This window comes from Amycolatopsis sp. FU40 (assembly GCF_021903635.1).
Lineage (GTDB): Bacteria > Actinomycetota > Actinomycetes > Mycobacteriales > Pseudonocardiaceae > Amycolatopsis > Amycolatopsis dendrobii.
Genome location: NZ_CP091381.1, coordinates 1075034 through 1130205 on the forward strand (window position 1 = coordinate 1075034; position 55172 = coordinate 1130205).

The window sequence follows — 55172 nt, forward strand, 5'->3', positions numbered from 1 at the left end:
ACGCGACCGCACCGAGTTTCGCCAGTCGCTTGACGTTTTCCGGGGCCACGGTCTCCAGGTGTTCGAGGCGATGCCGCCGGTCGCGCGGGCCGTTGACCTCGATCGCGTGCTCCAGCGCCGACAGCGCGATGTCCGACGCTTCGTCGCCGATGGCGTGCATCGCGACCTGCAAGCCCGCCGCGTCCGCCGCCGCGACGACGGGGGCCAGCGCTTCCAGCGGCCACAACGGCCCGGGGTGACTCCCGTCCGCGAAGGGCTTTTTCATCGCCGCGGTGCAGGTATCGATGACTCCGTCGACCATCACCTTGATCCCGGCCACCCGCAGCCACGGCCCGGACAACCGCGCGCTCAGTTCCGCCGCGCGCTCGACCTGGCGGAGGTCGTCCTCGGTGTTGCCGGTGCGCTCGATCAGCCAGTGTCCGGCGACACGCAGGGGGAGCCGGCCGTTGTCGAGAGCCCGTTCCAGCGCGGCGAGTTCGGTCTCAGCGAGTGCCATGTCGACAGCGGTCGTGACGCCGTCCGCGAGGTAGTGCTTGAACGCCGATGCCAGTGCGCGGTCGCGGTCGGCGTCGCTGGTCTGGTCGTCGAGGAAGTGCCGCATCAGTTGCAGCGCAGCGGTTTCGTAAAGCATCCCGTCCGGTTCGCCGGAGGCGTCGCGGCCGATGCGGCCGTCGAGCGGATCGGGCGTGTGGCGGTCGATGCCCAGTTCGCGCAGCGCGGCGCTGTTGACCCACGCGGAGTGGAGGTCGTTCGCGGCGAGGTACACCGGACGGTCCGGGATCACCGCGTCGATCAGCCGCCGGTGCGGTGCTTGGCCGCCGAGTGCGTCGAAAAGCCAGCTGCGGCCCAGGATCCGGGACGCGGACGGATCGGTTGCGGCGGCGTGGGCGAGCCGGTGCTGGAGGTCTTCGGGGGAGGTGGCGGGGAACAGGTCGACCTGCTCCAGTGCTTCGCCCATCGAGACCAGGTGGGTGTGCGCGTCGACGAAACCGGGCAGCACGAAGGCTCCGTCGAGTTCGACCACCCGCGCTTCACTCTGGTCGGCCTCCGCGGTGCTGCCGACGTATTCGATGGTTTCGCCGCGGACGACCATGGATTCCGCCCAGCCGGACGGGCTCGCGGTGAAGATCCGGCCGCCGCGGTAGTGCACTGGCATCATCGGGCCACCACCGTCTCCGCCGCGACGAACGTGCGCCAGCCGGTCAACGTGTTCGGGCTGCCCGCGTGGATCCGCACGGTTCGGGCGGCTGGTTCGAGCAGGACCGTGGCCAGCGTGGCCCACCGGTCGCCGAACGAAGCGTCCGCGTCCGGGACGCAGCAGAGCTTCGGTTCGCCGGGTTCGGAACGGAGGAAGGCGACGAGGTCGACGGCGTGCGCGGGCGTCGGGTAGTCCCGCACCCGGGCGGTCATCATGGCGTGCCTCAACTGGGAATCCGGTTCGAAGAGGCCGCGTTTCTCGCGAGCGGCGGCGTCGGGGTCGAGAAAGTGGTTGGTGTGCAACAGGAAACCTGCTTCGGGTTCGAGGGTCGTTGCTCCGGTCGGGCTCAGCTCGGCGCAGACTGCCGTGCCGGGGTCGAGCAGCGTGAAGGCTCCGGACGTGCGGATCGGGGCGGTTCGCAGCAGGTCGAGCGCTTCGGCGGCGCTGCCTGCTTCGCCGAGGACGGCCGCGGCCAGCACGTGGACCGGGATGCCCGCGGCGGAGTCGTCTTGGTGGCCGAGGATGTTGAAGAACAGGCCGAGACCGGCGCTGTTGACGCCGATCTTGCCGAGGATGCCGTGTTCGGTGATCCCGGCGAAGGCGTACCGCGTGCCGCGTACTTCCTGGGTGTGCCAGCAGTCCGCGAGCTCGATGTGCCAGTCCCAGGTCTGAATGCCGTAAGGCGCGCCGGAATCGGGAACGCGCACGAGGGTCGAGCATTCCGGCTGGGTGCTCGGTGCGGCGGCGATGAGCTCGGTGCGTCCGTTGAGAGCTGCCGCCTGCCACAGTTCGATCCCGGCGCCCGCGGCGACGCCCGCGATCTCGTCGGCGTAGCGGCTCCGCCACGCGGCGACGTTGTCCAGCAGCCGGAGCGCGTCGGTCCGGACTTGCTGTTCGGTGCGGCCGAGAGTGTCGAACCAGCGCAGGTACAGCTCCAGTGCATCGGTCAGGCCCTCGCGCAGCTGGGCGCCGCGGGAAACTCCGCGGGCGCGCGGGTCCGGGTCGTTGACGAGCAGGTGCATCGTGGTCCTTGCGATCGAGGTCAGGCGCTGGCGCGGGGGCGGCCGGCGAGCAGGTAGACACCGGCAGCGATCAGCATTCCCGCCGGCAGCGAGAAGTCAATTCCGCCGGCCGCGCCGGCGATGAACCCGGTGTACATCCCGGGAACGGCCAGGCAGGACGCCGAGGCGGCCGCGCCGAGGACGAGCGCGGCGATTCCGGGCCAGTGCACGCCGCCGACGTACCAGAACGGGCCGCCGCGGCGTTCGTCGGCGAGCGCGTGGCCGTCGTAGCGATTGCGGCGCAGCAGAAGGTCGGTCACGTAGATCGCCATCATCGGGCCGAGTACGACGACCATCAGCTGCATCAGGTCGTTGACTGCCTTGAGGAAATCGGACACGAGCAAGGCGTACAGGGTCAGCAGCACGCCGGCGGTGCCGTCCAGCAGAACGCTGCGGGAGCGGCGCAGCCGGACGCCGATCGCCTGCAGCGCGAGGCCGGAGCTGTACACGGTCATCGCGTTGTTGGCGATCGCGCCGAGGATCACCGCGATCAGGAAGACCGGCGTGAACCACGGCGGCAGCACGGATTCCAGCGCGGCCTGCGGATCGCTCATGTCCAAAGTGGTCGCCGCGAACGCGCCGAGCGCGGTGAACACGATGCTCGGCAGGAAGGCTCCGGCGGCGGTCCAGGCGGCGACGGCGAACGGTTTGGTGTCGCGCGGCAGATACCGCGCGAAGTCCGCACTGTTGTTGTACGACAAGGAAGCCGACGCGACCAGCGCTACGCCGCCGGCCAGCGCCGCCCACAGCGCGACGCCGTGCAGCGGCGCCGGGGGCTGGTAGCTCCACGCGGTGTGCCGGATCAGGAATCCGCCCAGCACCAGGAAAACCGCGGTCGTCACGATGGCGAGCGGCAGGTAGAGGCGCACGATCACGGCGTGGCCGTAGACGCTGATCGCCAGCGTCGCGGCGGCGATCGCGACGATCACGAGGACTTTGCCCAAGGTGTTGAGTTCGACACCGAGCCGCGCGCACAGGCTGAACGCGGTCACCGATGCCGCGGACCAGCTCAAAGCCACATAGCAGACCGAAACGAGCCAGCCGTTCAGTCCGATCACGAAGCGGTTGCCGCGGGTGCCGAACATCGCGCGCATGATGACCTCGCTCGGCGCGCCCGCCGCCGGGCCGCTGACCGAGACGAGGCCGACCAGCACCCAGCACAGGTTGCCCACGACGATCACCGCGAGCGCCTGCAGCAGGCTCAATCCGCTGAGCACCAGCGCGCCGCCGACGACCAGGCTGAGATAGCTGACGTTGGGCGCGGCCCACACCCCGAACAGGTCCCGGGCCCGGCCGTGCCGTTCGTCGTCGCCGATGACGTCGATGCCGTGGGCTTCGACGCGGGGGCCGCGCCCGGATCGGGCCGGGGGCGGCGCGGACGTGCCGGGCGACACGGGCGGGGTGGCGGGAGCGGTCATGGCGAACCTCCGGACCGGGGAATCGACTCGGGCCACGGTAAGGACCCAAATCGATTTGGGCAATGCTCTTCCCGCAGCGGTTTCCAAAACGATTTGGGCGAGGTTAGGCTGCTGCGTCATGGCCGGGAAAAGGACGCGGGCGACCATCAAGGACGTCGCCCGCCGCGCCGGGGTTTCGCCGACGACGGTGTCGCATGCCTTCAGCGGGAACGGGACGGTCGCGGCGGAGACCGCGGAGCGGGTGCGGGAGGCGGCGCGCGAGCTGGGCTACCGGCCGGACACGGTCGCGCGCGGGCTGCGGTCCAGCAGGCTCGGGGTGCTCGGGCTCGTGGTGCGGCCGCTCGACCCGTCGGACACCGCGTTCCTGGAGGGCGTCGACTACTTCCTCCGGTTCGCCGGGTCGGCCGCGCTCGCCGCGGTGGAACGCGGGTACGGACTGATGCTGGTGCCGGATCCGACGCGCGCCGACGCGCCCGCGGTGGGACTCGCCTGCGACGGATTCCTGATCACCGAACCGGTCGAGAACGACCCGCTGATCACCATGCTGGAGCGCGAATGCGTGCCGTTCCTCGGCGTCGGACGGGATCCGGCGCGGCCCGCGTCGCCGGACTACCTCGACCTCGGCACCGGGCGGATCGTCGCCGAGGTGCTCGACCACCTGGCCGCGGCGGGCGGGACGCGGGTCGCGGCCGTGCTCGGCACCGATCGCAACGAGTGGAACCTGGACGCCGAAAAGGCTTACCTGGACTGGGTTCGCGCTCGCGGGCAGCAGCCGCTGGCGGTGCGCCGCGCGGAGGTCGCGGGGGAGGCGGGCGGCCGCGAGGCGGGAGAGGAATTGTTCGCGCTGGCTTCGCCGCCGGACGCGGTGTACTGCCAGACCGGGAGGCACGCGGCCGGGGTGCTGGCCGCCGCGCTCGCGCGGGGGTTGGCGGTGCCCGGCGACGTGCGCATCGCCTGCGGCGCGGATTCCGATTCCGAGCACACGCGGTCGGGCGTTCCGCCGATCACCGCGGTCGATCTGCGGCCGGTGCACCTGGCTCGCACCGCGGTCGCGGTGCTCGCGGATCGGGTCGAAGGGATTGAACCGCCTGTCCCCGGGCCGGCGGAGTACGAACTGATAGTGCGCGGGTCGACCCGGAGGCAGGCGGTGGGCTAGCTAGGCGTGCGGGACCGCTCCGACCCGCGAGTCACGCGGCCGCAGAGCCGAAAGCGCCCCGCTGAGCGCGAGCCGGCCGGGGCCGGTGAACGCGAGCAGCAGCAGCGCCCAGCAGAACATCGCGGCCGCTTCGCCGCCGTTCTCGATGGGGAAAAGCCCTTGTGACACATGGACGGAGAAGTAGGCGTACGCCATCGACCCCGATCCGATCAGCGCCGCGACGCGGGTCGCGACGCCGAGCAGGACGAGCCCGCCCGCGACGAGCTGGATGAGCGCGGCCCACCAGCCCGGCCAGGCGCCCACCTGCGCCGCGCCGTGTGCGCCGAGCACTCCGAACAGCGATTTCACGCCGTGGCAGGCGAAGAGGAACCCGACGACGATGCGGAACAAACCGAGCGCGTAATCCTGTGCCGCGTCCAGCCGGTGCATGATGCCTCCACATGGGACGACTCGGGCGGACGGGGACGACGTCCGGTCGGACACCAGTACCGGTCCGCAGGAGTGGTCCAGACCTTTCCTGGACCGGTGTCAAGGTATACCGGTGACGTGAGTCTCGGCGATACCTGCGAAAGTCAGGTTCCGCGCGAATCGCCGGATGTGGTAACGGCTGGTGAAGGGGGCGGCGTCCGGTTCGGGGAAGGGGCGGGTCCGTTGGGGGGAACGGGGTTTCCGGCGTCTGCTGGAGAGGATTGCGCCGGACGGTCAGGCCGCGACGGAGGATTCCGCGGCGCCCGTTCCGCGTTCCGCTGCGGGCGGCGGCCCGAAAGCCGGGTCCGGACTGGGTTTTCGGCGCTGCGTCAGCGGTTCACAGCGCGACCACGATCTTGCCGTGCACGTGGCGTCCGGCCTGCATGGCCACCGCCTCGCGGATCTGCTCGACCGGGTACGTCGCCGCGATCGGCACGGTGAGCTCGCCGGAACGGATCGCGTCGGTGATCCGTTCGAGGGCTCCTGGTTTCGCGTCGAACGCACCTGTCGCCCGCACGCCCGGGAGGGCGGGACCGTCGGCGACGGTGGAGATCCGCTCGGGAGCGACGCCGAGTTCGAGCGCGGTCCCGGCCGTCTCCCTGCCGAACAGGTCGGTCGCCGCGGTGATCCCTTCGGGTGCCAAGGCCCGCACGCGATCCGGAAGGCCGGGACCGTATGCCACGGGTTCGGCACCGAGTTCGCGCAGGAATTCGAAGGTGCGCTCGGAGGCGGTGCCGAGCACCCGGGCGCCCGTCAGCTTCGCCAGCTGTACGGCGAAAATGCCCACGCCGCCCGCCGCTCCGCCGATCAGGACTGTGTCTCCGGCTTGGACTCCGATCGCGGCGAGCGCGGCCGAGGCGGTCAGGCCGGCTACCGGGAGTGTGCTCGCCACCTCGCCGCTGATGCCGTCCGGGGTGTGCCACAGGGTCGTGGCGGGAGTCTTGACCAGGACGAAATCCGCGACGGACCGTCCGATCGCGCCGCCGTAAACCCGGTCGCCCACAGTGAATCCGGAAGCTTCGGCTCCCGCTTCGTCGACCACTCCGGCGAAATCGCTGCCGAACCCGGCGGGCAGGGTGATGCCGAATCGCGCCGCCATCTCGGGCTGGGCGGCGATCTGCCAGTCCATCGGATTCAGCCCGGCGGCCGTGACCCGGACGCGAACCTCGTCCTTTCCGGGGTGCGGCTCCGGCACCTCCTCCAGTTCGAGGACGTCGAGTCCGCCGAATCGCCGGTAACGGACAGCTTTGCTCATCTCTTCTCCTTCAGTGACGGGACTTGGTCTCATCAACCGTACCCGAGTGATGAGACCAAGTCCCGTAGACTGGTCCCATGGCTCGCTGGCAACCCAACGCACCAGGACGGCTCGCCGCCGCGGCCCTCGAGCTGTTCGAGGAACGCGGCTACGAGAACACGACCGTGATCGAGATCGCGGAGCGCGCGGGGCTCACGAAGAGCACGTTCTTCCGGCACTTCCCGGACAAGCGCGAGGTGCTGTTCGGGGAAAGCGCGATGACCGGCCTCCTCGCCGAGGCGATCGCCGCGGCGCCGTCCTCGGCTGGGCCGCTTGAGGTGGTGGCGAACGCGCTGGAGGTGCTTGGGCGGGAGGTTTTCACCGGCGAGCGGCGTGAGTTCAGCGCTCGGCGGCAGGCTGTGCTGGACGCTAATCCGGAGTTGCGGGAGCGCGAGGCGCGGAAACGGCTGGGGCTGGTCGATTCGATGATCGGGGCGCTGGAACGGCGGGGGGTTTCCGGCCGGACTGCGCGGGTGGCGGCGAAGGTGGGTGCGCTTGCGTGGGAGGTCGCGTACGACGAGTGGATCGGGACGGGCGGGGAGGATTTCGGTTCGTTGGTGCGGGGGGTGCTTGCGGAGGTTCGGGCGGTTAGCGCCGCCCGTTGATGCTTAGGGGTTGCCGTTCGCGCCGTTGTTCGCGTTCCCCCGTGTTTGGGAGGTCCTCGGCGGTGCCAGGCTGCGTTGGCGCCGATCCGGAATTCCGGGAGAGGTGAAGTACGGAAAGGGATCGGTCTTGTCGGTTCGATGATCGAGGCGCTTGAGGCCCCGGCGTCGCCGGTCGGGCCGCGCTTGCTCTGGGAGACCGCGCACGACGAGTGGATCGGGGTGATCGGCGAGGATTTCGGTCCCCTGGCAAGGGAAGCGCTCGCCGAACTGCGGGGCGGTCAGCGCCGCTCATTGACTCTCGCGGCTGCCCTTCGCGCCGTTGTCCACACTTCGCTCGAGTTGTGGAGCATTCAGCCGGTTCGCCTCTCGAAGGCCGGTTTCGTCGGGCGAGGCCGGTAGACTGGGCGTGGGCAGCCCCCCAGGAGAGGGCGGGGGTGGGGTCGCGGTCAGGACCGCGGCGGCCACCCGGATTCCAGCAGTGCGAACACTGATGCCAAAGCGGCAGCGGGATCCGGTGCGGTGCCGGTGAGATCCGGGATTTCCAGCACGAACCGCGCCAACGCCCGCACGGCTGGGTCGTCCGAGGGCAGGCCGCTTTCCTCGGCAAGGGCCGCGGTCAGGTCGGGTTCGCAGGAATGCCACAGGCGGCGCGCGTACTCGCGCAAGGCGGGCGTCTGCACGATCAGGTCCCGTTTCGGGGCGTGTTCCGGCGGGATGTCCGTCGAGTACGGGCCGCGGGCGGCGAAGAATTCGTGCAAGGCCGCGAGGATCGGTTCGGTGGAGGCTCGGTTCCGCACCGCGGCGACGATCCCGGCCCGGCGTTCCGAGCCGTCGTCGAAGATCAGGGCGTCTTTGCCGTCCGGGACATGGGCGAAGAGGGTCGCCACCGAGATGTCGGCCTCTTCGGCGATCTGCGCGACGGTCACCCCGTCGTAGCCGTGCTCCAGGAACAGCCGCAGGGCGACCTCGTCCAGCCTGCGGCGAGTTTCGAGTTTGCGGCGTTCGCGTCGTCCGGTGTTGACCACGACCCCACACTACCCCAAACCTGAAGTGGGTTTAAAGTTAGAATCACTTCAGGTTTAGGAGGGTGTCATGACAGTGCTGGTGACCGGGGGCAACGCGGGGATCGGCTACTTCGTCGCGGAGCAGTTGGCCGAAGCAGGGGCGGAGGTGGTGCTCGGCAGCCGGGACGCGGCGAAGGCGGAGGTCGCGTTGCAGGTCCTCCGCGAGCGGGTGCCGGGGGTGCGCGCGTCGTGGGCGCGGCTCGACCTTGCCGACCTGGCGTCGGTGAAGGGGATCGAGGTGGGGGAGCTCGACGCGGTCGTGCTGAACGCGGGGGTGTATCTCGAAGGGCCGGAGCGGCGGGAAACCAAGGACGGCCACGAGATGACGTTCGGGGTCAACCATCTCGGGCATTTCGCGCTGACCGCGGCGCTTCAGGACCGGTTGAAGCCGGGGGCGAGGATCGTCACGATGGGCAGCTTCGCGGCGAAATCAGCGAAGCTCGACTTCGACGACCTGCAGAGCGAGCGTGCCTATCAGCCGAAAACCGCGTACGAGCGGTCGAAGCTCGCGCAAACGCTTTTCGCACTGGAGCTGGATCGGCGGCTGCGGGCCGTCGGCAGCAGCAGACTGAGCGTCGTCGCTCATCCTGGCGGGGCGTTGGACAGCCTGACTCCGGACCGGCCGCCGCTGCACGTGCGGAGCACGAAGCTGAGCCTCGCGCGCATTGCCTTGCAGGGCAAGGACGACGGCGCGCGGCCGGCGGTGCGGGCGGCGGCCGGTCCGGATGTCCACAGTGGTCAGATCTGGGGTCCGCGCGTGTTCGGCCTCAAGGGAAAGCCCCGGCCGGAGCCGGTGCGCGGGCCGTACGCGGACGTCGAGGCTGCCGCCCGGGTGTGGGCGGCGAGCGTGGAGCTGACCGGGGTCGAGCCGGTGTTCAGCTGACGTCGATCAGCACCTTTCCGGTGACGCCCTTCTCCGACGCCTCGTGTGCGCGTGCGGTTTCCGCCAGCGGGAACCGGTGCACGGGGAGCCCGTGCTCGGGGCCGAGCCGGAGCCCGCCGTCGCGCAGGGCGGCGTTCAGGTCTTCCGCACCGGCGCGCAGGCGGTCCCATCCGACGGTGTAGAGCACCAGGAACTGGTAGCGGCTGTTGAGGAAGACGTTCTGTCCGAAGTCGACAGTCACGGTTCCGTTGCCGCGGTCGTCGCCGTAGACCGCGACCACCCCGCGCGGGCGGAGCACCGCGGCGTGCAGGGGAGCGTTCACGCCGGCGGCGACCTCCACGATCACGTCGACCCCGTCCGGCGCGATTTCCCGGATCGCCGCGGCGACGTCTCCTTCGGTGTACCGCACGACATGCTGCGCACCGGCGGCGCGCGCGAGTGCGGCCTTGTCCTCCGTGCTGACCGTGGCGATCACAGTCGCTCCGGCCCAGCGGGCCAGCTGGATCGCGGCGTTGCCGACCGCGCCCGCGCCGCCGCTGACCAGAATCGTCTTGCCCGCCAACGCGTTCGGGGCGAGCCGCTGCGGCCCGTCCTCCGCGACGGTGAGCGCGCGGTGGGCGGTGAGCGCCGGGATCGCGAACGCGGCGCCCTCGTCGAAGCCGGACTCATCGGGCAGCGGGACGAGCCGGTCGGCCGGAAGCACGGTGTACTCCTGAGCGGTCCCGGACGTCGGCGAATGCGCGGCGGCCAGCAGCAGCCACACCCGGTCGCCCACCGAGAACCCGTCCACTCCGGCGCCGACCGCGTCCACGACGCCCGCCCCGTCCTGGTTGGGCACGGACAACTCGGCCTCGGCGCCGAAGCGGGAGCCGGAGCGCGCCTTCCAGTCGGTCGGGTTCACCGCGGACACGACGATCCGCACGCGCACCTCGCCCGGCCCCGGTTCCGGCACGGCGAGTTCGGACAACGTCAGCACTTCCGGGCCGCCGAACTGGCGGTAGGTCACAGCTTTCACCCTCGATGCAATTCACCGGCGGGCGCGGCTATTCCCGCCGCCGCGGATCAGCGTCCGCCGGGCTGGCGCCGCTTGTGCCGGGGACTGCCCGAATGCGGCATTGGGTGCATCGGACGCACCCAATGCCGCATTGAGGTTTTCTCAGTAGCTGTGGTGTGCGGCCTCGCTGCGGCAACGCGCAACGCTCGGCTCCGTCTCGCGCCCGGCTCCGCCGAAGTACGTGAGGGGAACCCTCATTGACTCTGATTCCCTCAGGGCGGCCCTCACGTACGGTGCTCACCGGCCGGACCGGCGGGCATCGGCCGGGGACGGGTTCACCCGCGCCTCGCCAGGCACCCGCGAGGCGCTGCTGAGAAAACCTCATTGGGGCGCTCTCGAGCCCGTCGCTGCGTGACGGAGTCTCCTCGCCGACGAAAATGCTCATCGCCAGTTCGACGTCCCGGCCGGCAGGCGCGGCTGTTCCCTGCGAGTGGGTCAGCGTCCGGCGAGTCGCGCGATCACCGGTGCGAAGTCCTCGAGGAAGGCGCCGTTCACGCTGTAGTACGAGACCCCGAGTTCCTCGCGCCGCCGCTGCAGTTCCTCGGCCATCGCGGCCGGTCCGCCGCGCAGGAGGGTGAGGGAGTCGTGCTCGATGAGGGTTTCGATGTCGTGCCCGATGAAACCGCGGATCCAGGGCGGGATCTCTTCCCCGACGACGAAAATGTTCATCGCCAGTTCGACGTCCCGGCCGCCCGCCGCGGCGCGGATCTCGGCGGCGTACTCCGCGGTCTCGGCACGGGTCGCGAGGACGCTGCCGGCGAGCGTGACGATGTCCGCCCGTTCACCGGCCAGCCGGCGGGCTTTCGGGCCGCCCGCGGCGACCATCACCGGCGTGTGCGCGTCGCCGTCGAGACGGCGCAGGTGCGAGATCGTGTCCGACACCTGGGCCAGCCGCTCCGGACCGGTGCCGTACGGCAGCCCCAGTTCGGCGGCGGCCTCGCGCATCGGCGGGATCCCGGTGCCGATTCCCATCTCGAACCGGCGGTCGGTGAGCACGCTGAGGCTGTGCGCCTCCCACGCGGCCGCGCGCGGCGTGCGCAGCGGGCTGGCGAAGACGAAGGTCCCGACCCGCAGTTCGGTGGTCACCGCCGCCGCGACGGCCAGCGCCGCGGTCGGGGTCGGGAGATGGAGATTGTCCGGCGACAGCAGGGTCGAATAGCCGAGATCCTCCGCGCGGCGGGCGGTCTCGCGCCATTTCGCGCCGCCCTCCTGTGCTGCCGCGACGACCCCGAACCGGAATGTTTTTCCCGCCATGGCACCAGAAAACCACGGCTGCCGCACTCGCGCCAGCAAATGCGGCAGCCGGGTGAGTCAGCCGCGCTGGTACTGCTCCCAGGTCAGCTTCGGGTTGACCGCGGGGCCGTCGTCCTTGCCGTGGTTGGCGAGGCCGTTCTGCCCGAGGTAGTAGGCGCCGACCTGATGCTGCGCGCCCGAGGACAGATCGGGATCGTTCACCGCGATCGCGTGGATGTGGTAGCCCCAGTCGCCCTGGGACGGCGTGCGCACCCAGGCCGCGAACCCGACTTTCCGGAGGTCCTTGGCGAATTCGGTGCGGGTCGCCGAAGACATGTTCGCGACCGAAACGTCGAATGCGCCTCCGCCGTCGTGCGTTCCGGCCGACGCGCCGACACCGCCCGGGTTGTACGAGCCCTGGGTGAGGCCGACGTCCTTGCCGAACAGCTTTTCGGCTGCTTGAAGCATCGCCTTGGTGCGCGTGTTCAGCGTGACGCCGTGATAGGTCACGTGGCTGCCCGCGGACACGACGTTCGACACCGTGTACTGGCCGGAGCCGAGCTTCTCCAGCGACGTCCTCCCGGGCAGGCCGGACGCGTCGATTCCGGTGTAGCCGAGAGACTTCTGGTACTTCGAGTAGGCGTCGATCGTGGTGGTGCCGAAGTAGCCGTCGACGTACTTGGCGTCCAGCAGCCCCTTGGTCTGCAGCGCCTTCTCGACCAGCAGGACGCTGTCGTGCGCGCCCGGGGTCTGCGTGCTGTCGGCGCGCTGCGGGTCGATCTGGGCCGCGAGCAGCACGGCCTCCATGTTCGCCGCCGGCAGCGCCGCGGCTACGCCCGGAACGGCGACGGCGACCGTGGCCGCCGCCGCGGCCCCGGCGGTGAGCACTGCGAGTTTCCTGAGCATCCGTGTCCTCCCGGTCCTGGTCGGTCCGGGCCGAGCATCGCCGAGCGGGATACACGGGACGTACAAATGCGGCTCGACCTCACTCCAGCCACTCGGTGACGAACCGGTCGTTCTCGTGGATGTGCACCGCCTCGTACGGTTCGGGACCGAGGGAGACGAACTTGTGCGGCGTGTTCGCAGGCGCGACGAGCACCTCCCCGGCGGTGCCTTCGCGCTGTTCGTCGCCGATGGTGAACAACGCGCGCCCGCGCTGGACGACGAAGGTTTCGCGGTATGGATGCCGGTGCAGCCGCGGTCCGCTGCCGGGCACGGTTTCGTATTCGCGGATGACGGAGACGCTGGAGCCGACTTCGCAGCCCTCGACGTCCCGGGTGGCGGGTTCTGTCATGTCCGTCGAGGTTAGCCCGCTTCTCGCGGTTTCCGGAGATCGTGCTGCCTGCCCGGGCCCGCCAGAGCACGGTTCGCGGGTGTCCAGGCGGGGCAGACCGGAGGCTGCCCAGCTGCGCAGCACTGCGTGCTGGCGGTCTGGGCCGCGAGCACCGGCAGGGAGAGCGTATCGAGGGTGCCGCCGGTCGGATGTCTGTCCGGTCGAAACCGGCCAGATCTCTGTCATCCGGTTGACCTCGCCGCCCGCGAGCCGGAAAGGTCGGACAACACGAGGTCTGGGAGGTGCCGTGCGGTACTCAGTCGTGGCAGCGCTGGCGACGGCGGCGGTCGTCGGAGCGGGGACCGTCGCGGCGGCCGCGCCGCAGGCTCCGCTCGCAAGCGATCCGGCGGCGTACGTGGATCCGCTCATCGGGACGGGTCGCGGCGGCACTTCGGTCGGCGAGATCAACAACTTTCCGGGACCGGCCGCACCGTTCGGGATGATGCAGTTCTCGCCGGACACCGACGGGTCCTACGCCGGCTACCAGTACCACAGCGACAAGATCCGCGGCTTCAGCCTCGACCACGCGTCGGTCGGCTGCAACGCGTTCGGCGACGTCCCGATCCTGCCGGTCGCCGGCGACGTCGGCGCGAAACCGTGGGATCGCGTCGAGCGCTTCACGCACGACGGCGAGCAGGCTGAACCCGGCTATTACGCCGTCACGTTCCCCGACTCGGGCGTGCGCACCGAGCTGACGGCGACCACGCGTACGGGGCTGGCGGCGTTCACCTTCCCGGCGGGGCAGAACGCGCAGGTGCTCGTGAAGGGCGGCGCGAGCCTGGCGGGCAACTCCGCGGCCGGCCTGCGGATCACCGGCGACCGCGAGGTCAGCGGTCAGGCGACGACCGGCCACTTCTGCGGGAAGCCGAACAAGTACACCGTCTACTACGACATCGCCTTCGACCGCCCGTTCACCGCGCACGGCACCTGGGACGGCAAAACCGTCCAACCGGGCAGCGACCAGGTCGACGCGCCGAAAGCCGGGGCGTACCTGACCTTCGGCGACGCCGGCGTGGTCCACGCGAAGGTCTCGATGTCCTATGTGGACGTTCAAGGGGCGAAGAAGAACATGACGCCCGGCTGGGACTTCGCCGGGATGCGCGAGAGCACTAAGAACGCCTGGCGCGACGCACTCGGCCGGGTCCGCGTGGCGGGCAAGGACTCCGCGCAGCTCAAGACGTTCTACACCGCGCTCTACCACGGCCTGATGCACCCCAACACGTTCAACGACGCAGACGGCCGCTACCTCGGCTTCGACAATCAGGTCCGCACGCTCCCGCCGGGGCATTCGCAATATGCCAACTTCTCCGACTGGGATACCTACCGCTCGCTCGCGCCCTTGCACGGCATGCTGTTCCCGAAGGAAGCCAGCGACATGGCGCAGTCGCTGACCAACGACGCGGTCCAGGGCGGCTGGTGGCCGCGCTGGCCGATGGCCAACGGCTACACCGGGCAGATGACCGGCGACAGTTCGGTCGCGCTGCTGTCCAGCCTGTACGCCTTCGGCGCGCGCGACTTCGACGTCAAGACGGCGCTGAAGTACCTGGTCAAGGGTGCGACATCGGTGGACGAAACGCCGGGCGCGTACCAGGAACGCCGGGGGATCGCGGACTACGTCGCCCGCGGCTACCTGCCCAACAACGACGCCTCCCGCGGCGACCACGCGCGCGTCGGCGCCTCCATCACGCTGGAATGGGCGATCGACGACTTCGCCATCGCGCAGTTCGCGGGCGCGATCGGCGACCGCGGCGTCGCGCGGGACTTCGCGAAACGCGGCCAGAACTGGCAGCACCTGTTCAACCCGGCCACCGGCTACCTCCAGCCGCGCGGCCAGGACGGCCGGTTCCCGGACGGTCCGGCGTACCAGCCGCCCGCGCCCGGCACCTTCGGCCAGGACGGTTTCGACGAGGGCAACGCCGCGCAGTACACCTGGCTCGTGCCGCAGGACACGGCCGGGCTGGTGACCGCGATGGGCGGCCCGGCCGCGGTGTCCGCGCGGCTCGACACCTTCTTCCAGAAGCTCAACGTCGGCCCGAACGAGCCGTACATGTGGGCGGGCAACGAGCCCGATTTCGGCGTGCCCTGGATGTACAACCACGTCGGCCAGCCGTGGAAGACCCAAGAGGTGGTGCGCCGGATCGCGACCACGCTGTTCAGCGCGACGCCGGACGGCGAACCCGGCAACGACGACCTCGGCGCGCAATCGTCCTGGTACGTCTGGGCCGCGCTGGGGCTCTATCCGTCGACCCCGGGCACATCGGATCTCACCGTGCACAGCCCGCTGTTCGAACGCGCGGTGCTGACGCTGCCCGGCGGCCGCACGCTGGACATCCGTGCGCCGGGAGCCTCGACGACCACGCAGTACGTCCACGGCCTGGCCCTGAACGGGCACCGGTGGGACCGGACGTCGCTGCCGCAGGATCTCGCGCGGAGCGGCGGACGGCTCGACTTCGCGCTGTCCGCACAGCCGGACCGGAACTGGGCGGCGAACACGCAGCCGCCGTCCTATCGCGACGGTGAGGAGCCGTTCGTCGGCTCGGTGGCCAACCAGGCGACCGTCGAACCGGGCGGCTCCGGCACGGTCGCGGTGAACGGCCAGCGGCTCGGCGGGCACCTGCGCTCGCTGAACATCTCGACGTCGGCCCCGGCCGGGATCACCGTCTCCGGCCCGCGCTCGGTGCGGCTCGACAACCAAACCGGCGGCGGGAAAACAGAACTGACCGTGACCGCGGCACCGGGGATTCCCGCGGGTTACTACGAAGTGCCGGTGACATTGCGCGGAGCCGGACATTCGGTTTCTTCCTCGGCGATTGTGGTGGTCGCGCCTAAGGGAAGCCTGGTCGGCGCGTTCGGCAATGCCGGGATTTCCGACGACGGCGACGGCGGTTCGGCGAATTTCGACGGCGCCGGGAACAGCTATTCGCGGAATGCGCTGGCGGACGCCGGTCTCGCTCCGGGTTCGACCGGACACGCAGCGGGCACGACGTTCGTCTGGCCCGCCGCGCCGTCCGGCCGCCCGGACAACGCGGTGCCGTCCGGGCAGAAGCTCGATCTAGGTGGAACTTCAGCGAGCCGCCTGCTTTTCGTGGGTTCGGCGACGAACGGAGACCATCGCGGGAGCGCGACCGTCGCGTTCACCGACGGCACGACGGCGACCGCCGATCTTTCGTTCGGTGACTGGGTGTTGCCGGGAGGAAATGCCGAACCAGTGTTCGGCAATACGCTCGTGGCCCGCACCGCGCACCGGAATCAGCCCGGCGGCCAGGGAATCGGCGCCTCGGTTTACGCGACGTCGCCGCTGGAAATCCCGGCGGGCAAGAAGATCGCGACGGTGACGCTCCCGGCCGATCCGGACCTCCACGTTTTCGCTCTCGGCCTCGGGTGAGTTTGTCAACCGGGATTCCCAAGGTGTGATCTGTTCGCGGGTTCCGGAATTTCTCGGCCCTCTTCGTCGTAAGTGACTGGCGTGCTCACGACGAAGGGGAGTGGCGTGAACGAAACACGCGAAGCGCCGAAAGCCGGGAGCCAGCTGAAGCTGGTGCTCGTGCTGGGCGTTCTGGTGGCACTGGGGCCGCTGTCCATCGACATGTATCTTCCGGCGCTGCCGGACATCACCCGCGAACTGTTGACGACGGAGTCGACGATCCAGCTGACCCTCACCGGAACGGTGCTGGGGCTCGGGCTGGGCCAGCTGATCGCCGGCCCGCTCTCGGACGCGATGGGGCGGCGCGTCCCGCTCGTCGCGGGAAGTTTGATCCACGTGCTCGCGTCGCTGCTGTGCCTGGTGGCGCCGACGGTCGAATTGCTGAGCGCGGCGCGCGTACTGCAGGGGCTGGGCGCCTCGGCGGGCGCGGTGCTGGCGCTGGCTGTGGTGCGCGACCTCTACACCGATCGCGCCGCGGCGAAACTGCTGTCCAAGCTCATCCTGGTGATGGGCGTGTCCCCGGTGCTCGCCCCGACGCTCGGCAGCGCGCTGCTGGCGTGGACGCACTGGCGCGGGGTGTTCGTGGCGCTCGCCGCGATCGGGCTGGCCAGCGGCGTGGCGGCGGCGCTCGCGCTGCCGGAGACCCTGCCGCCCGCGCGGCGGCAGCCGTTCAAGGTCCGGGCGACCGTGCGGTCCTACCGGAACCTGTTCACCGACCGCTCGTTCGTCGGGCTGGTGCTGGTGGCCGGGTTCGCGATGGCCGGGCTGTTCGCGTTCGTCAGCGGCGGGTCGTTCGTGTTCCAGCAGCAGTACGGGCTCGACCAGCAGCAGTTCGGCCTGATGTTCGGGGCGAGCGCGGTGTGGCTGATCGCCGCGACGCAGGTCAACGCCCGGCTGATGAACCGGTTCGAACCGCACCAGGTGCTGCTTTTCGCGAGCGTCGCGGCGGCGGCCTCGGCGGCGGTGCTGCTGGTGACCGCGCTGACCGGCTTCGGCGGCATGTTCGGCGTCGCGGTGCCGGTGTGGGTGGTGCTGTTCTTCGCCGGGCTGATCCTGCCGAACGCGCCCGCGGTCGCGCTCGACGCGCACGGGGACAACGCCGGGACGGCGGCATCGCTGCTGGGTGCGGTGCAGTTCGGCGTCGGCGCGGCGGTCTCGCCGGTGGTCGGCCTGCTGGGCAACAACGCGGTCGCGATGGCCACGGTGATGTTCGGCGGACTGGTCGTGTCCGGGCTGGTGCTGTGGCTGGTCGCGCGGCCGTGGCAGGGCCGGGAGGCCGAGCCGGAGGTGCTGGCCGACACCCGGGTGCCGGTGACGGTCGACTAAAGCGGGGGCCCTCGTGAGTGGCGGTGCCGGTTCTCACCGGCATTGCCGCTCACGACGGCTCACATGCTGCGGAGCACCGACACGACCACGCCGAGCACCGTGGCCCGGTCGCCGTCGATCACGTCGTAGGCCGGGTTGCGGGGCTCGAGGTAGACGTGCCCGTCGCGGCGGCGGTAGACCTTCACCGTCGCCTCCTCGTCGATCATCGCGGCGACGATCTGGCCCGAATGCGCCTCGGACTGCTGCTTCACCACGACGATGTCGCCGTCGCAGATCGCCGCGTCGACCATCGAATCGCCGCGCACGCGCAGCCCGAAAACGGTGCCGCGGCCGGTGAGCCCGCGCGGCAGCTGCATGACGTCGTCCACGTGCTCCTGCGCGGAGATCGGCGTGCCCGCCGCGATGTCGCCGACGACCGGCACCGGCACCGAGTCGCCGCTTTCGCGCGAGGGGAGGTCGCCGAGGAAAGCGCGCACGTCGATCGGGCGGGAGATCGTGGGACTGCGGCGCAGGAAACCCTTGTCCTCCAGCGCGGCGAGATGCTTCGACACCGAGGACGTCGACCGCAGCCCGACCGCTTCGCCGATCTCGCGCGTGCTCGGCGAGTATCCGTGCCTGCCCACCCAGTCCCGGATGGTGGCGAGGATGCGCTGCTGCCGCTCGGGCAGGGCCGAAGCGTCCAGGTCGTCGAAGACGTCGTCGTAGGCGGTCACGGGCCCGATCGTAGACGGCGTCCGGGCCGGTCGCCGGGGCCGGGGCGGTTGTTCCCGCGGTCGTTCCACTGTGGACGGTGGATGCGCTTGGTAGAGTTGTCCCTCCGGAGGGTGACGGAGAGGGGACCGGGGATGACTCAGCCGGTGATACGGCCGAAGGTGACGGGGATCGGCATCGCGGTGGCGGTGTTGCTCGCGGTGCTGGAGATTTACGCGGTGCGCGGGGGAATCTGGGCGGTCACCGAAATCGTGCGCGGAGCCCGCGTCAGCCCGTCCGATTACCTGTTCGCGGCGACCCTGCTGCTGGCGATCGTGGTGCTCGTCGGCATCGTGATGATTTTCGCGCGGAGGCAAGCGGCCGGCCGGATTCTGCTGTGGGGAGCGCCGGTGCAGCTGCTGTGCGCGCTCGCCGGGGTGATCCTTGCCCATTCCTGGTGGGACAGCGCCGCGTTCGGCTTGATGACGATCCTGGCGGTGGTGCTGTGGCTGCCCGCGGTGTCGGCGAAGACGCCTCCCTCGGCGGGGTACGGGATGCCTTACGGGGCACCGGTTCCGGGCATGCAGTATCCGGGCCAGGTCCCGATGGGGCAGCAGTATCCGCAGCCGGGTCCGGTTCCGCCGCAGTATCCGCAACAGTACGGCGCTCCGGGAATGCCGCCGCAGTACCAGCAGCAGCCTTATCCGCAGCAGCCCGCGCCGGGGCAGCCTTATCCGCAGCCCATGCCGGGGCAATGGCCCGCCTCCGGGCCGCCGCACCAGGGGTGGCCGGGCCAGTGATCACTGCCCGGCGAAGCGCCGCTGCTCGTCCGTGACCTCGGTGAGCACCCGCTTGAACTCCGCGTACTCGCCCCGCCCGAGCCGCTGGGCGTGCCGGTCCTCGATTCCGGCGAGAACGCGGGCCGAGGCGGCGATCATGGCCTTCCCGCGTTCGGTCGGGCAGACGAGTTTCGCGCGCCGGTCGGCCGGGTCGGGGCGGCGTTCGACGTAGCCGAGCGTCGCGAGTTCGTCGACCATCGTGCCGATGACCTGCTTGCGCCGTCCGGACAGCCGGGACAGCTCGGTCGCGCGGGCGCCGTCCGGGCCGAGGTAGGCCAGCACCGCGCCGTGCCGCGGGCTCAGGTCGGCGAAACCCTCGGCGGCCAGCGCGGTGAACAGCTCCCGCTGCACCGCGAACAGCAGCCGCCCGGCGAGCATGCCGAGGTCGGGGTGCGCGGGCGTTCGGGAGTCGGGCACGGCGGAGATCGTAGCGCGAGGTCAGGACCGCCGGGGGAGCACGCAGAATTCGTTGTCTTCGGGGTCTTTCAGCACGATCCAGTGGTCGTTTTCCGGATCCTCCACGACTTTCGCGCCGAGGGTGACGAGACGGGCCACCTCGTCGCGCTGTTCCACCGTGTCCGGCGCGATGTCCAGGTGCAGCCGGTTCTTGCTTGTCTTCCCCTCGGGCACCGGCTGGAACAGCAGCGACGGCCGGTCCGGCGCTTTCAGTTCGACGTAGACGAGTCCATGGCTGTCCGGCCACCGTTCGGCCCTCGGGTAGCCCAGCGCTTCCCGCCAGAATTCGGCGAGCGCGTCGGCGTCTCGGCAGTCGACGGTGACGGCGATCAGATGGCTGCTCATGATCGGGAGTTACCCGCGATCGGCCGCGGTTATGCCCGGGATCTTATGTGTCCATAGTGGACAATCAATGCGGGTGGGCGAGCAGCGTGCCGAGACCGGGTCCGGCGGCCGGTCGGCCGAGCAGGGTGAGGCAGTGCCAGAGCGTCACCTGCGTCGCGGTCAGCACGGGTTTGCCCGCGCGGTTTTCGAGCTCGGCGAGCAGCGGCGCGGTGTGCAGGGCGGTCTCCGGAAGCAGGACGGCTTGGGCGTCCGAGGAGGCCGCGGAATCGACCAGATCGCGGATGCGGGCGTTGTCCCACGTCGCCAGGTCGCGATCCGAACCGGCGTCGGCCGACACGGCGTGCACGGTCGCGATGTCTTCCTCGGCGAGGAACGCCGAGAACGCCTCGGTGATCTCCGGCGCGTACACCGAAGCGAGCGAGATCCGTTTGAGACCGAGCCGGTGCGCGGCGGCGAGGAACGCCAGCGACGTGCTGCTCGCCGGGACACCCAGCGCGTCCGTCAAGGCGTCGGTCTGCGTCTTGGCCACGGCGACGCCGTCGATGAAACTGCAGCTCGTGCACGCCCAGCTGACCACGCGCGGGGACGTCCTGAACTTCGCCGCCGTCGCGACCAGCCGGTCCGGCTCGCTCAGCTCGCGCACGGCGGTCCGGACGTTCTCGCGCTCGACCACGCGCCGAGCCCAGGGCACGTAGGCGAACTCCACGCCCGGCCGGGCATCGAGACATCCGGCCAGGGCGGTGAAGTCGTCTTCGGCGCAATCGCGGGTGGGATACAGCAGACCGATCATCTCGGGCAGTGTCGCACTCGTTCGCCCGCCCGGCAGAACTTCAGGAGCCGGGGCCGGAGTAGATCTCGTCGGCGGGCGGGGCCTTGGCCGGAACGGGCTGGTCCCAGCCGCTGAACTCCATCGTGCCTTGCTTCGGGGACTCCAGCCGCAGCAAGCGGTGCGGTTCGACGGCCTCGATGAAGATCGTGGTGCTGTCGTTCTCGTACCGCAGCGCCAAGGTGCCTGCCGCGTCGGCGGGGCGACCCGTGCCGAAGCCGGGCTGGTCGGTTTCACTGGCCATGCCGCTGACGAAGACGTCGAAGTCCAGGAAGAGCTTGAGCCCCTCGCCGAATCCCTGAGCCATCGGGGAGTCCATCGACACCCACTTGCCGTCCAGCGGCGAGCGGGCCCCGGCGGGACGCCCGGAGATCTTGGCCATCCCGCGGGTGAACTTGATCCAGACCTTGTCGCCGACGCGGACCAGCGGCACCTCAGCGCCGTCCTTCGTGATCGAGCCGCTCACGCTGTCCCTGTTGATTTGCATGTCGAACGTCGTGCCGCCGTCGCTGCCTTTGACGTGGACCGCGGTCGCTTTCTTCATCGCGGCCTTGATGGCCGAGGGGTCGAGCGGGTCGGCGGACGGCGCCGCCGACGAACTCGCGGCCGGACTGGCCGAGGCGGCCGCGCCGGCGAGCGGCTGGGCCGTGTTTCCGCCCGAGCCGGAACAGGCGGTGCAGACGAGCGCGGCGGCGGCCGCCAGGATGCCGTAGCGCAGGAGGAGACGGTGCGAGACCGGGCGAATCATGCGATTTCCGTTCGGACGGGCCTGGGACGTCCCCGGGCGCATCCGCTTATCGCCTGGTCCGGCTGTCCGTTACGGCTTGTCCGCCGCCGTCATGGATTCGTGACAATTCGTCCACAGTGGACGGAAGGCCTCGCGCTCCCGGGCGGGGCGCGAGGCCGCCCGGTCAGGAGCCGGGGCCGGAGTAGATTTCCGCGGCGGGCGGGGCCTTCGCCGGGACGGGCTGGTCCCAGCCGCTGAATTCCATCGTGCCTTCCGAGGGGGATTCGAGCCGCAGCAGGCGGTGCGAGCCCGCGGCCTCGAGGAAGATCGTCCGGCTGCCGTTCTTGTAGCGCAGCGCCGGAGTGCCCGCCACGTCAGCGGGTTCGGCCGCGGAGTAGCCGGGCTTGTCGACGTCGTCGGCCATGGAACCGACGAAGACGTCGAAGTCCATGAACAGCTTGAACACCTCGCCCATGCCCTGGGCGAGCGGGGAGTCGAGCGACACCCACTTGTCGTTCACCATCGCGGCGGCCTCGGCGGGCAGCCCGGCCTCCTTGGTCAGCGACTTGCTGAACCGCATCCAGACCTTCTCGCCGACGCGCAGCATCGGGACTTCGACGCCGTCCTTCTCGATCGAGCCGCTCACGCTGTCCTTGTTGAACTGCATGTCGACCTTCATCTTGCCGTCTTCGCTCTTCGAGCCCTTGACGTGGACCGCGGTCGACTTCTTCATCGCGGCCTTGACGGTTTCGCCGACGGTCGCGGCGTCGAGCGGGGCGGCGGAGGGCGAGGCGGGTGCGGCGGGCGAGCTCGCGGCGGCCGGCGGCTGGGCGGCGTTCTCGCCGGAGCCGGAGCCGGAGCAGGCGGTGCACGCGAGCGCGGCGGCGGCCGCGACGGCGCCGCAGCGCAGGAGGAGACGGTTCGAGACCGGGCGAATCATGCGATTTCCGTTCGGGACAGGCCCAGGACACCCCCGGGCACATCCGCTTATCGCCCGGCTCGGGGGTTCGTTACGGCTTGTCCGGTTTCGTCACATATCCGTGACTCGCCGCCTGGTCCACGGTGGACTGACCAGTCTCAGCTGGCGGCGCGGGTGGCGGCGAAACCGGGGTGCGGAAGCCGCTGCGGGCGGCCGTCCGGGTGGTACTCGAAGTGCCACCATTCGTTGTCGTACACGCGATACAGGCCGAACCGTCCACCGTGGACTTCGAGCCACTGCGCGCCTTCGTAAGGCCGGACGTCGAGCGCGACGCCTTGCACGTGCTGCGATTGCGCGGGCGGAAGCGTGAGATGCAGGGCGAGCTCGTGCGAACCGGCGCGCTGCACTTCGGCGTGGAACAGATCGGCCTGCGTCGCGGCGTCCCGGTGACCGGACGTCAGGCCGAGCAGGATTCCGTGCCGCCACAAGGCTTCGGTGCGCGCAGCGGTGAACGCGGCGTACGTGCCGGGCGTCAACCCGGCGAGGTTTTCGGCCGGATAGCGGGCCCCCAGTGCCCACTGGCACGCGACGTGCCGTGCCCGGCCCCGCGCGACCACCCACGCGACCGGCACGAAAAGCACCGCGAGCACGTGGGTGACCACTCGGTAGATTCCGGTCACTGCAACGCCTTCACGACCGCGGCGGCGGCCTGCGCGATCAGTTTGTCGTCGGACTTCGCGTCCTTCCGCGGGCGGTCGGACAGCACGGCGAGCACGATCGGGGCCCGGTTCGGCGGCCACACCACGGCGATGTCGTTGCGCGTGGCGTAATCGGCGGATCCGGTCTTGTCCGCGACCTGCCAGCCGGCGGGCACGCCCGCGCGGATCACGTGCGCGCCGGTGGTGTTGGCGCGCATGATCTTGGTGAGCACGGCCTGCTTGTCCGCCGGGAGTCCCGAGTCGAGGGCGACGGCGCGCAGGTCCTTGGCCCAGACTCGCGGGGTGGTCGTGTCCCGGACGTCACCAGGGCTCGTCTCGTTGAGAGCGGGCTCGATGCGGTCCACGCGGGTGACCGTATCCCCCAGCCTGCGAAGCTCCGCAGCCAGCCCGGCGGGGCCGCCGATTTCGCGGAACATGAGGTTATCCGCCGTGTTGTCGCTGTAACGCAGCGCAGCGTCGAGGACGCTCTGTAACGACATCTGCTCCCCGATGTGCTTCTCCGTAATCGGGGAATTGGGCACGAGATCGCTTTGCCGAATCGTGACCGTGCGGGCCAGATCATCCCCTCGGTGCAGGATCGCTGCCGCGTTGAACACCTTGTGCGTGGAAGCGTAGGCAAAGCGGTCGTCGGCGTGATAGGCGACCTCGCGGCCGTCGCCGGTGTCGATCGCGTAGACGCCGAGCCGGGCGTCGAAAGCCTTCTCCAGCGCGGCGAAATCCGGCTGCGCGACAGTCTTGGCCGCGGCCGGCGCGGCGCTCGCCGGCGATTCCGGTGTTGCTGGTGTGGCACATGAGGCTAGCGCGACCAATGCGAACGCGGCCAGGGTCAGCCTGCGGAACACGGGGTTCTCCCTCCGAAGTCGATCAACTCCCCAGCAGCGTGCCCGCTGCCGGTTCATGCGGGCCAAGACACTTTTGTGCGGGATGATGCGAATCTGGCATAAGCTGTGGTCGTGGACTTGGTCGGCTGCTGCAAGGCGTTCGTGAGCGTGACCGAAGCGGGGAGCTTCACCGGCGGCGCGGCGGTCGCGCGGATCCCGCAGCCGGTGGCGAGCCGCCGGATCGCCGCGCTCGAGAAGCACCTGGGGGAGCGGCTGTTCGACCGGTCGACGCGGCGGGCGCGGCTCACGCCGTTCGGCCGGGATCTGCTGCCGTCCGCGCAGCGCCTGGTCCGGCTCGCCGAGGCGATGGAACACGACGCGCAGCGGGCGCGCCGGCGGCCGTTGCGGCTGGCCGTCCCGGACACGTCGACCACGCGCGATCTCGCCGAACTCGAAGCGCAGGCGCGGACGGTCGAGGTGTTCCTGGAGTTCCGGGTCGCCGGGCCGGCCGAGCGGGCCGAGTTGGTGCGGACGCAGGAGGTGCGGGCCGCGCTGGTCGCGGTGCCGCCGGAGGACGGGGTGTGGACGGTGCCGCTCGGGCTGGCCGGCGAGGCCGAGCCGGACGAAGCCGTGCTGTACCTGGAAACCCTGCGTGCGGGCCGGTCGCCCGGTGCGCGCCGCCGGGTGTGGGTGCAGCCGGAGGACGACGTGCCGCATGTCCGCGACCGGGTGTTCCGCGCCCGCGACGCGGCCGGGCTGCTGCCCGCGCAGGTCGAGGTCGCCGCGACCCTGACGACGGCCGCGGCGAGCGTGATCGGGTCGGCGGACCTGCTGCTGTGCTCGGCGGATCAGGCGCGGGAACTGGGCCTGGCGTGGCGTCCGGTGGGCGGGGTGCGGCTCGCGCGGGGATACGACGTGGCGGCGGGGCTCGGCGACGACGTCGATCGGGTGCGGACGCCGTTGCGCGCGGCGATAGCGCGCTGTCTCGGTGCGAACGTTGCGGCAGACTGACGCCGTGAACACCGAGGCGCTGCTGGCGCGGCTGAGGGACGAACTCGACGAAGGCGGGCTGCGCGGCTCGTTCCTCGTCCGGGATCTCGCGTCCGGCCGCGAGATCGGGATCGAGCCCGACCTGGAGTTCGCGACCGCGTCGCTGGTCAAGGTCCCGCTCATGGCGGTGACGCAGGACCGGATCCGGCGCGGCGAGCTGGACGGCGCGCAGCAGGTGGAGATCGAACCCGAACGCATCGACACCGCGGGGCCGACCGGGCTGTCGCGCTTCCGGCATCCGGCGCGGCTCGCGGTGGCCGACTTGATGTACCTGGCTTCCGCGATCAGCGACAGCGCCGCGGCCGACCAGTTGTTCGCCCTCACCTCGCCCGCGGAGGTCACGCGGACGGTGCGGGAGTGGGGCATCACCGGCATCTCGGTGCGGCATTCAGTGGGGGAGCTGAGCGATACGCCGGTGGAACGCTTCGCCGCGGCCGACGTGCATCTCGCGCATTCGCTCGCGATCGGCGCGGTCACCGAAGGACAGGGGCATCCGGTGCGGCAGCTGGATGTTTCGCGCGCGAGTTCCGGTTCGGCCCGTGCGTTCGCCGACCTGCTGACTGCACTGTGGACGCCGTCGAAGATCGATCCGGACGTGTCCGCGCGGGTCCGTGAGCTGATGGGCGACAACCTGCTGCGGCAACGGCTCGCGCCGGATTTCGCGTCGGATTCCGCGAAGTGGTCCTCGAAAACGGGAACGCTGGTGAACTTGCGGCACGAGATCGGGGTGGTGGAGCACTCCGACGGTCAGTCGTTCGCGGTCGCGGCGCTCACCGAATCCCGGGTGCCCGCGGCGATCCAGCCGGAGGCGGAGATCTTGATGGCGCGGGTGGCCCGGTCGTTGCGGGACCACTTGCGCGCTCGCGGATGAGCGGACCGGCCGGATCCGCCCTCGCGGCGAATCCGGCCGGCTCTCCGCGTCAGGCCAGGCCCAGCAGCGTGAGGATGAGAACGATTCCGTGCGTCTGCATTTCCCGCACCTCCCTCCCGGATCCAGGCACGGAAAACCCCGCCGCGAAACAGCTGTATTTCGCGGACGACGGTATTTCCGTGATTCTCGGCGAACCGCCCGGAGTGAGCGGCGTGCACCCAGAATGCGATCCGGGAACGTGCGGCGAAAGGGGTTTCCTGTTTCCTCGAAAGCAGGAAACAGCTGACTAGCGCAGCGTCGGGTTTCCCCAGGCCAGCGCCGCTGGGCGGGTCGTCCGGGCAGTGGGGCCCGCCGGAGCGACGCCCGCCGCGGGGCGGCGGATCTCGAGCCGCAGCCGCCGGACGCCGGTGACGTCGAGTTCGGTGTGCCGCGGGCTGCCGAACGCGGAATGGTCGAGGTGGCGGATTTCCCCGTCGAGCCGGACGCAGAACAGGCCGGTCTGGAATGCGGCGTCCTCGGCGTCGTCGAGCACTCCGGCGACCGCGGTGAAATGCGCGTAGGAGCCGCCGAGGTCGATTTCCGCGAACGCCCACGCCCCGGAAGTCGGCCCGGCGGTGCGGAAAACGACGCTGTGCTCGTAGCTGATCCCGTCGATCCGCGCTGGGCCGGCGGTGATGTCCGCACTCTTCTCGCGCCACGGCAGTTCGGTCGCCAGTGCCGGTCCGGGTGCGGAATCCGTTGCCCCGCGCCAGGTTCCGCGCACCGGGCGCTCGTTCTGGCTGCGTCCGGTGATCGCCGAGATCAGCCCGGCGACGCCGTCGTCGTCGAACTTCGAAATCCGGAAATGCGTGGTGGAATGGGGGGTGAGAAATGCCGGGATGTCTTCGACGGAAGCGCCGGGCAGCACCACCGGCAGGATGCGGCGGGTCTCGCGCTCCAGGTCGCGGGTGAGCGCGTCGCGCATGATCCGTGCCTCGAACTGGGAGCCGCGGCCCTCGTCGAAGGGCGCTTCGCCGTCCGCGCGCCGCCGGTAGTCCGGCGAGGCGATCACCAGCACGAAATCAGCGGCGCGGATGTTCCGGATCGCCCAGGCCGACCAGTCGAGGCGGGAGGCGTCGTCCCATTGGTCCAGCCGGACGTCGAGCCCGATCCGGGCGCGGAGGAAGGTGGCGAAGGTGCCGACCTGCCGGTAGTGCTCGGCGGCGGTGTCGTGGGCGTAGCTGATGAAGATCCGGGGTGCGGCGGGGGCGGACATCGGGCTCCTCGAATTCCGGCGGCAGCGTCCGCTCCAGTCTCGGGTCCGGTCCGCGGCAGCGGGTTTTCGGCCACAAAGTGTCCAGAATCTGTCCCTTGCCGGGGTCTGTCCCAAAGGTATCGTCGTGGTCCGAGGCGGGATCGCCAGGACGCGGGAATCGACGGGGAGCGCTGCCCAGGTGTACCACTACGACGTTTTCATCAGTTACGAACGCCGAGCCGAGGCCATCGCCAAGTGGGTCCGCAACCATTTTCACCCCCGGCTGTGCGAACTGCTCGACGGCAACCTCGACCGGGACGTCCAGGTGTTCTTCGACGGGTCGGTGCGGGTCGGCGGGAAGTGGCCGGACGAGCTGAGTTCCGCCTTGCGGCACACCAGGATTCTCGTTCCGGTGTGTTCCCCGAAGTACTTCTACAACGAGTGGTGCCTCGCCGAATGGGCCTCGATGGCCCGCCGCGAAGAACTGGCCGGGCAAGACCGTCCGGCGACCCTGATCTACCCGGTCATCTACTGCGATTCGAAAAACTTCCCGCCGTACGCGCACGAACGCCGGATGAAGAACCTGACCGAGTGGAATCACCCGTACGAGCAATTCCAGGTCTCGGCGAAATACATCGGTTTCCACGACGAGATGAACCGCATCGCGGCGGAGATCGAAGAACTGCTCAGCGCGGCCCCGACGTGGCAGCCGGACTGGCCGGTGCTGACTCCCCGGCCGGACGCCGCGCCCGCCTCCCGGTTCCCGAGGCTCTGAGCCATGACGGGCGTCGTGATCACTTTCTATTCCTACAAGGGCGGCGTCGGCCGCAGCTTCACGCTGGCCAACATCGCGGTGCTGCTGGCCCGGTGGGGGCATCGCGTGCTGTGCATCGATTGGGACCTCGAAGCGCCGGGCCTGCGCGAGTACTTCCGGCCGAAGCTGGACCACGCTCCGAAAGGCGGCGTAGTCGACCTCGTCGCCGATTTCCGGGCGGGCGGCGTCCGGCCGAGCCGGCACATCGTCCCGGTCCAGCTGGACAACGTGCCCGGCACGCTGGATTTCCTCCCGGCGGGCGGCGACGGTCCCGCGTATCCGGGGCAGGTGCAGGGAATCGACTGGGAAGGCTTGTACGACGAGGATTTCGGCGAGTATCTCGAACGCTGCCGCGAGGCGTGGACCTCGGAGTACGACTACGTCCTGCTCGACAGCCGCACCGGGATCTCCGACGTCGGCAGCATCTGCACCGCGCACCTGCCGGACCGGCTGGTCGTTCTCTACACCGCGAACATGCAGAGCGTCCGCGGCGCGGTCGATGTCGCGCACCGCGCGAACGTCGCGCGGAACGCCCTGCCCTACGACCGTCCGCAGCTCACCGTGCTGCCCGTGCTCTCGCGGTTCGACACGCGCGAGGAATACGACCGGTCGGAAAGCTGGCGGGAGATCTGTCTCAACGAGACACGGAGCCTGTTCGACAGCTGGCTGGACCAGGACGTTCCGCCCGCGGTGATCGCGCGCCACCTCACCTTGCCCTACGTCTCGTATTGGACCTTCGGCGAGCAATTGCCGGTGCTGCTGGAGAAAAGCCCAGGTGCGGACCAGATCGGGTTCGCGCTCGAGACCGTTGCCGCGGTGATCGCGCATTCCTTCGACCGGACCGAGCTGCTGGCCGAAAACCGCGACGCCTACGTGGCGGCCGTGCGCACCCGGACGCAAAGTTTCGCCTACGACATCCAGGTCAGCATGCCCCGGTCGAGCCTCGAAGTCTCCCGGGACCTGGTGGCGGAACTGGAGAATCTCGGCATCCGGGTCGGCCGGTCGCTGTCGGGCGACCGGTCCTGGCTCGGCCGCGCGGAAACCGACGCCAAGCACCTGTGCCTGGTGATCGACGGCAAGGCGAGCCGGTGGCAGCTGGCGGAGGTCGAGCTGTTCCTGCATCGCACGTTCGGCCAGGACCGCAGGCTCATCCCGGTGCTCACCGAGGGCACCGACTCGCGCGAGCTGTCCGGCTATCTCGGCAACCTGCGGCATCTGCGCCTGACCAAGTTGAACGGCCCGGCGAAGGTCGCGCGCAGGCTCGCCGACGAGATCGGCGTCGGCCGGTCCCTGGTCGACATCGGCCAGGCAGACCTGGTTTCCCTGCTGCGGCAAGCGGAACACGCCCGGCTGCGCCCGGAACTGTGGGACCTCGTGGGCGAGCTGGCCGGCGAACTGCCCGCCGTCGTGGGAGCCGGGGACAGCGTGCGCGCGCAGGAGCTCGGCGCGGACCTGGCCGTGGTGCTGCGCCTGCGCCCGCGACACGACAACGGCGCGATGCCGCCGCCGATGTCGGTCCGGAAAGCACTGGCGTGGGCCCAGCAAGTGCTCGACGTGCGGGTGAACGGCAGCTAGCCGCGCCCGCTAGACGCCCGTCCGCGCCCGCGGCCGGGATGCCCCGAGGAAGGACGGCGGATGCACGAACGACTGAGCCACAAGCAGTCCGCGGCGATGATCGCGCTGATGGTGCACGGCCGGGAGATGACGAACCCGGAACTGCGCGACGCGGCGGGCTTCGCCCTCGACGGGAGGGACCGGCTCAAGCTCAACCAGCGCTACGTCAGCAGCCGGAAATCCGGCCGCGCGTTCGCGCACCAGCTCACCGACCCTGGCTGGGAATGGTGCGAGGAGGAACTCGCCGCGATGTCCCCGCCGCAACCGGTGCGGAGCACGTTGACCGTGGTGGCTTACCTGGCGCTGCACGGCTTCGTCGAGTATCTGCGGCTCCACAACGTTCGCCTCAAGGACGTTTTCACCGGCGGGGAAGGAAACGCGCCGCAGGCGGCCAACCTCAAGGACCTGATCGTCAAGGCCTACCGCGAACTCGCCCGCGAGCCGCGGGGCTGGGTGGGACTGGCCGATCTGCGATCGTCGCTGGGCGACGCCGAGACCGCCGAGGTCGACGCGGTGCTCAAGGAGCTGAGCCGTACCGGACAGGCGAAACTGGTGCCCGAATCCAACCGCAAGGTGCTGACCGCGGCGGACCGGGCGGCGGCTGTGCGCATCGGCGGTGAAGAGAACCATATGCTGTCGATCGAGGCGTCATGATCGAACATCTGGCCGTGCTGGCGACCTTGCGCTTCGACTGGGCCGACACTCCCGACCACGTCTGGCGCGATTCGCCCTACCACGTCGACGGGCTGCACGCCGACGTGATGGCCGCGATCGACGTCGGCATCCGCGACGCGGCGGCGAGCGACGGGCCGAGCCCGATCGGCCTCGTCATGCAGGGGATGAAGGGCGTCGGCAAAACCCATCTCCTCGGAATGGTCCGGCGCGCGGCGCATCGCGCGGGCGGGTACTTCTTCCTCGACGACCTCACCGCCGGCGACGCGTTCTGGGAGAACACGGCCGACGCGTTGCGCCGCGGCCTGCTGCGCGCCGACGATTCCGGCGAGACGCAGCTGCGCAGCTTCGTGCGCCGGGTGTGCGAGCGCGGCGACGTGTCGTGGGAAGCGACCTCGGCGTTGCTGGGCACGGGCGCGTTGACTCGCGCGCACCTCGACGCGTTCGTACTGGGGCTGCGGAAACTCGACCGTCAGGTCGCCGTGGAATGCGCGGACACGGCCCGCGCGCTGGTGCTGTACGCCGCCGAAGACCTGACCCAGAACGAGATCGGCGACGAATACCTCGGCAGTTCCGAGGAATCGAAGTCCGGCGTCCGGAGAAAGTGGGGCATCCGGGCGAAGGCGAAGTCCGCGCTGGGCCAGGTGCACGACATCACGCGGCTGCTCGCGCTCACCGGCCCGCTCGTGATCGGAGTCGACCAGCTCGACACGCTCATCGCCCGTTCCTCGTTGCAGGCACGCGAAATCGGGCATCGCGGGGAGGAAGACTTCCTCGTCGCCCAGATCGCCGACGGCCTGATGGAACTGCGCGAAGTCACCCGGCGGACGTTGACCGTGCTCGCCTGCCTGCCGACGACCTGGATGCTGATCAAGGACAAGGCCTCGGACACCGTGCCCGACCGTTTCCGCGAAACGCTGACGCTCGGCCGGGTGCTCGACGCCGAGGTCGGACGGCGGCTGGTGGAGCGGCGGCTCGGAGTGGCTTACGCCGCGATGGACTTCACCCCGCCGCATTCGACCTGGCCGGTCGCGCCTTCCGCGTTCGACGGACCGTGGGAGGAGTACACGCCGCGCGAACTGCTGAAGCGGATCGGCGCGCACATCGACGCCTGCGTCCGCGCGGAACGGGTGCAGGAACTGACCAGCTTCGACACCGGCGCGCCGCCGGTGCTGCCGGCGCGCGCGGAACCGAAGCCGGACCGCTTCGCCGAACTCGACGCCTGGTTCGAGCAGCTCCGCGCGGCCGCGGATCCGTCGGCGCTGCTGGATCACAAAGTGGAAGACGAGGTGATGCCCCGGCTGCTGTCGGCCGCGCTGCGCGGCTGGATCACCGAGGTCGGCGACGACGAAATGGAGTGGGACGCCCGCGGCAGCGAGGACGAACTGCACGCGTGGCTCACCCACACCCTCGACGAGGACTCGGATCTGGAGGAGCACTGGGCGTTCCGGGCGATCTCGGTGCGGCATCCGCTCGCGGTGCTCAACCGGTTCCGCAAGGCGCGCTCGGCCGCGGGGTTGCGGCCGGGGGCGGACAACCGCCACCTCATCCTGATCCGGAACTCCTCGTGGTCCAAAGGGGAAAAGACCCAGGCCGAGCTCCGGGCGTTCGAAGCCGCCGGAGGGAAGCGGCTCAAGATGTCCGAAGCGGACGTCCGCACGTTCTGGGCGCTGGACGAGATGTTCGTCAAGGGCGGCCCGGACGTCCACGAGTGGCTGATCGACCGCAGGCCCGCCCGGCGTTCCCAGCTGCTCTCCGGAGTCCTGCCGGACGCCGCTGTGCGTTCCGGGAGCCCCGCGAACCCGGCGCCGTCGAGCGCGCCCCCGGCGGACAAGCGACCGGCGAACCCGGCACCCGCTGCACAGCCCTCCCTCTTCACCCCCTCGCCGACCCCGCGTTCGAACCGCAACGGAACCGCGCAAGCCCCTCGGTCGGACGGAACCCACCCCCCGCCCGGCGCCACTCTCACCCTCGGCACCGAAACCGGCTCCGGCAAGCCCGTCCGCATCGAACTCTCCGCTCTGCGCAAGCACGCCGCCGTCTTCGCCGGTTCCGGGTCGGGGAAAACCGTGCTCCTGCGCCGCATCATCGAGGAATGCGCGCTGCTCGGCGTGTCGTCGATCGTGCTGGACCCGAACAACGACCTCGCCCGCCTCGGCGACGCGTGGCCGAGTCCGCCGAGCGGCTGGGGGCCGGAAGACGCCCAGCTCGCCGAGCGCTACTTCGAGGGCACCGACGTCGTCGTCTGGACCCCGGGCCGCGCCACCGGGCGTCCGCTCGGATTCGAGCCGTTGCCGGATTTCGCGGGGGTGCTGGACGACGAGGACGAGTTCTCCGCGGCAGTCGAGGTGGCGGTAGCCGCTCTCGCGCCGCAGGCCCGGCTCACCGGCAGCACCGCGAAGGCGGACATCGGCCTGGCTGTGCTGCGGCAGACGATCGTGCACCACGCCCGGACCGGGTCGCGGAGCCTGCCGGAGCTGATCGCCGTCCTCGAAGACCTCCCCGAAGGCGTCACGAATCTCAACGGCGGCCGGAAGATCGCCGCTGAGGTCGCGGAGCTGCTCAAGGCCGCGATGGTCAACGACCCGCTGTTCGCCGGGGCCGGAACCCCGGTCGATCCGGCGTTGCTGCTCACCCCGGCCGGCGGCAAACGGGCGCGGATCTCGGTGATCAGCTTCGCCGGGCTGCCCGCCGAGGCGCAGCGGCAGAGCTTCGTGAACCAGTTGCAGATGGAGCTGTTCGCGTGGATCAAGCGGAATCCGGCGGGGGACCGGCCGCTGGGCGCGCTGTTCGTGATGGACGAGGCGCAGACGCTCGCGGCGTCCGGGTCGCTCACCGCGAGCACGCGCAGCACGATCGTGCTCGCCGCGCAGGCCCGGAAGTACGGGCTGGGGCTGCTGTTCGCGACGCAGGCGCCGAAGGGCCTGCACAACCAGATCGCCGGCAACGCGATGACGCAGTTCTTCGGGCGGCTCAACAGCCCGGCGCAGATCGCCGCGGCGAACGAGATGGCTCGGGCGAAGGGGAGTCCGGTGGCGGACATCTCGCGGCTGGAGCGGGCCCAGTTCTACGTGTCCGGCGAGGCGTTCGGGTTCCGGCGGGTGTCGACGCCGCTGTGCCTGAGCCACCACCCGGCGAGCCCGCTGCGCCTCGAGGAGGTGCTCGCGCGGGCCAGGGACGGGGAGGGAAGAGGGGAGGGGTGAAACAGCGGCCCGGGCCCGGGGATCCGTCCTGGCCCGGGCCGCTGCGGCGATCAGACGCCCGCGACCGACTGGATCCAGTCGCGGTACTGGGTGACGTTGATGTAGGCGGTGTAGGACTGGCGGTCGCTCGTGGACGCGACGCCGACCTGCTTGCCGTTGGCGTACATCGGGCCGCCCGAGTCGCCGCCGGCGGTGATGCCGTCGCCGCGGTTGGCGCACACCGAGACGCCCGCCGCGCCGTCCGGGCAGTTGACCGAGGTGACCTGGACGTTGGCCACCTTCAGCACCTGCGACTGACAGTTGATCTCGGGCTGGTCGGTGCAGGTGGCGCCCCAGCCGTAGACCTGCGCGGTGTCGCCGACGTTGACGTCGCTCGCGGTGCCCAGCGGCGCGTACTCGGTCTGCACCTTCTGGTCGATCTGGACGAGCGAGATGTCGGCGTCGGGGGAGTCGTGCACCGACGTCGCGGAGACCTCGGTGCCCTGGGTCTGGTCGAGGCTGCCGACGTGGAAGGTGATCTGCTTGCCGCCCGCGCCCTGCGTGCAGTGCCGGGCGGTGAGGATCCAGTCGGGAGCGATGATCGTGGCCGAGCAGAGTTCCTGGCCGCCGGCGAACATCCGGGCGGCGGCGTGCAGGGAGTCGGCGGTGCTGCCGTCGATGATGGCGGGCTGAGCGGGGGCGGCGGTGGCCGGGGCCGCCGCGGCGACGGCGGCGAAGGCCAGGCCGGACAGGACTGCGGCGGTACGCGCGATACGCACTGGTGATCATCTCCGGTGGGTACGGGGAGCAGTGGTCAGGTACTGACCCACCGTCGTGAATGTCGGTAAATGACGGAACCCGCCGAAGGTCGGGCTGACTCAGTTCCCGACTTTCGTCGTAGGACAAGCGGACCAGCCCGCGTTGACATGGTGCCAGCGTGGAGTGTGAGCGCGGTCACCGTGCCCGGAGGTCCAGAATGGTGTCGGGTGGACGAGCGGGCGCGACAGGCCCCGCCTGGACAGGGAGTGCTGCACGCGGATGGAAGCCGGCTCACAGGGATCGGCACGGCTGAAGTCGTCGTACCGCTACGACGACCTCGACGTGCTCACGCTGCTGCTGGCGGGGGAACTCGACGCCGGCACCGCGCTGGTGGTGGTGCGGGCGGTGACGTTCGCGCTGGCCAAGCGCCCGATGGCGCTGGTGCTGGACCTGACCGGGCTGACCGAGCTGAGCGACGCGGGCGTCCACGTCCTCCGCGCCGCGCAGGACCGCGCGGCCGCGGAGGGCGTGGTGCTGCGGCTGCTCGCGCACCCCTCGGGCGCGGCGGGCCGCAGGCTGGCCGAAACCGGGATGACCGGGGTGTTCGACATCTACCCGGACCGCACGGCGGTCCGCGTGGAGACCGACCGGATCGCGTTCCTGCGCCGGATGAAACGGCGGCTCGACGCGGGCTGAGCCGGTCCGGATCCGGGCGTTTCGGGCCCGCCCGCGCCGCCGAGGTGGCCCGAGCGGGTGAACTTCGGAGATTTTTTCTCCAGTGGTCCGGACCAGTTGCGGCGATGTTGCGAGTTCACGCCAGCAGCGCTTCGGCGAGCCCCTGCTCCTGGATCGAGTCCCGCAGTTTCGCCAGCGCGCGGCATTGCGTCACCCGGACGTTGCCCGCCGAGATCCCGAGCGCCTTCGCGGTTTCGGCCGACGTCAGGCCGACGACGACACGCAGCGTCAGGATTTCCTGTTGCAGCTTCGGCATCCCGGCCAGCAGCCTGCCGAGCGAAGCCCCGAGGTCGGCGGTCAGCGTGTGCGATTCGGGGCCGTCGCCGAGATCCGGGTTCTCCGGGACGTCGGACACCGGTCGCGAACGGTCGCGCGACACCGCGCGGAACGCGTCGGCCACCTTGTTCGCCGCGATCGCGCGCACCAGGTGCAGGAAGGATCCGCCGCGGTCCTCGTATCCGGGAACGGCCTGGAGGACGGCGATGCACACCTCCTGCGCGACGTCGTCGGCCGACAGGTACGACAGGTCGCGTCCGCCGATGCGGGCGCGGCAGTAGCGCGCGATGACCGGTTTCAGCAGCGCCAGCAGTTCCGGAGCCGCGCCGGGGACGCCGTCGCGGGCCGCGCGGACCACGGTTTCGAGTCTTTCGGCCAGCCCGGACGGGCGCGGCAGCGCGGCGAGCGGGACGTAGCCTTCGACCGGTTCGGGCACGGTGGCGGTGGGCATAGGGGTCGTTCCTTTCGTACGGGCGGCCGCGGTGGTCTCGCCCGCTCGATCCGGGAGTCGGCCGTCCGGGCGCGGATGTTGCGCCCGCGCGGGTGTTGTCCAGCTTCTGTCCGTTGCGCGGCAACGGAATTCGCCCGGACCTGGACAGATCTTGGACAGGTTCCGCCCGCCGGTAGCGCGGCGCGGCGCGGCGGCGATCCCGGTGCGGTCGGAGAAATCCCGATCGGGAAGGGGAATCGCGATGATCACGCACTGACCGGCTCCGGGCCCGGCCGGCGGGGTTCAGCCGGCCGGGCTCCACCGGATGCCGTAGGCGAAACCGGGCGCGAGCCGGTCGAACCGCAGGTGCACCTCGCCCGAGCCGTCCGGGCTCACCACGTCGCCACGTGCGCCCAGATCGCGTGCGTCGTCCTGGAATACGCGGTCCAGCCGCACGATTTCGGTCGGCGGCGCGGCCGGGAAGCGCACGTGGAGATCGAAGCGGTCGACCGGATGCCGCGGCACGCACACGTAGTGCGGATGCCGGAATTCCGCGCGGAACCGCAGCGCGAGGTCGTGGGTTTTCCCGCGTGGCAACGGTTCGGCCAGCTGCAGCGCCAGCCCGACCCGGTCGTTCGACTCCATCGCGCGGCGGACCAGCGTGCCGCCGTGGAAGACGTCGACGTCGAGATCGCTTTCCCGCACCGGCCCGGACGTCGCGGAGGTGGTGGTGAGGGTGAGCGCGAGGTCGAGTTCGGCGATCTCGTCGGCGTCGGCGACGATCCGCCGGAACTCGAACACTTCGGGCCGCTCTTGGTCCAGCGCAAGGGACACGCGCAGCAGTTCGGTGTGCCAGCTGCCCTCGGGCGCGGGTCTCGCGCCGCCCTCGCGCGGGCCGGCGAGCGCGAGGTGCGCGACGTGCTCGATGCCCTCGTCGATGCGCCGCCGGATCGTGCGGTCGTCGCGGTCGAGCTCGCGCGCGGCCCAGTGCACCCGCTCCTGGTAGAACGGCTTGCGCGCCGGCTCGTGCATCGCGAACGCCGCGAGCACGGCGATGCGGAGGTCGTCCGGGAGCGTCTTGGCCAGCGGCTCCAGCACGTGCGCGAGCCGGTCGCGGATCTCGACGTTTTCCGCGTTGTCGGGAATCCCGCACACCTCGCGCAGGACCGGGCCGACCCGAATCCCGAGCGGAGTGGTGAATACGCCGCGCCCCTTCCGGAGAACTTTCAATTCCGCGACCAAGTCCGCCGCGTTCGGTTCCACCCGTTCCTCCCTCGCGTCTCCCCGCCCGCAGCCACTGTTCCGCAATGCGGGCGCCGATGTCCAGCCTTGCCCGGCGGTGGCGCACGGACTGTGACCGGAATGATTTCCCATTCCCGCGTCCGGCTGGCGAGCCCGGGTTTATCCGCGGCGCAAATTCGCTCGGATGGCGCCTTCCGGAAACGGCGGGTGACTGTTCCGGCCGTGCTGCTGGCGAACGGTCAGCTGCCCGGCTTTCGATCTCGTAACCTGTGTGCTCGCCGGATCGGAGCCGGTGTGCGGGCTGGTCCCCGGCTCTCCGGAGCCGGCGGTCTTTCGCCGCGGCCTCAGCGCAATACGACTCCGGCGTTGCCTCCTGTTCCCCGTTCACGCGATTAAGGTGGAAACAGGAAACTCCTTCCCCGATTGCCGCGCGCTCCCGCATTCTCGGGGCAAGCCGCTGTTCAGGCAGGCGGAAATCCTCGGAAGGAGCTTGTCGTGAAGGTCGTCTGTTCGTTTTCTCTGCTGGTGCGCGCCGCGTTGTGGCTCGCCGGGGTGGCTCTCGTGTCCGGACTCGCCCTCGGTCATCCGGGCGGACCGGCTCCGGTCGCGCCGCCGGTGTCGGTGCGGACCGCGCCGTGACGAAACCACGGGCCGGCGTCTGCCGGACCGTCATACTGGGAGCGAGAAGAAGGTGGGGGCGGATGACAGCGCGCGCGACGTTCGGGGCGGAACTGCGGCGGCTGCGCACCTCGGCCGGGCTGTCGCTCACCGAGCTGGCGGCGCGGGTGCATTACAGCAAGGGGTACTTGAGCAAGGTCGAAACCGGCCTCGCTGCCCCGAATTCCGCACTTGCCAGATTGTGTGAATCCGAATTCGGCACTCCTGGAGCCCTTACCGCACTGGTTCCCGCGGAAACCGGAAAACGCCGGACCCGGCCGGACGTCCGCCCGTCCGGCCTCCCGCCGGTGACCGCCGACTTCGCCGGCCGCGATTCGGAAACCCGGGCCGTACGCGAGATTCTCGAGTCCGACGGCGGCGTCTGCGTCATTTCGGGGATGGGCGGAGCCGGCAAGACGGCGCTCGCCGTGCGGTGCGCGTACCGGCTCGAAGCGTCCTTCGCCGACGGCAGCCTCTTTCTCGATCTCCGCGGCACCTCCGGCGAACCGGTCACGCCCGCCGAAGCGCACGACCGCCTGCTGCGGATCCTGGAGGTGCCCGCCGACCGGATCCCGGCCGATCCGGACGACCGCGCGGCATTGTTCCGGACCTGCCTGCGCGGCCGGAGTTTCCTGCTGGTGCTGGACAACGCGGGCAGCACCGGGCAGGTGCGCCCGCTGCTGCCCGCGGAACCGAAATGCCGGGTCGTGATCACCAGCCGCTCGCGCCTGCCCGCATTGGACGAAGCCGAGCACGTCTCGCTGGGCGTCCTCCCGTCCGCTTCCGCCGCCGCCCTGGTCGCCGCCCTGACCAGGGCGGCCCCCGACGCGGCCCTGCGCATCGCCGACCGCTGCGGCCGCCTCCCGCTGGCGATCCGGATCGCCGCGGCCCGCCTGCGCGCCCATCCCGCGTGGGACGTCGCGGAACTGGAACGCCGCCTCGCCGACGAAACCCGCCGCCTCGGCGAACTCGACGACGGCGAACGAAGCCTGGCCGCCGCCTTTCGGTTGTCAGTCCGCCAATTGGAGCAGCCGGAAGCGCGGCTGTTCGGCTTGCTGGCCCTGCACCCCGGCCCGGACTTCGACGTCACCGCCGCGCAAGCACTCGGCTCCCTGGACGAGGTGGCGGCCGAACGCCTGCTGGACCGCCTGCACCAGGCGTACCTGCTCACCCAGCCGGAGCTCGGCCGGTTCGGTTTCCACGACCTGGTAAGGGTTTTCGCCGCCTCCGGCGTGAACGGAGAGGACGCTTTCCGCCGCCTGGCCGATTTCTCGGTCGCGACCGCGGAACGCGCCGACCGGGCGATGAGCGGCCCGCGGTACCGCCCGGAGGTGACCTGTCCGCCCGGGCTGCCGGAGGTGGAATTCCCGGACCAGGAGAGCGCGATCGCCTGGTTCCGCGCGGAATGGCCGAACCTCGTCGCGCTCTGCCGCCGGGCCGGGGAGTCCGAGCGCTGCTGGCAGCTGGCGTTCTTCCTGCGGGGATTCTTCTACCTGACCAAACTGTGGGACCCGTGGATCGCGACGCACCGCTGGGCACGCGCCGCCGCCGAAGCGGTCGGCAACCGCTGGGCCGCCGCGACGACCACCGCGAATCTGGGAATCGCCTACGTCGACCGCGGCGACCTGGACGAGGCTTCCCAGTGCTACCGCCAGGCACTTCGGGAGTACCGGGAAATCGGCGACCGCCACGGCGAAGCGACCGCCCTGGCGCATTCCGCGTGGGCCGAGCACTACCGGGGCAACCACGAACAGGCCTTGCGCGACCTGCGCTCCGCGGCCGACTTCTACGACTTGACCGGCAACCGGCGCAGCGGCGCCATCACGGCACGGGGTGTCGCCTTGGTCCTGACGGCACTGGGACGGCCCGCCGAAGCCGCCCGCCTGGTCGAGGAGACACTGGCGGTGTTCGAGGAACTGGGGCTGGAACTGGACGTCGTGATGGGGTTGAACTGCCTTGGCTGGGCGAGGTTCCGTGCGGGGGACCAGCCGGGTGCGGAGTCGGCGTACCGGGAAGCGGTGACCCGCGCCGAGGCCTGCGGCAGCACGCACGAGGCGGCGCGGGGTTATCTGGGGTTGGGAAATGTCGCTGCGGCGCAAGGAGTTTCGGAGGAGGCCGCTGCGCAGTGGGAACGGGCCGAGGCAGCCCATCCGGACCTGGACCCGGTCACGGTGGGGGAGGCGGCCGCGCGGGCTGAGTTCCGGTGAGGGTTCCTGTCCGGGCGACGGACTGCGGGCTCAACCGGGCCGAGATCGGCACGCCGGTTGAGTTCAGACCCGCCCGGCGGGCGCGTGAACCGCTTGCTGGCCGCCCGCGACGTCTGGGGTTCTGGTCGAGCCTCGATCGTCGACGCATCGGGCGCCATCCGCCGCGGAGCGGTCCACGGGGCGGGCCACGTGACCGGCTGGGGCCTGGCTGCGGACGGCGAGTGTTCCTGAGCCGGGCTGCGCCGGATGGCGGTGGGGTTAGCGCGGACTGCTGCTCAGCTTGAGATTTCCGATCGAAGATCGAGCGTTTCAGCTGTGGAGCGAACGCACGACGGAGTGCGCCGCGGCGGTCGCCGGGACGAGTGCCGGACGGTCCTAGCGGCGCACTTGACGTGGGCTGCGAGTGGAGGTGGCGGCGCGCTCGCGCGGCCGGGAATTGCGCAGGGCCGGCTAGGGGCGCGAGAGCTGGTCATTGCGTGGGCGACCGGCTGGTTGCCTGACTGCCGTGTCCGACGGGCCAGGCAATGCCTCTCAGTTCCCAGGCCAGGCGTTTCGATCACGGAACGAACCCGCGCCGGAGAGTGTGCTCGCGGTCTCTGCCTGGCATAGCCGGGCTTTCGGGGCGGGTGGCGGCGTGTTGGGATGGGCGGATGGGATCGTCGCCCGAGCCGGTTGAGCAGTTGCCTCGCGTGGCGGGGTTCCGGGCGCTGATGTTCGCGTTGCCGCCGGTCGGGCGGAGGTGGTCGGCGGGGTTGCGGGCCGCGGCCGCGGTGGCTGTGCCGGGGATCGCGCTGGTGCTGGCGGGGGCCGCTGCCTCGGCGTTGTTCGTCACGCTCGGGACGTTCGCGGTCTTGTACGGCGAAGGGCGGCCGTACCGGGTTCGGGCGGGCGTCGTGGCTGCTGCCGGCGCCGGATTGCTCGCGGCGGCTGCGTTGGGTGCTGCGGTGGGGTCTGCGGTTCCGCCCGGGCCGGTGTCGGTGCTGGTGGTTTCCGTGGTCGCGGTGCTGGCCACCTACGTCGTCGACGCGTTGCGGCTTGGGCCTCCCGGGCCGTTGTTCTTCGCGCTCGTTTGTGCGGGTGCGCAGGCGGCGGTCGAGGCGGGAGCCCGGCCCTGGGTGGTGCTGGGGTGCGCTGCGGCGGGGGTCGGATCGTCGGTTGTGGTGTCGATGGCCGGGGTGCTGGCCGACCGGGCCAAGCCGGAGCGGACGGCCGTCGAACGGGCAGTGCGGGCCGTCGACGCGTTCGTCTCGGCCGAGCGGAAGACGGCCGAGGCGCGGCACGCGGCGGGTGCCGCCGTGTCCGCGGCATGGACTGCGCTGCACGACGCGGGACATCCGCGCCGGGGCACGCAACCGGACCTGGCGGCGACGTTGCTCGCCGCCCATCGGCGGTTCGCGGACGCGTCGCCGGGGGAGTCCGTCGAACTTCCGCCGGGGAAGCTGCCGTTGCCGCCACCGAGCCTCGGGTACCGGCTGCGGCGGGCGGTCCCGTTGCGTTCGCATGCCGCGTTGACGGCGTTGCGCGTGGGCGCCGGGTGCGTGGCCGCCGGGGAACTGGCGGTGGCAGCCGGGTTCGGACGGCCGCATTGGGCGGTGCTGAGCGCTCTGGTGGTCCTGCAGCAAGGGCTGGACCGGCGGCGGGCGAATGTCCGTGCGCTGCACCGGTTTGTCGGGACCGCGGCCGGGCTCGCGCTGTTCGGAGTGGTGATGATGGTCGCGCCGTCCGGGGTCGTGCTGATCGTGGTCTTGGCGGTGTTGCAGTTCTGCGTGGAGCTGGTGGTGCCGCGGAATTACGCGGTGGCGACGGTCGTCATCACGCCGCTCGCCCTGCTGGCTGCCGGGGTCGCGAGCCTGCCGGGCCCGGTGTGGCCCGCGGTGGCCGACCGTTTCGCGCAGACGGCGATCGGGGTCGTGGTGGCCGTGGCGGTGCAGTACGCGGTGGTGCCGCGGGCGCATCGGAAGACGTTGGACTGGACTGGGTCTCGCGTCCGCGCTGCTGCCCGCGCGGTGCTGGCCGGTGCGCCGGTTCCGCGTGCGGCCGCGCGCCGGGACCTCCAGTTCGAGCTGGAAGGCGCGACCCGGGCAGGGGTGGATTCGGTGCACAACGAGCCCGGCTGGGCCGCTGAGCGCTGGCCCGCCCACGCGGCCCTGGTCCACGACGGTTACGACCTGCTCCAGGCCTGCTGGTCCGCGCCGGACGGCAGGTTGCCGGACGTCGAACGGTGGGAGCGCGCGTTCGGCCGGTGAGACCGGGACGCCTGCCCCGCCGGATGGCGGGCGCTGGCCCGGCTCGGCGCGCTCGGCCGGGTTTCTCCGCGGCTCGCTGGTAGCTCATCCGCCTCTAAACGAGCGGCTCGGAGTTCTGCACTGACCACCGGCGTCCGGTCGCGGCCAGGCCTCGAGCCGCTCGTTTCGAGGAAACCCGGAGCCGGTCATCCAGGACGCAGGGCCGCCTCGATCTCCTCCTGCTCCGTCTCGCCGGGAACGATCGTCAGCGGGCCCGCGACGTGCAGCAACCCGGGATGCCGGACGGTCCAGTTCAGCACCGGCAGCGAGTCCTTCGTGAGGTCGTGTGCGGACGTCACGGTGACCCCGGGCGTCGGGCCGCAGGTCACGAGGTCTGCGGACGGGCCGCGACCGTCGCTGCGGCACAGGGCGGCTCGGCCGTCGGCGGACAGAGCCAGCAGCGCTGGGGCGCCGTCGGCGGTGGCGGCGGGCAGGACGTGGTCGTAGCCTGCCATCCGGCGCATGATCAGCCGGTGGACGCGTCGGCCGCGGATGCTGGTCATCGATGCGGTGAAGGTGCGGGCGACGACATCGAGCCGGTCTGCGTTCACGGGGTCAGGCCTCCTCCGTTCGTTCCGGGCGGGGCGAACGGACGAACCAGGCTCCGATTACCGCGGCCACTCCGATGCAGCCGGCGACGACGAAAGCCATGTGCAGGCCGTCGGCATCGGGGCTTACCGCGGCGTGTTCGGCGCTGCTCAGGGTCGCGACGCTGATGAACACCGCGGTGCCCAGTGCGCCGGCGACCTGTTGGAGGGTCGAGAGGATCGCGCTGCCGTGCGAGTAGAGGTGGTCGGGCAGCGCGGCCAGCGATTCGGTCATCAGCGGGGTCATCATCAGGCCCAGGCCGGCCATCAGGACGATGTGGATGCCGATCACCGCGATCAGCGGAGAATCCGGGCCCAGCAACGAGAACAGCCACAGCGAGACCGCCATCGCGAGTGCGCCGGGCAGGACCAGCGGGCGGGCGCCGACCCGGTCGAACAGGGCGCCGACCGGGCGGCCGAGCAGGCCGAGCACCAGACCGCCGGGCAGGACGGCCAGGCCGCTGATGAAGGTCGACTTGTGCAGGACGGTTTGCAGGTACAGCGGCAGCAGGATCGCGCCCGCGCCGATCAGGCACATGAACAGCAGCGCGCTGAGCCCGAGCGCGACTACGAAGCTGCGGTGGGTGAACGGCCGCAGGTCGAGCAGGGCCCGGTCGCGCTGTTGCAGGCGAAGCTGCCGCCAGCCGAACACCGCCAGCGAAACCACGCCGACGACGATCGGCAGCCACGGCGGCACCAGCGCGGTCTCGGCGGATTCGCCCGCGGACGACAGGCCGTACAGAACTCCGCCGAAACCGATGGCGGACAGGACGACCGAGAGGGCGTCGAGCGGGACCGCGCGGGTTTCGCTGTCGATCCGCAGCTGCAGCATCCCGGTGACCAGCGCGGCCAGCGACAGCGGCAGCACGATGAAGAACATCCACCGCCAGCCGAGCGACGACAGCACCGCGCCGCCGATCGTCGGGCCGATCGCGGGCGCGACCGCGATGACGATGCTGATCGTGCCCATCGTCGCGCCGCGGCGCTGGGCGGGCACGAGCCGCATGACGGTGGTCATCAGCAGCGGGATCATCACCGCGGTGCCGCACGCCTGCACGACACGGCCCGCCATCAGCAGGCCGAACCCGGGCGCGACGCCGCACAGCAGCGTGCCGAGGCTGAACGAGGCGAGCGAGAAGACGAACACCTGCCGCGGCGTGAACCGTTCGAGCAGGAACCCCGTCGTCGGGATGACCACCGCCATGGTGAGCAGGAAGCCGCTGGTGAGCCACTGGATCGTGGTGGTCGGGACGGAGAGGTCGACGGTGAGGTCGCGCAGCGCGACGCTCAGGATGGTCTCGTTGAGGATCATCACGAACGCCGACAGCACGAGCACGCTGATCAGCAGCCCGGGCTTGGCGGGCGGGCGCTCCACTGCTTCCGTCGCGGGGGACGAGAGGCCGCTCATGGGCGCACCTCGCTGACGGAGCCGCGGGCGAACCCGGCGGCCGCGAGCCGGGCGGCGACGCCCCGGGCGCTCGCCACGACGACAGGCACGAGGCCGGCGGCACGAACGGAACGGGCATCGGCCGACGGACGGCCGGGGAACGTGGGGCGGCTGCCGGGAGAAGCTCTGCGCGCGGCTTCACCGGCCGCAGCGGACGGGACGGGGGACTGCTGGATCTTCACCTGGCCAGGATACGGAGCAGCACCGACAAAACCGGCGTCCTTTTCCTCCCGCGCACCGCGGCGACGTCCCGCGAAGATCCGGGGAAAGCGGTGGAAAAGCAGCTCGACCTGCGATCGGACTCAGGTCGCCGGAACGATAAGCGAATCAGGAATCTCGTTCGCGGGCGATCCGCCGGCACCGGGCCGGCCCGCGGATGCCCGCGGCCGGGAGGCGGTCCGAAGATGCTCCATTGTGGAGCGTGCGACCAGACCGCGGGCGAACTCACGGATTCATCGCCAGCACCAGGAATCCCGCCAGCAACACCAGATGCACCCCGCCCTGAAGCCGCGTGGCCCGCCCCGGCACCACCGTCAGCACACTGACCACCACCGTGAGCGCGAGCAGCACGATGTGCGTCGGCCCGAGACCGAGCAGCAGCGGGCCCTTCAGCCACACCGAGGCGAGCGCGATGACCGGAATCGTCAGGCCGATGCTGGCGATCGCCGAGCCGTACGCGAGGTTGAGGCTGATCTGCATCCGGTCGCGCCGTGCCGCACGGACCGCGGCGAGCGTTTCCGGGGCCAGGATCAGCAGGGCGATCACCACGCCCACGAAAGACTGCGGAAGCCCGGCCGCGCGCACGCCGGCTTCGATCGCCGGAGATTCCACCTTCGCCAGTCCGACGACGGTGACCAGGGAGATCAGCAGCAGAACGAGGCTGACCAACGTCTTCTGGGCGCTCGGCGGTTCCGCGTGCTCCTCCTCGCGAGTCTCGCCGTCGTGGTCGACGGGAAGGAAGAAATCGCGGTGACGGACGGTCTGTGTCGCCACGAACGTGGCGTACAGGACCAGCGACGCACCGGCCGCGAAAGCCAGTTGCGGTGCGGAAAACCCGGGACCCGGGGTGCTTGTGGTGAAGGTCGGCAAGACGAGGCTCAGCGTCGCCAGCGTGCCGACGGTCGCCAAGGCCGCGCCGCTTCCTTCGGGGTGGAAACGCGTTTCCCCGTACCGGCGCGCGCCCACGAGAAGCGACAGCCCGACGATGCCGTTAGTGGTGATCATCACCGCGGCGAACACCGTGTCGCGCGCCAGGGTGTCGGCCTTCTCGCCGCCGGAAGCCATCATCGTGACGATCAGCGCGACCTCGATCACGGTCACCGCGACCGCGAGCACCAGCGAGCCGTACGGTTCGCCGACCCGGTGCGCGACGACCTCGGCGTGGTGCACCGCGGCGAGAACCGTGCCCGCCAGCGCGATCGCCACCAGCGCGACCGGCACCGGACCGAGCGTGCGACCCCAGGTGAGCGCCAGCAGGACCAGGGCGATCAACGGCAGCAAAGTGGTCCAGGACAACAGATAACCGCGGACGCTCGCCATGCGCACACCCTGGCATATCGGACCCCTGGTCGCCTGGCATCCCGTCCGCGCGGGGGAGTGTCGCGTCCGAAATGGACACTGCCCGTCGCCCGGCTGGGGACGAAATTCACTCGTTCGGCGTAGCAGATGCAGGGTTCCGCAGGTCGACGGCGGGGTACGCGCGGCGGGCAGGGGTGGTCGGCTGGGAAGGAGCCGGAGATGACCCGTGAGATGCAGATGCCCGGCCGCGCGGTGCCGGCGGGCGGCGACGGCGCGGAATACTCGTTCTGGCGCGAGCACACGCACATCAATCTGAGTCCGGTGGCCGCACCGTCGATCCTGGGGCTCGCCGGGTTCGCGGTGTCGACGTTCATGGTGGCGGCCAACATGGCGGGCTGGTTCGGCGACAGCACGACGACGCCGCTGTTGCTGGCCCCGTTCGCGTTCGCTTTCGGCGGCGTCGCGCAGTTCCTCGCCGGGATGTGGTCGTACCGGGCCCGCGACGCGCTCGCCACGGTCGTGCACGGGGCGTGGGGCGCGTTCTGGATCGGCTACGGCGTTTACCAGTTGTTCGTCGGTCTCGGCGGGCTGCCTTCGACGACGGCGAGCCCGGTCGCGGCGGCCGCGATCGGCTTCTGGTTCGTCGGGCTCGCGGCGATCACCTGGACCGGCGCGCTCGCCGCGCTGGCGGAAAGCCTCGTGCTCTGCGCGCTGCTCGCGGTTCTCGCCGCCGGGGCGACGCTGCTGGCGATCGGCCTGATCGGCGACGTCGGCGTCGTGCGCACGATCGCCGCGTACTTCCTGCTCGCGTCCGCGGTGCTGGCCTGGTACGCGTGCAGCGCGATGGTCCTCGAAGCGGCGCATCACCGCGTGGTCCTGCCGATGGGCCTGCGCGCTCCGCGGCCCGCCCGGACCGCGTCGGTGCCGTTGCACCAGGCGATCCAGTTCGATCACGGCGAACCGGGAATCAAGGCCGGGCAGTAGCCCCGGCGAGGAGGTGACCACGGAATGAAGATGAGCGTGGCGCTCACCGCGTTGACGCCGCAGGACCGGAAACTGCGGGAAAGCAGGCTGCCGCTCACCGCCGAGTTCCTGGCCGGGGCCTGGCTGGTGTTCGCGGCGTTCGCGTACAGCTACTCGTTCACGCTGTCCGCGACGGCCGGCTTCTGGAACAGCCTGGCGTGCGGGATCGCCGTGGCAGCGGTCGCTCTGGTCCGGTTCGGCCTGCCGGAACGCGCGCGCTGGCTGGGACTGGTCAACGTCGCGATCGGGTTCTGGCTCATCGCCGCGCCCTTCGCGTTCGGCTACCCGGTCGACGGCCACCGCGACGCGATCCGCACGAATTCGCTGATCGTCGGCGTGCTGCTGGCGATTTTCTCGGTGATCTCGGTGACCGTCGCCTACCGCAGGCACAGCGGCGAGTTCCGGGAGTAAAGAAAATGTACTGGCCGGTGCTGGCGGTGCTCGCGATCGGCGTGCTCGCCTTGGGCAGCGCGGGACTGCGTGCGCGCAAGGCGACGCCGCCGGCCCGGAAAGAGGCGCTCGCCGGGGCCTGGCTGGTGGCCGCGTCGGGCGTGGTGTGGTGGGCGTCCGCGCCGGCCGCCGGGGCGGTGTTGCTGGTGATCGGCGCGGCCGTCGTGTTCGGTGCGGCGCTGACGAACGGACGGTTGCCGCACCGCCGGGGCAGCTGACAAAGCCGGGGTTTGCCGCGGGCCGGGGCCGGTTACCCGGCCCGGGTGAGGCCGGGCCGCCGCGGGCTGCCCGGCGATCGTCGGGTGCGCGGGAGGTCGGTCATGACACAGCTGAAGCCCCGGCCAGTGGTGATCGCCGCCGCGCCGCACCGGGGCAGGAAAGGCTCGGTGCTGCTGGGCATCCTGCGCACCACCGACCACAAGCAGATCGGGCTGCTCTACCTCGGCACTTCGTTCGCGTTTTTCCTGGTCGGCGGCGCGATGGCGTTGCTGATGCGCGGCGAACTGGCCCAGCCGGGGCTGCAATTCCTGTCGCAGGAGCAGTACAACCAGCTGTTCACCATGCACGGCACGATCATGCTGCTGCTGTACGCGACGCCGAATGTGTTCGGATTCGCCAATTTCGTGCTGCCGCTGCAGATCGGCTCTCCGGATGTCGCGTTTCCGCGATTGAACGCGTTTTCCTACTGGTTATACCTTTTCGGCGGATTGATCGTGCTGAGCGCGTTCCTCACGCCCGCCGGGGCGCCGGACTTCGGCTGGACCGCCTACACGCCGTTGTCGGACGCCGTGCACAGTCCCGGCGTCGGCGGTGATCTGTGGATCATGGGCCTCATCGTGTCCGGTCTGGGAACGATTCTCGGCGCGGTCAACATGACGACGACGATCCTGTGCCTGCGGGCGCCGGGAATGACGATGTTCCGGATGCCGCTGTTCACCTGGAACATCTTTTTCACCGCGATTCTCGTGCTGATCGCGTTCCCGATCCTCACCGCCGCGCTGTTCGCGCTGGAGGCGGACCGAAGGCTCGGCGCGCACGTTTTCGATCCCGCGAACGGCGGGGCGATCCTCTGGCAGCATCTGTTCTGGTTCTTCGGCCACCCCGAGGTGTACATCGTCGCGCTGCCGTATTTCGGGATCGTCACCGAGATCATTCCGGTGTTCAGCCGGAAACCGCTCTACGGCTACCGGCTGATGGTGTTCGCGACGGTCGGCATCACCGGGCTTTCCGCGACGGTGTGGGCGCACCACATGTTCGCCACCGGTGCGGTGCTGCTGCCGTTCTTCTCGATCATGACGTTCCTGATCGCGGTGCCGACCGGGCTGAAGTTCTTCAACTGGATCGGCACCATGTGGAAGGGGACGCTGTCGTTCGAATCGCCGATGCTGTGGTCGGTCGGATTCCTCGTCACGTTCCTGCTCGGCGGGCTGACCGGGGTGCTGCTGGCCGCGCCCGCACTGGACTTCCACATCACCGACACCTATTTCGTGGTCGCGCATTTCCACTACGTGCTGTTCGGCACGATCGTGTTCGCCACGTTCGCCGGGATCTACTTCTGGTTCCCGAAGATGACCGGCCGGATGCTCGACGAACCGCTCGCCAAATGGCACTTCTGGACCACGTTCATCGGGTTCCACACGACGTTCCTGGTGCAGCACTGGCTCGGCGCGGAAGGAATGCCGCGGCGATACGCGGACTACCTTCGCAGCGACGGTTTCACGGTGCTGAACACGATTTCGACCATCGGCGCGTTCATTCTCGGCGCTTCGGTGCTGCCCTTCATCTGGAATGTGGTGAAGAGCTACCGCTACGGCGAGAAGGTCAACGTGGACGACCCGTGGGGCTTCGGCAATTCGCTGGAATGGGCCACGTCGAGCCCGCCGCCGCGGCACAATTTCACCGAACTGCCGCGGATCCGGTCCGAACGGCCCGCTTTCGAACTGCACTATCCGGACGCGGTGGAGCGGATGCGGGAGGAGCAGCACATCCATTGGGGGCGGCGGGACAAGGCGAAATCGGACGCCTGATCAGGGCTGGAATCCCTTGACCATGGCCCGCAGCCCGGCGGCGAACCACCGGTCGTAGTACTCGGCGGCGGCGGGGTCGGCGGGCGCCTCCGGCGGCGACCCGACCTGGGCGAGCGCGTGGCCAAGGGTGTAGACGCCGAGGGACTGCACCGCGATCAGCGCGTCCTCCCGGGCGATGCCGTCCGCGGCGAACCGGTCGAGCACGCCCGCGAGCAGCGGCGCGACCGCTACGACGTCGACCGGGTGGGTGGCCAGCAGCGGGACCGCGTTCGGATGGCTCAGCAGCATGGCTCGGTACGCCTCGGCGAACCCGGTCGCCGCCTCCGGCCAGGACTCCCGCGGTTCGAGGTCGGCGAGCGCGGTGGCCACCAGGCGGTTGACGACCGCGGCGAGCACGGCGTCGCGGTGCGGGACGTGGCGGTACAACGACATCGCCGCGACCCCGAGGCGGGAGCCGAGCGCCCGCATGTCAGGGCGTCGAGGCCGTCGTCGTCGATGAGGCCGATCGCCGCCGCGACGATCTGGTCGGCGCCGACCTGCGGCGGGCGACCCGGCCGGCGGCGGGGCGTGTCGTTCATGCGCTCAGCGTGGCAGCCAGCGTCGTGCCGGACATGGCCAGGGCGAGCAGGCCGACGACCAGGCGCTGCACGCACAACGCCGGCGCCGCGATCGACGACCACGGCCGGTGCGGCGCCACGCCCGCGGCGATGAGCAGCGGGAACGGGTAGTTGATCGCGGCGGCGAGCAGTCGCGGGCGGAGATTGCCCGGCGCGAGATCGTTGAGCGGGTGCGTCGGCACCCATTCGGTCAGGACGAGCCAGGCCAGCCACAGGATCGGGACGGCGACGGCGATCGGGGGCACGGCGGTCTCCGCTGCTTATGCGTACATCGTAAGCTTACAAGGTACGCGAACGAGCCCGCAGGGAAGCGCCGATCCGGTGTCCCGCGGGGTCAGCCCTGCTGGCGGCGGAATTCGTCCAGCACCCGGCGTTCCCGTTTCGTCGGACGGCCCGCGCCGCGCTCGCGGCGGGCGACCGGGATCGCCGCTTCCGGCGGCGGCTTCGGGGTGCGGTCGATGAGACAGGTGGCCGCGACGGCCGCGCCGACCCGTTTCTGGATCACCTGCACGACCTCGACTACGCGGGTCGTCGTCCCGATCCGGGCCCGGACCTCGTCGCCGGGCACGACCGAGGTCGCCGGTTTCGCCGGGCGGTCGTTCACGCGCACGTGCCCGCCGCGGCAGGCGGCCGCGGCGTCGGCGCGCGTCTTGGTCAGCCGGACCGCCCAGAGCCAGCGGTCGATCCGCGTCGATTCCATGGGTTCATCATGGCGCGTCCCACTGCCAGCGCAGGCCGAGGATCCCCGGAGTGACCGCCGCCGACACGACGTGCGCGGGAAGGCCCTCGGTGATCGGCAGTTCGGCGACGGTCGTCTCCGGCCCGCCGGGGGAGTCGAGGCGGTAGGCGTGGCAGGCCCGCGGTTCGAAGCCGGGCGCGAAGTGCAGTTCGAGCACGTGCTCGTGCACGGCGTTGCGGAACCGGCGTTCGTAGGACCAGTCCGGGCGGTCGTCGGTGAACTCGAATTCGTACTCGGCGATCGCGGTTTCGCCCCGGTCCAGCCCGCGGCCGAGGACGAGTTCGGCCACCGTGAATCCTTCCTCGGCGAGGGTTTCGGTGCGCCCGGGCGAGCAGTAGCGGGTGCGCACGAGCCGCGGCGGGCAGCCGGGGCCGACGCCGTGCGCGGTGACCAGCCGGATGTGCGTGTCGTCCTCGGTCGCGCGGAGGACCTCGCGCACTTCCAGCCGGTGCAGCCGCCGGTCCGGGCCGACGTGCACGGCCTCGTGGAGGCTCACGACGACCAGCGACGTCCGGTACGCCGTTTCGAACGAGTTCAGCACCCGCAGCACGGCGTTCCGGCGTCCCCACAATCGTTCCCAGCGCACGACCGGGACCGGCGGCGGTTCCGGATCGCGCTCGATCAGCCCGGTCAGCGAGCCCGGCGGCAGGTCCAGCACGCCCTCGAGAATCCGCACCGCGACGCGCGAACGGGCGCGGGCGGGCACGGTGCGGCCGGTCCGCCAGTAGCTGAGGGTGGTGGTGCTGACCGCCGCGCCCGCCGCGGCGAGCCGGTCGCGGAGCCGGTCGAGGCCGAGCCCGCTGCGGTCGATGGCCAGGGTCAGGGCACGGCTGAACGGCCCGTCCGCCAGCGCGTCGGCGAGCCGGTCCGGCTGGGTGCCGGGACCTGTCGAGAACACCTGCGTCCTCCTCGGGTCGTCCCCACCCATTCGCCTCCGGAACGGGCGGCGGCGCAACCCGTCGAAGGTCGGGTCTTGGCCGGTCAGCGCGGCTGCTCGACGAAGGGCTCGCGCAGTTCGACGACCCATTCGCTCTCGTCGCCGGAAGTGTGCAGGTAGACCTCGCAGGGGAAGCCGTCCGCGCGGAAACCGTGCTCGTCGGTCCACCGGGCGAGTTCCTGGTAGCCGGCGAGGATTCCGCTCGCCGGGCCGCGGTGCACGAGCGTCGCGGCGCGGGCGGCGGGCAGTTCGGCGACCTCGAGGCCGTTCGGCGCGGTGACGGTGCCGGACACCGGGAGCGCGGCGTGCACGACGACCGGATCGTCTTCGCCGGCGGGCTTTTCGTAGTAACAGACGAGCGGTCCGGCCGGGGTGGCGTCGGAGCCTTCGAGCCGTTGGCCGAGTTCCGCGCACAGCGGGCGCAGGACCGGGCTGATCGCGTCGGGGGAGAAGCTCTCGACGGTCGCGGTGAGCCGCACGACAGGGGTCGCGGGGAGATCCTTGACGATGATTTCGGTGTCCGGCATGGCGTGCTCGCTTTCCAGCGTGCGGAGTCTCGCCTCGACCTCGGCCAGCCGGAGCCGGTCGGCGGCGACCCGTTCGGCCAGTTCCGCCCGGCGCAGCGTCAGCATGCCGCGGACTTGCTCGGGCGTGATCTGCTCGTCCAGCAGCGCGGCGACCTCGCTGAGCCCGAAGCCGAGATCCTTCAGCGCGACGATCCGGTTCAGCGCGGCCAGCTGCCCGGCGGTGTAGCGCCGGTAGCCGGTGCACGGGTCGACCTCGGCGGGGCGGAGCAGGCCGAGCGCGTCGTAGTGGCGCAGCATGCGGACCGAAACCCGGCCGTGGCGGGCGAATTCTCCGATGGTGAACATGGCCTCTCCAGCACACGCTCTGACACGGTGTGAGAGTCAAGCGTCCCCGCCGGACCGGGAACGGGCCGGCCCCCTGCGCCGACCCGCCCCGGCGGCCCCCTCGTCCCCCGACGAACGAGGGGACCTCGCCGGTCCGCCGCCCTCCACAGGACGGACCGGCGCCGGTCGCGGCTCCCGCGAACGGAACAGCGGAGGGCCGCCATCGTGACGGCGGTCGCCCGCAAAGCCACCCGATCGGGTGAGGATTCGCAGGTCCGTAGGCTGGCCGGGTGAATCGCACGGACCGGCTGTACGCCCTTGTCGAGGAGCTCCGGGCGGTCGCGCCGCGCACCCGGACCGCGGCGTGGCTCGCGTCCCGGTTCGAGGTCAGCGTGCGCACGGTCGAGCGCGACCTCGGCGCGTTGCGCGAGGCAGGCGTGCCGATCTGGACCGAAACCGGCCGGACCGGCGGCTACGGCCTCGACCGCGAACGGACCCTGCCGCCGCTCACGCTCACGCCGGAGGAAGCCATCGCGATCACCGTCGCGTTGCGTTCGGCCGCCGGTTCGCCCTTCGCGGGTGCGGCGGAGTCGGCGGCGCGCAAGGTGCTCGCGCGGCTGCCGTCCGACGTCCGCGACGCCGAACAGCACCTCGCCGCGCGGCTGCACCGGGTCGGCCAGCCCGAACCGCCCGCTGTCCGCAGCGGACTGATCCTGACCGCTCTCGCCGCGCGGCGCGTCCTCCGGCTGTCGTATGTGGACGCCAAAGGCCAGGAGACGGAACGCGATGTCGAGCCGCTGGGCCTGTTGTGGGGTCCGGCGGGCTGGTACGTGCTCGGCTGGTGCCGCCTGCGCGACGCGGTCCGCGGCTTTCTGCTGGACCGGATCCGCGCCCTCGCGCTCACCGGCGACCGTGTCGAGCGCCGCGAGGTCGACCTCGACGCCGAACTCGCGCGGATCTCCGCCCGTCCGCTCGGGGAGTGACCTGCGCCACGCGGCGGGAAAACACCGACAGGACGGTGTCGCCGAGGGCCGCGATGGTTCTCGCATGGCAAACGACCTGACTCCCGAAGAAATCCCCGCCCTCTGGTGTCGCATGTGGAACGAGGACGCCTCGCTCGCGCACCGGCTGCTCACTGCCGACGGCCGCCAGTGGTCCGGCACCAAACCCGGCCTCGACCCGCTGGTCGGCCCGGCGGACGCCGAGGCGTTCATCGCGAAGTACCAGCGCGACGTCGGAAACGTGTTCGTCCCGCGCACTTTCGTCGTCGACGGAACCGACCGGCTCGCCTTCACCTGGGACGTCACCCGGCGCGACGGCGTGGTCATCACCGGTGCCGACCTGTTCGTGCTGACCGGCGGAAAAGTCTCGCGGAACTGGACGATCCCGTCGCCGGACGGCCGGTCGGCGCTGCCCGACGGCCCGGGCGAAGGCGGCTTGGACCGCGAGGAGCTGCGGGTGCTGGCCAAGGACGCGCACCCGTGGCACGGCGAGCTGGTGCTCGACCCGGGGCGCCAGACCATGGCCGGGACCTGGTCGGACGGCTCGCGCGGAGGGATCGCGGTCATGGTCGCGATCGACGGCCGGATCGACCGGGAGTGGGTGGTGCCGGGGACGCGGCCGCTTCCGTGACGGTTCCGGAAAACCGGTGAGATCCGGTTCCGCGCGTGCGATCATGGGGTCCGGCCGGCAGGAAGGACCCCATGATCGCACCGCCCGTCCACCGGTTCCGCGCTCGCGACGGACTCGAACCGGCCTACCGCGAACTGGGCGAGGGCACACCGGTCGTACTGCTGCACGGGTTCACCTCGTCCGGGGAAGCGTGGCTGCGCAGCGGGCTGGCCGAGCAGCTCGCCGAACGCGGGTTTCGCGTGCTGCTGCCGGATTTCCGCGGGCACGGCGCGAGTCCGCAGCCGGACGATCCGGCCCGCTGCCCGCCGGATGTGCTCGTCGACGACGGGCTCGCGCTCGTCGAGCGACTCGGCCTGACCGGGTACGCGCTGGGCGGGTACTCGCTCGGCGCGCGAGTCGCGCTCCGCATGGTCGTGCGCGGTGCGCGGCCTGCCCGGATTCTCCTTGGCGGACAAGGGCTCGCCGCGATGCAGCGGGGCGGTGCGGGCGGGCCGCTGCACCGGGTGCTCACGGCGTTGATCGAAGGCCGGGCAGTGGAACCGTCCGACGCCGGGACCGCGCACTGGATCCGCCGCCTCGGCGCTGATCCGCGCGCGTTGATGCACGTCCTGAATTCGGTCGTGCCGACGGAGCAGCTCACCGCGCTGACGATCCCGGCGCTCGTCGCGGTCGGCAGCGAGGACACCGGGCACGCCGACGCCGAACCGCTCGCGCGGCTGCTGAACGCGGAGTTCGCCCCGGTGCCCGGCGATCATTACGGTGCCTCGGCCGCGCCGGAATTCACTGCCGCGGCCGTGCGGTTTTTCCTTGCCGGAAGACGCTAGCCGAGGATCTGCTTCCCGCCGGCGCGGTGCGTCCGCCAGTCTTCCGGGTCGTGGTTCACCCACACCGTCACGTCCGGCCGGGCGGCCAGCAGCTTCAGCTTGCGCAGCGAATCGAGCGCCCGCACCGAATCCACGTCCACCGGGATTCCGGTGGTCTGGCTGATGTTGCGCCGCACGTGCGCGGCGTCGCCGCTGAGCACGAGGGTCCGGCCGTCCTGGCGCAGCTGCAGCCCGAGCGACCCGGGGGTGTGGCCGGGCAGCGAGAGGAGAGTGACGCTGCCGTCGCCGAACAGGTCGTGGTCGTAGCCCGCGGGCAGTTCGTTCCAGCTGATTTTCGCGGCGGCTTCGAGATCCTGATCGCGGAAGAACCCCGCCAGGTGCGCCGCGGGCTGCTGGGCGTACCGCAGTTCGCCGGCGCCGGCGAAGCCTTGTGCGTGCGGGAAGTGCGACAGTCCGCCGGTGTGGTCGAAGTGGGCGTGGGAAAGCACCACGTGCCGGACGTCTTCGGTGCGGAAGCCCAGTTCCCCGATCTGCCGGTCCAGCCGGAACTCCTCGGGGAACACCGCCTGGAACGCCTCGGCCAGCGGGCCGTAGACCGCACCCGGGTCGCCCGCCGCCTCGGGCGCGAGGCCG

At 70.8% G+C, this 55172-nt stretch carries 56 protein-coding genes (2 of these 56 running past the window's edge); 24 read left to right on the forward strand and 32 right to left on the reverse strand.

Translation table 11 applies throughout. From position 1 onward, the window contains the following. The 3 genes in view from L3Q65_RS06220 to L3Q65_RS06230 are tightly spaced (at most 20 nt apart) and all read right to left on the reverse strand, a layout consistent with a single transcriptional unit that may run on beyond the window. Positions 1–1159, reverse strand: partial view of an amidohydrolase gene (locus L3Q65_RS06220; RefSeq protein ID WP_182891924.1) — the 5' portion only. Its footprint begins 434 nt before the window's first position; 1159 of the gene's 1593 nt are visible here — the first part of the coding sequence; it begins with the start codon at positions 1157–1159; the stop codon falls past the left edge of the window. Then, positions 1156–2220: a C45 family peptidase gene (locus L3Q65_RS06225; RefSeq protein ID WP_237599015.1), complete on the reverse strand. Its 1065-nt coding sequence runs from the start codon at positions 2218–2220 to the stop codon at positions 1156–1158. Before L3Q65_RS06225 ends, L3Q65_RS06220 begins: the two co-directional genes overlap by 4 nt. A gap of 20 nt (positions 2221–2240) precedes the next feature. Continuing rightward, positions 2241–3677 carry a cytosine permease gene (locus L3Q65_RS06230; RefSeq protein WP_182891922.1) on the reverse strand — a complete coding sequence of 479 codons (1437 nt, stop codon included), beginning with the start codon at positions 3675–3677 and terminating at the stop codon, positions 2241–2243. Positions 3678–3795: 118 nt separating this feature from the next. Between L3Q65_RS06230 and L3Q65_RS06235 the strand changes: the two genes are divergently transcribed. Then, positions 3796–4833: a LacI family DNA-binding transcriptional regulator gene (locus L3Q65_RS06235; RefSeq protein WP_182891921.1), complete on the forward strand. Its 1038-nt coding sequence runs from the start codon at positions 3796–3798 to the stop codon at positions 4831–4833. Here the strand turns inward: L3Q65_RS06235 and L3Q65_RS06240 are convergent, their stop codons facing one another. Further along, positions 4834–5262 (reverse strand): DoxX family protein, encoded by a 429-nt coding sequence (locus L3Q65_RS06240; protein ID WP_182891920.1) that lies wholly within the window; start codon positions 5260–5262, stop codon positions 4834–4836. Positions 5263–5638: 376 nt separating this feature from the next. Further along, positions 5639–6556 carry an NADP-dependent oxidoreductase gene (locus L3Q65_RS06245; RefSeq protein WP_182891919.1) on the reverse strand — a complete coding sequence of 306 codons (918 nt, stop codon included), beginning with the start codon at positions 6554–6556 and terminating at the stop codon, positions 5639–5641. 77 nt (positions 6557–6633) lie between these two features. On the opposite strand from L3Q65_RS06245, the gene L3Q65_RS06250 reads away from it, so the two are divergent. Continuing rightward, positions 6634–7200: a TetR/AcrR family transcriptional regulator gene (locus tag L3Q65_RS06250; protein WP_182891918.1), complete on the forward strand. Its 567-nt coding sequence runs from the start codon at positions 6634–6636 to the stop codon at positions 7198–7200. Positions 7201–7338: 138 nt separating this feature from the next. Continuing rightward, entirely contained in the window at positions 7339–7599 is a 261-nt protein-coding gene (locus L3Q65_RS06255) for a hypothetical protein (protein ID WP_182891917.1), read from the forward strand. Between the two features lie 47 nt (positions 7600–7646). Here L3Q65_RS06255 and L3Q65_RS06260 read toward each other — a convergent pair whose 3' ends face one another. Beyond that, positions 7647–8225: a TetR/AcrR family transcriptional regulator gene (locus L3Q65_RS06260; protein ID WP_182891916.1), complete on the reverse strand. Its 579-nt coding sequence runs from the start codon at positions 8223–8225 to the stop codon at positions 7647–7649. A gap of 67 nt (positions 8226–8292) precedes the next feature. On the opposite strand from L3Q65_RS06260, the gene L3Q65_RS06265 reads away from it, so the two are divergent. Further along, a complete protein-coding gene (locus L3Q65_RS06265) occupies positions 8293–9147 on the forward strand; it encodes an SDR family NAD(P)-dependent oxidoreductase (RefSeq protein ID WP_237599016.1) in 855 nt (284 codons plus the stop codon). On the opposite strand, the gene L3Q65_RS06270 is transcribed toward L3Q65_RS06265, so the two are convergent. The 4 genes from L3Q65_RS06270 to L3Q65_RS06285 all read right to left on the reverse strand — a co-directional run bounded on the left by L3Q65_RS06270 (position 9140) and on the right by L3Q65_RS06285 (position 12728). Continuing rightward, positions 9140–10162: an NADPH:quinone reductase gene (locus tag L3Q65_RS06270; protein WP_237599017.1), complete on the reverse strand. Its 1023-nt coding sequence runs from the start codon at positions 10160–10162 to the stop codon at positions 9140–9142. The two genes, L3Q65_RS06265 and L3Q65_RS06270, sit on opposite strands and share 8 nt — an antisense overlap. A gap of 474 nt (positions 10163–10636) precedes the next feature. After that, positions 10637–11455: an LLM class flavin-dependent oxidoreductase gene (locus tag L3Q65_RS06275; RefSeq protein ID WP_182891913.1), complete on the reverse strand. Its 819-nt coding sequence runs from the start codon at positions 11453–11455 to the stop codon at positions 10637–10639. Between the two features lie 57 nt (positions 11456–11512). Beyond that, positions 11513–12340: a peptidoglycan-binding protein gene (locus L3Q65_RS06280; RefSeq protein ID WP_237599018.1), complete on the reverse strand. Its 828-nt coding sequence runs from the start codon at positions 12338–12340 to the stop codon at positions 11513–11515. Positions 12341–12419: 79 nt separating this feature from the next. Then, on the reverse strand, positions 12420–12728 hold the full coding sequence (locus L3Q65_RS06285; protein WP_182891911.1) for a cupin domain-containing protein: 309 nt from the start codon (positions 12726–12728) through the stop codon (positions 12420–12422). 286 nt (positions 12729–13014) lie between these two features. Between L3Q65_RS06285 and L3Q65_RS06290 the strand changes: the two genes are divergently transcribed. Beyond that, positions 13015–16152 carry a GH92 family glycosyl hydrolase gene (locus L3Q65_RS06290; RefSeq protein WP_237599019.1) on the forward strand — a complete coding sequence of 1046 codons (3138 nt, stop codon included), beginning with the start codon at positions 13015–13017 and terminating at the stop codon, positions 16150–16152. A 105-nt stretch (positions 16153–16257) separates the two neighbouring features. Continuing rightward, on the forward strand, positions 16258–17517 hold the full coding sequence (locus L3Q65_RS06295) for a Bcr/CflA family multidrug efflux MFS transporter (protein WP_237599020.1): 1260 nt from the start codon (positions 16258–16260) through the stop codon (positions 17515–17517). A 59-nt stretch (positions 17518–17576) separates the two neighbouring features. On the opposite strand, the gene lexA is transcribed toward L3Q65_RS06295, so the two are convergent. Continuing rightward, entirely contained in the window at positions 17577–18230 is a 654-nt protein-coding gene (gene lexA / locus L3Q65_RS06300) for a transcriptional repressor LexA (RefSeq protein ID WP_237599021.1), read from the reverse strand. A gap of 132 nt (positions 18231–18362) precedes the next feature. Here lexA and L3Q65_RS06305 point away from each other — a divergent pair, with 132 nt between their 5' ends. Beyond that, complete coding sequence (locus L3Q65_RS06305) at positions 18363–19007, forward strand: hypothetical protein (RefSeq protein WP_237599022.1); 645 nt, start codon at positions 18363–18365, stop codon at positions 19005–19007. Here L3Q65_RS06305 and L3Q65_RS06310 read toward each other — a convergent pair whose 3' ends face one another. The 7 genes from L3Q65_RS06310 to bla form a co-directional block, all read right to left on the reverse strand. Further along, positions 19008–19463 (reverse strand): MarR family winged helix-turn-helix transcriptional regulator, encoded by a 456-nt coding sequence (locus tag L3Q65_RS06310; RefSeq protein ID WP_237599023.1) that lies wholly within the window; start codon positions 19461–19463, stop codon positions 19008–19010. Positions 19464–19484: 21 nt separating this feature from the next. Further along, entirely contained in the window at positions 19485–19847 is a 363-nt protein-coding gene (locus L3Q65_RS06315; RefSeq protein ID WP_182891907.1) for a VOC family protein, read from the reverse strand. Positions 19848–19911: 64 nt separating this feature from the next. Next, entirely contained in the window at positions 19912–20637 is a 726-nt protein-coding gene (locus tag L3Q65_RS06320) for a decarboxylase (protein ID WP_237599025.1), read from the reverse strand. A gap of 40 nt (positions 20638–20677) precedes the next feature. Then, positions 20678–21421, reverse strand: a complete 744-nt coding sequence (locus L3Q65_RS06325; protein WP_237599026.1) for a hypothetical protein — start codon at positions 21419–21421, stop codon at positions 20678–20680. Positions 21422–21584: 163 nt separating this feature from the next. Next, a complete protein-coding gene (locus tag L3Q65_RS06330; RefSeq protein WP_237599027.1) occupies positions 21585–22340 on the reverse strand; it encodes a hypothetical protein in 756 nt (251 codons plus the stop codon). A gap of 137 nt (positions 22341–22477) precedes the next feature. Then, the gene (locus L3Q65_RS06335; RefSeq protein WP_182891903.1) at positions 22478–22999 is read right to left on the reverse strand and encodes a D-alanyl-D-alanine carboxypeptidase family protein; all 522 of its coding nucleotides are present in this window, start codon (positions 22997–22999) and stop codon (positions 22478–22480) included. After that, the gene (bla, locus tag L3Q65_RS06340) at positions 22996–23880 is read right to left on the reverse strand and encodes a class A beta-lactamase (protein WP_182891902.1); all 885 of its coding nucleotides are present in this window, start codon (positions 23878–23880) and stop codon (positions 22996–22998) included. Before bla ends, L3Q65_RS06335 begins: the two co-directional genes overlap by 4 nt. A gap of 111 nt (positions 23881–23991) precedes the next feature. Here bla and L3Q65_RS06345 point away from each other — a divergent pair, with 111 nt between their 5' ends. Then, entirely contained in the window at positions 23992–24870 is an 879-nt protein-coding gene (locus L3Q65_RS06345) for a LysR family transcriptional regulator (protein WP_182891901.1), read from the forward strand. 4 nt (positions 24871–24874) lie between these two features. Then, positions 24875–25780 carry a serine hydrolase gene (locus L3Q65_RS06350; RefSeq protein WP_182891900.1) on the forward strand — a complete coding sequence of 302 codons (906 nt, stop codon included), beginning with the start codon at positions 24875–24877 and terminating at the stop codon, positions 25778–25780. 286 nt (positions 25781–26066) lie between these two features. Here the strand turns inward: L3Q65_RS06350 and L3Q65_RS06355 are convergent, their stop codons facing one another. Then, positions 26067–27035 carry an SEFIR domain-containing protein gene (locus tag L3Q65_RS06355; protein ID WP_237599028.1) on the reverse strand — a complete coding sequence of 323 codons (969 nt, stop codon included), beginning with the start codon at positions 27033–27035 and terminating at the stop codon, positions 26067–26069. A gap of 124 nt (positions 27036–27159) precedes the next feature. Here L3Q65_RS06355 and L3Q65_RS06360 point away from each other — a divergent pair, with 124 nt between their 5' ends. The 4 genes from L3Q65_RS06360 to L3Q65_RS06375 are packed head-to-tail and all read left to right on the forward strand — an operon-like array spanning position 27160 to position 33317. Then, the gene (locus L3Q65_RS06360) at positions 27160–27789 is read left to right on the forward strand and encodes a toll/interleukin-1 receptor domain-containing protein (RefSeq protein WP_237599029.1); all 630 of its coding nucleotides are present in this window, start codon (positions 27160–27162) and stop codon (positions 27787–27789) included. 3 nt (positions 27790–27792) lie between these two features. Next, positions 27793–29403, forward strand: a complete 1611-nt coding sequence (locus L3Q65_RS06365) for a KGGVGR-motif variant AAA ATPase (protein WP_237599030.1) — start codon at positions 27793–27795, stop codon at positions 29401–29403. Between the two features lie 60 nt (positions 29404–29463). Then, entirely contained in the window at positions 29464–30096 is a 633-nt protein-coding gene (locus L3Q65_RS06370) for a hypothetical protein (RefSeq protein ID WP_237599031.1), read from the forward strand. Further along, on the forward strand, positions 30093–33317 hold the full coding sequence (locus tag L3Q65_RS06375; RefSeq protein WP_237599032.1) for an ATP-binding protein: 3225 nt from the start codon (positions 30093–30095) through the stop codon (positions 33315–33317). The genes L3Q65_RS06370 and L3Q65_RS06375 overlap by 4 nt, the downstream gene beginning before the upstream one ends. Before the next feature lie 50 nt (positions 33318–33367). On the opposite strand, the gene L3Q65_RS06380 is transcribed toward L3Q65_RS06375, so the two are convergent. Continuing rightward, a complete protein-coding gene (locus tag L3Q65_RS06380; protein ID WP_237599033.1) occupies positions 33368–34075 on the reverse strand; it encodes a trypsin-like serine protease in 708 nt (235 codons plus the stop codon). Positions 34076–34334: 259 nt separating this feature from the next. Here L3Q65_RS06380 and L3Q65_RS06385 point away from each other — a divergent pair, with 259 nt between their 5' ends. Further along, the gene (locus L3Q65_RS06385) at positions 34335–34751 is read left to right on the forward strand and encodes an STAS domain-containing protein (protein ID WP_009076775.1); all 417 of its coding nucleotides are present in this window, start codon (positions 34335–34337) and stop codon (positions 34749–34751) included. Positions 34752–34866: 115 nt separating this feature from the next. Here the strand turns inward: L3Q65_RS06385 and shbA are convergent, their stop codons facing one another. After that, positions 34867–35517: an RNA polymerase sigma factor ShbA gene (shbA, locus tag L3Q65_RS06390; protein ID WP_220507313.1), complete on the reverse strand. Its 651-nt coding sequence runs from the start codon at positions 35515–35517 to the stop codon at positions 34867–34869. A gap of 282 nt (positions 35518–35799) precedes the next feature. Next, positions 35800–36759, reverse strand: a complete 960-nt coding sequence (locus L3Q65_RS06395; RefSeq protein ID WP_182891894.1) for a hypothetical protein — start codon at positions 36757–36759, stop codon at positions 35800–35802. Positions 36760–37233: 474 nt separating this feature from the next. Here L3Q65_RS06395 and L3Q65_RS06400 point away from each other — a divergent pair, with 474 nt between their 5' ends. The 3 genes from L3Q65_RS06400 to L3Q65_RS06410 all read left to right on the forward strand — a co-directional run bounded on the left by L3Q65_RS06400 (position 37234) and on the right by L3Q65_RS06410 (position 41848). Then, positions 37234–37377, forward strand: a complete 144-nt coding sequence (locus tag L3Q65_RS06400; protein WP_220507312.1) for a hypothetical protein — start codon at positions 37234–37236, stop codon at positions 37375–37377. A 62-nt stretch (positions 37378–37439) separates the two neighbouring features. Then, complete coding sequence (locus L3Q65_RS06405) at positions 37440–39602, forward strand: tetratricopeptide repeat protein (RefSeq protein WP_237599034.1); 2163 nt, start codon at positions 37440–37442, stop codon at positions 39600–39602. A gap of 650 nt (positions 39603–40252) precedes the next feature. Then, positions 40253–41848 (forward strand): FUSC family protein, encoded by a 1596-nt coding sequence (locus L3Q65_RS06410; protein WP_237599035.1) that lies wholly within the window; start codon positions 40253–40255, stop codon positions 41846–41848. A gap of 185 nt (positions 41849–42033) precedes the next feature. Here L3Q65_RS06410 and L3Q65_RS06415 read toward each other — a convergent pair whose 3' ends face one another. From L3Q65_RS06415 to L3Q65_RS06430, 4 genes are all read right to left on the reverse strand, one after another. Then, entirely contained in the window at positions 42034–42438 is a 405-nt protein-coding gene (locus L3Q65_RS06415; protein WP_237599036.1) for a hypothetical protein, read from the reverse strand. A gap of 4 nt (positions 42439–42442) precedes the next feature. Then, complete coding sequence (locus L3Q65_RS06420; RefSeq protein ID WP_237599037.1) at positions 42443–43882, reverse strand: MDR family MFS transporter; 1440 nt, start codon at positions 43880–43882, stop codon at positions 42443–42445. Continuing rightward, a complete protein-coding gene (locus L3Q65_RS06425) occupies positions 43879–44103 on the reverse strand; it encodes a hypothetical protein (RefSeq protein ID WP_237599038.1) in 225 nt (74 codons plus the stop codon). Before L3Q65_RS06425 ends, L3Q65_RS06420 begins: the two co-directional genes overlap by 4 nt. Positions 44104–44365: 262 nt before the next feature. Next, entirely contained in the window at positions 44366–45460 is a 1095-nt protein-coding gene (locus tag L3Q65_RS06430) for a calcium:proton antiporter (protein WP_182891888.1), read from the reverse strand. Between the two features lie 198 nt (positions 45461–45658). Here L3Q65_RS06430 and L3Q65_RS06435 point away from each other — a divergent pair, with 198 nt between their 5' ends. The 4 genes from L3Q65_RS06435 (at position 45659) to ctaD (ending at position 48939) form a co-directional block, all read left to right on the forward strand. Further along, positions 45659–46423 (forward strand): acetate uptake transporter family protein, encoded by a 765-nt coding sequence (locus L3Q65_RS06435; RefSeq protein WP_182891887.1) that lies wholly within the window; start codon positions 45659–45661, stop codon positions 46421–46423. 24 nt (positions 46424–46447) lie between these two features. Then, on the forward strand, positions 46448–46873 hold the full coding sequence (locus tag L3Q65_RS06440) for an SPW repeat protein (RefSeq protein WP_182891886.1): 426 nt from the start codon (positions 46448–46450) through the stop codon (positions 46871–46873). 5 nt (positions 46874–46878) lie between these two features. Then, positions 46879–47130, forward strand: a complete 252-nt coding sequence (locus L3Q65_RS06445; RefSeq protein WP_237599039.1) for a hypothetical protein — start codon at positions 46879–46881, stop codon at positions 47128–47130. 102 nt (positions 47131–47232) lie between these two features. Continuing rightward, positions 47233–48939: a cytochrome c oxidase subunit I gene (gene ctaD, locus L3Q65_RS06450; protein WP_182891884.1), complete on the forward strand. Its 1707-nt coding sequence runs from the start codon at positions 47233–47235 to the stop codon at positions 48937–48939. Here ctaD and L3Q65_RS06455 read toward each other — a convergent pair whose 3' ends face one another. From L3Q65_RS06455 to L3Q65_RS06475, 5 genes are all read right to left on the reverse strand, one after another. After that, positions 48940–49407, reverse strand: a complete 468-nt coding sequence (locus tag L3Q65_RS06455) for a TetR/AcrR family transcriptional regulator (protein WP_237599040.1) — start codon at positions 49405–49407, stop codon at positions 48940–48942. Between the two features lie 106 nt (positions 49408–49513). Next, positions 49514–49801, reverse strand: a complete 288-nt coding sequence (locus tag L3Q65_RS06460; RefSeq protein ID WP_237599041.1) for a hypothetical protein — start codon at positions 49799–49801, stop codon at positions 49514–49516. Positions 49802–49890: 89 nt separating this feature from the next. Next, entirely contained in the window at positions 49891–50256 is a 366-nt protein-coding gene (locus L3Q65_RS06465; RefSeq protein WP_009076800.1) for an RNA-binding S4 domain-containing protein, read from the reverse strand. 7 nt (positions 50257–50263) lie between these two features. Next, a complete protein-coding gene (locus tag L3Q65_RS06470; protein WP_237599042.1) occupies positions 50264–51193 on the reverse strand; it encodes a hypothetical protein in 930 nt (309 codons plus the stop codon). Between the two features lie 83 nt (positions 51194–51276). Next, entirely contained in the window at positions 51277–52104 is an 828-nt protein-coding gene (locus L3Q65_RS06475; protein WP_237599043.1) for a MerR family transcriptional regulator, read from the reverse strand. 269 nt (positions 52105–52373) lie between these two features. Between L3Q65_RS06475 and L3Q65_RS06480 the strand changes: the two genes are divergently transcribed. The 3 genes from L3Q65_RS06480 (at position 52374) to L3Q65_RS06490 (ending at position 54539) form a co-directional block, all read left to right on the forward strand. Then, positions 52374–53066 carry a YafY family protein gene (locus L3Q65_RS06480; RefSeq protein WP_237599045.1) on the forward strand — a complete coding sequence of 231 codons (693 nt, stop codon included), beginning with the start codon at positions 52374–52376 and terminating at the stop codon, positions 53064–53066. 64 nt (positions 53067–53130) lie between these two features. Then, positions 53131–53715 carry a nuclear transport factor 2 family protein gene (locus tag L3Q65_RS06485; RefSeq protein WP_182891879.1) on the forward strand — a complete coding sequence of 195 codons (585 nt, stop codon included), beginning with the start codon at positions 53131–53133 and terminating at the stop codon, positions 53713–53715. A 71-nt stretch (positions 53716–53786) separates the two neighbouring features. Next, entirely contained in the window at positions 53787–54539 is a 753-nt protein-coding gene (locus L3Q65_RS06490) for an alpha/beta fold hydrolase (RefSeq protein ID WP_237599046.1), read from the forward strand. Here the strand turns inward: L3Q65_RS06490 and L3Q65_RS06495 are convergent. Beyond that, a protein-coding gene (locus L3Q65_RS06495; RefSeq protein ID WP_182891878.1) for an N-acyl homoserine lactonase family protein crosses the window boundary here: on the reverse strand, positions 54536–55172 show its 3' portion. The gene runs 152 nt beyond the window's last position; only the last 637 of its 789 coding nucleotides appear in the window; its start codon lies beyond the right edge, outside the window — the gene reads right to left on this strand; it ends in the stop codon at positions 54536–54538. The genes L3Q65_RS06490 and L3Q65_RS06495 overlap by 4 nt on opposite strands.

Bases quoted from the DNA above. Each gene is read 5' to 3' on its own strand.
- L3Q65_RS06230 (WP_182891922.1), bottom strand. From the start codon at position 3,677: ATGACCGCTCCCGCCACCCCGCCCGTGTCGCCCGGCACGTCCGCGCCG.
- L3Q65_RS06245 (WP_182891919.1), bottom strand. From the start codon at position 6,556: ATGAGCAAAGCTGTCCGTTACCGGCGATTCGGCGGACTCGACGTCCTC.
- L3Q65_RS06365 (WP_237599030.1), top strand. From the start codon at position 27,793: ATGACGGGCGTCGTGATCACTTTCTATTCCTACAAGGGCGGCGTCGGC.
- L3Q65_RS06385 (WP_009076775.1), top strand. From the start codon at position 34,335: ATGGAAGCCGGCTCACAGGGATCGGCACGGCTGAAGTCGTCGTACCGC.
- L3Q65_RS06445 (WP_237599039.1), top strand. From the start codon at position 46,879: ATGTACTGGCCGGTGCTGGCGGTGCTCGCGATCGGCGTGCTCGCCTTG.
- L3Q65_RS06255 (WP_182891917.1), top strand. From the start codon at position 7,339: ATGATCGAGGCGCTTGAGGCCCCGGCGTCGCCGGTCGGGCCGCGCTTG.
- L3Q65_RS06355 (WP_237599028.1), bottom strand. From the start codon at position 27,035: ATGTCCGCCCCCGCCGCACCCCGGATCTTCATCAGCTACGCCCACGAC.
- L3Q65_RS06240 (WP_182891920.1), bottom strand. From the start codon at position 5,262: ATGCACCGGCTGGACGCGGCACAGGATTACGCGCTCGGTTTGTTCCGC.
- L3Q65_RS06440 (WP_182891886.1), top strand. From the start codon at position 46,448: ATGAAGATGAGCGTGGCGCTCACCGCGTTGACGCCGCAGGACCGGAAA.
- L3Q65_RS06265 (WP_237599016.1), top strand. From the start codon at position 8,293: ATGACAGTGCTGGTGACCGGGGGCAACGCGGGGATCGGCTACTTCGTC.
- L3Q65_RS06485 (WP_182891879.1), top strand. From the start codon at position 53,131: ATGGCAAACGACCTGACTCCCGAAGAAATCCCCGCCCTCTGGTGTCGC.
- L3Q65_RS06420 (WP_237599037.1), bottom strand. From the start codon at position 43,882: ATGAGCGGCCTCTCGTCCCCCGCGACGGAAGCAGTGGAGCGCCCGCCC.
- L3Q65_RS06330 (WP_237599027.1), bottom strand. From the start codon at position 22,340: ATGATTCGCCCGGTCTCGAACCGTCTCCTCCTGCGCTGCGGCGCCGTC.
- L3Q65_RS06410 (WP_237599035.1), top strand. From the start codon at position 40,253: ATGGGATCGTCGCCCGAGCCGGTTGAGCAGTTGCCTCGCGTGGCGGGG.
- L3Q65_RS06225 (WP_237599015.1), bottom strand. From the start codon at position 2,220: ATGCACCTGCTCGTCAACGACCCGGACCCGCGCGCCCGCGGAGTTTCC.
- L3Q65_RS06250 (WP_182891918.1), top strand. From the start codon at position 6,634: ATGGCTCGCTGGCAACCCAACGCACCAGGACGGCTCGCCGCCGCGGCC.
- L3Q65_RS06275 (WP_182891913.1), bottom strand. From the start codon at position 11,455: ATGGCGGGAAAAACATTCCGGTTCGGGGTCGTCGCGGCAGCACAGGAG.
- L3Q65_RS06305 (WP_237599022.1), top strand. From the start codon at position 18,363: ATGACTCAGCCGGTGATACGGCCGAAGGTGACGGGGATCGGCATCGCG.
- L3Q65_RS06375 (WP_237599032.1), top strand. From the start codon at position 30,093: ATGATCGAACATCTGGCCGTGCTGGCGACCTTGCGCTTCGACTGGGCC.
- ctaD (WP_182891884.1), top strand. From the start codon at position 47,233: ATGACACAGCTGAAGCCCCGGCCAGTGGTGATCGCCGCCGCGCCGCAC.
- L3Q65_RS06455 (WP_237599040.1), bottom strand. From the start codon at position 49,407: ATGCGGGCGCTCGGCTCCCGCCTCGGGGTCGCGGCGATGTCGTTGTAC.
- L3Q65_RS06285 (WP_182891911.1), bottom strand. From the start codon at position 12,728: ATGACAGAACCCGCCACCCGGGACGTCGAGGGCTGCGAAGTCGGCTCC.
- L3Q65_RS06235 (WP_182891921.1), top strand. From the start codon at position 3,796: ATGGCCGGGAAAAGGACGCGGGCGACCATCAAGGACGTCGCCCGCCGC.
- L3Q65_RS06325 (WP_237599026.1), bottom strand. From the start codon at position 21,421: ATGATTCGCCCGGTCTCGCACCGTCTCCTCCTGCGCTACGGCATCCTG.
- L3Q65_RS06430 (WP_182891888.1), bottom strand. From the start codon at position 45,460: ATGGCGAGCGTCCGCGGTTATCTGTTGTCCTGGACCACTTTGCTGCCG.
- L3Q65_RS06320 (WP_237599025.1), bottom strand. From the start codon at position 20,637: ATGATCGGTCTGCTGTATCCCACCCGCGATTGCGCCGAAGACGACTTC.
- L3Q65_RS06465 (WP_009076800.1), bottom strand. From the start codon at position 50,256: ATGGAATCGACGCGGATCGACCGCTGGCTCTGGGCGGTCCGGCTGACC.
- L3Q65_RS06370 (WP_237599031.1), top strand. From the start codon at position 29,464: ATGCACGAACGACTGAGCCACAAGCAGTCCGCGGCGATGATCGCGCTG.
- L3Q65_RS06405 (WP_237599034.1), top strand. From the start codon at position 37,440: ATGACAGCGCGCGCGACGTTCGGGGCGGAACTGCGGCGGCTGCGCACC.
- L3Q65_RS06280 (WP_237599018.1), bottom strand. From the start codon at position 12,340: ATGCTCAGGAAACTCGCAGTGCTCACCGCCGGGGCCGCGGCGGCGGCC.
- L3Q65_RS06315 (WP_182891907.1), bottom strand. From the start codon at position 19,847: ATGAGCAGCCATCTGATCGCCGTCACCGTCGACTGCCGAGACGCCGAC.
- L3Q65_RS06475 (WP_237599043.1), bottom strand. From the start codon at position 52,104: ATGTTCACCATCGGAGAATTCGCCCGCCACGGCCGGGTTTCGGTCCGC.
- L3Q65_RS06490 (WP_237599046.1), top strand. From the start codon at position 53,787: ATGATCGCACCGCCCGTCCACCGGTTCCGCGCTCGCGACGGACTCGAA.
- shbA (WP_220507313.1), bottom strand. From the start codon at position 35,517: ATGCCCACCGCCACCGTGCCCGAACCGGTCGAAGGCTACGTCCCGCTC.
- L3Q65_RS06435 (WP_182891887.1), top strand. From the start codon at position 45,659: ATGACCCGTGAGATGCAGATGCCCGGCCGCGCGGTGCCGGCGGGCGGC.